Here is a 57,102-nt window from a genome sequence, read left to right on the forward strand (position 1 = left end):
GGTTCGAGCGGGCCGGGCTGCCGCGGGCCACCCACGGCCCCGGCCATGGCAGCCCCGGATCGCTCATCTCACCGCCGCCGGCAACGCCCGGGTCTCAGCGGCCGGACCCAACCCCGCCTGCCTGCCACGCGACCAACCAGGCCACCGCGGTGAAGAACCGCCTCAAACGCCTGCACCCTCGGCGCACCATCCTCGGGCACGCTTTGCTTTGCGCACCAATACGTGCTGCTTTGCGCACCAATACGTGGCCAGGAGGTTCTCAGCGACGCTGAGATCAACAAGCTCGTCGGAGTGGGCGCGGCGTGGGCGCGGCGTGGGCGGCGGCTTGCGGCGATCGGTGGCTGGGCTGGGCACGGCCTGGAACCCGCGTGGTTGCGGTCGGTGCGGCCGGTCTCGCGACGTTGTGGTACCGGCGGTATCCCGTCGTGCCCGGTACGCCGGCGCTTGAGCCAAAGCGCAGACCTGCCGCCCGGCGCGCGAGACCTTGATGAGCAGGCGTTCGATGCGTGCAGGAATTCATCATCGTTCCCCGCCCACCAAGAGCCGACGACAGAAATACACGGATATTCCGGTTACCGGTATCCGCACAGCCCACTCCCACCGCGCCGCCGCCGGTCAAGAGTCGCGTTGCTGGGTCGCGGTATTCATGCTCGGTCTCCGGCGTGCCGCCGCTCGGGGCTGAACGGCGGCACGCCGGATCGCTACGTCGCGGTGCAGGTGGCGGGGGGAGTGCTCGGGGTGCCGTCGGCCAGGAAGCCGAAGGTGGTCCGGGCGCCGCCGGCCAGCGCGCCGTTCCAGGAGGCGTTGCGGGCGGTCACCGTCGTGCCCGAGGTGGCGACGTCGGCGCTCCAGGCCTGGGTGATCTTCTGGCCGGAGGCGAGCTGCCAGGTCGCCGTCCAGCCGGTGATCGCGGAGGCGCCGGCCGTGACCGTGACCTCGCCTTGGAAGCCGCCGGTCCAGCTGCCGGTCACCGCGACCGTCGCGGTGCAGGAGCGGCCGGCGGGCGGGGTCGTGGTGGGCGGGGTCGTGGTGGGCGGGGTCGTCGTAGGTGTGGTGGTGGGCGGGGTCGTCGTGGGGGGAGTGGTCGTCGGCGTCGTGGTGGGGGGAGTGGTCGTGCCGTCCACGGCTACCTCGGCGTCGGAGAAGCGGGTCACCGCCGGGTTCACGTCGGTCTCGCCGGTCCGGCCGTCGCAGCCCCGATCCGGGTTGAAGAGCAGATACGTGCCGGAGCCGCAAGCTATGGCCAGCTCGGCGTCCCCGCCGACGACCACGCTCCCGGACAGGTTGGCGCCGCCCTGGATCAGCGCGTTGTCCTTCACGACCGCGTTGCCGCCGACCGTCGCGCCGGAATTCACCCAGGCCAGGCCCTCGATGCGGGCGTTGCCGCTGACCGTCGAGCTGCCGTAGACGGCCGCTCGGGGGCCGACGTACGCGGTGGAGGCGACATTGGCGCGGTTGTCGACCCAGCCGCCGCCGTTCGAGTGCCAGTGGCCGCCGCCGGTCGCGGCCGGCTTCACGTAACCGGGCTCGTAGCCGGACGGCGTTGCCCCCGAGATGCCGAACTCGTACGGATAGCGGTAGTTCTTCGTGTATCCGTCGAGGAACGCATAGTGGTGCACCGACGACGGCGCCCCCACCACGACCAGGTAGACCTCGTTCTCGCCGGACTGGGTCTGGAACGTGATCTGCCCGTCGGCGGCGGTGGAGACCGGGCCGTAGCGGGGCACGCCGTTCTTGACCGCCACGAAGCCGTAGCTCCAGCCCGACCCGGCCGCGCTGGTCACGTGGCCCTTGAAGTGCAGGCGGATCAGCGCGCCCGAGGTCGACGGCACCAGTTTGATCTTGTTGTAGCCGTAGTCGGAGGGCGCCAGGGCGGGCGGGATCGCGTAGTGCCCGGCCGACTGGTTGACCGCGTCGACCGCCACGCCGTTGTAGGCGTTGATGAAACCCGCCCCGTACACGTTGGTGATGAACGGCAGAACGTGGGAACGATTGCTGTAGTCGTACGTGACCTGGTGTTGTGCGTATTCGGCCAGCTGCGCGTTGAGCTGTGCCTGCGTGAGCCCGGCCAATCGGCGATATGTTTCCAGCGGATGTTCGGTGTTGCGGGCCTCGTTCCACATCCGGTTGAAGATGTCGATGCTGCCGTAGCGGTCGACCAGGTATTGCACGAGCATCCACGCGCCGTAGTGGTGGCGGCTCGACGAATAAGCCAGGTTCTCGGTGCGCAGGAAGCGGGTGAGGTCGCCGGCGCCGCCGTCGGGATAGACCTGCATCGCCATGTATTCGGCGCTGGTCTCCCAGAACGTCCCGGCCGACGCGTCGGTGAAGCCCATTCCGGACTTGCCGAGGAACGTCAGATTCTGGAACACGTGTCCCAGCTCATGGGCGAGACCCCAGGACCCGGGCAATGCGGCGGCCGGCGCGATGTTGATGACGCCGACCTTTCCGTCGGCGCTTCCGCCGGTCGCCCACGCGTTCAGCTCGGTGCGATTCCAGGTCTGGGTGACAATCACATCGATTTTGTACGTGGCGAGCAGCCCCGACTCCGGCGTGAACTTCATGGTGTTCACGTAGAAGGCGTAGACCGACTCCAATTGCTGGAGGATGTTGTCGGGATTGAAGTTGTACGGCGACGGCGCCGACACCGGATTGGTTCCTGATTTCTCGCCCCAGAGCAGGATGAAGTTCGCCGATTCCTTGGTGCGGTTCTGGGCCCATGGCACCTCGCCGGTGCTCGCCCAGGACGGCGGGATGTAGACGGTCTTCGCGGCGGCGAACGCGCGCGGTATGCCGAACGGTAAGAGCGCGAGCGTGAGCAGCATGCCCACGAGCAGGCGGCGCCGGAACATGGTGGGGGACCCTTCGTCGTGAACGGACGCTGACTCCCCACCAAGTCAGCGGTCATCATGGCTCACGAATCGAGGAGCGTCAATTCATCGACACCCGGTTGCGGCCGGCGTTCTTCGCCTCGTAGGGCCGCCGGTCCGCGATCGAGATCAGGTCGGCGTCGCCGAGCGCCACCCCGACGCTCACCGTCACCGCCAGGCCGGCGGCGATGATCCCCCAGTCGAACTCCTCGACCACCCGCCGGATGCGTTCCGCGGCCGACAGATCTCGCAGGAGCACGGCGAACTCCTCGCCGCCGTAGCGCGCGGCGAGATCGTCGCCGCGGCAGCCGGCCTGCAGCAACCCGGCCGGCGCCCGCAGCACCTTGTCGCCGACCTGGTGGGAAAACCGGTCGGCGGGGACACCTGCTCGGCGACTGCGATCTCGGACCCGCTCACCCGCGTTACCCCGTCCAGCCGACGCTGATGGCGGAAGCTTCGGCCGCCGGCATCATGGCATGAGCGATCCAGCGGGGCGATCCAGCGGGGCGATCTGGCGCGGATCGGGACCCCATTGACAAGCATGAAATTAACAGGCAAAGATTTGTTAACGTTCACATCCCCCGCGACTCCCCAGCAGCGTCCAGGCCACGTGCCGCTGCCTCGCACCCACGCGAAAGGCACACGATGGGTCCTCGATCCCTGTGGCGAGTCGTCCTCGCCTCCGTCCTCACCGTCGCCGCGGCGTTCGCCGTCTCCGGGACGGCCAACGCCGCCGGCACCGGGCCGTGCGACATCTACGCAAGCGGCGGCACCCCCTGCGTCGCCGCGCACTCCACCACCCGGGCGCTGTTCGGCTCGTACGGCGGCTCGCTCTACCAGGTGCGCCGCTGGTCCGACGGCGCCACCACCAACGTCGGCGTGCTCAGCGCCGGCGGCTACGCGAACGCCGCGACGCAGGACTCGTTCTGCTCCGGCACCTACTGCACGATCGTCCGGATTTACGACCAGACGTCGCGCCACAACGACCTCACCGTCGCGCCGGGCGGCGGCGCCAACCCCACCGCCGATCAGGGCGCGAACGCCGCGGCGCTGCCGGTCACCGCGGGCGGCCACAAGGTGTACGGCGTCTACGTCTCGGCCGGCAACGGCTATCGCAACAACGCCACCAACGGCGTCGCCACCGGCAGCGCGCCCGAGGGCATGTACATGGTCACCGAGGGCACCCACGTCAACAACCGCTGCTGCTTCGACTACGGCAACGCCGAGACGAACAACAACGACACCGGCAACGGCGACATGGACGCCATCTACTTCGGCACGCTGTGCTGGTTCTCGCCGTGCAGTGGCTCCAACCCGAAGGTCATGGCCGACCTGGAGAACGGCCTGTTCGCCGGCGGCAACGGCTCCAACACGGCCAACACCGGTCGCAACAGCGCGTTCGTGACGGCCATGACCAAGAACAACGGCACCTCGACGTACGCGATCAAGGACGGCAACGCGCAGTCCGGCAGCCTCGCGACGAGGTACAACGGAGGGCTGCCGACCCAGTCCGGCTACCGGCCGATGACCAAGCAGGGCGCGATCATCCTGGGCATCGGCGGCGACAACAGCAACGGCTCGGTCGGCTCGTTCTTCGAGGGCGTGATGACCAGCGGCTACCCGACCGACGCCACCGAGAACTCGGTCCAGTCCAACATCGTCGCGGTCGGCTACGCCAAGAGCGTCACGTTCCCGGCCAACGGCGGCACCTACCGGCTGACCAACCTGGCCGCCGGCAAGGTGCTGGACGCCATCAACTGCGGCACCGGCGACGGCACCCTGCTCGACGTCTGGCAGAACCTCAGCAACAGCTGCCAGCAGTGGAGGTTCAACAGCGTCGGCGCCAACAAGTGGACCATCACGAACGTCAACTCGGGCAAGGTCCTGGACGCGCAGAACTGCGGCCTGGCCCTCGGCACGGTCGCGGAACTGTGGTCGTCGCTCGGCAACACCTGCCAGCAGTGGGCGGTCATCCCGGCCGGCAACGGCCGCTACGAACTGGTCGTCGAGAACAGCGGCATGGTCCTCGATGACGTCAACTGCGGCACGGCCAACGGCACCCGGGTGCAGTTGTGGATGTGGCTCAACAACACCTGCCAGCTCTGGTCGTTCTCGTCGTAACCAGCGCCGCTACGGCTTGCGCCCCACCGCGGTCCACACGTTGATGTCGGATCGCTCGGGGATCGTCGCGCCGGGCTCGGGCCGCCACTCGCTGGCCGGCACGATGCCCGGCGCGACGAGCTCGAGGCCGTCGAAGAGGTCGCCGAACTCGTCCTTCGTGCGGGTCCACACGTCGGTCTTGCCCTCGTCGATCAGCTGCTGGTAGAGCCGCTGCTGTTCGAGGGTGCCGAAGTCGCTGGTGGCGTGGGTGGCGACCAGGTAGCTGCCGGGCGGCAGCGCGTCCAGCAGCTCGCGGACGATCGGGCGGGCCGCGCCGTTGCCGGGCACGAAGTGCAGCACCGCGATCAGCATCAGCGCGATCGGCTGGTCGAAGTCGAGCGTGGCGCGGGTGGCCCGGTCGGCCAGGATCGCGTCCGGGTTCTTCAGGTCGGCCTCGATGTACGCCGTGCGGCCCTCGGGGCTGCTGGTCAGCAGGGCACGCGCGTGCACCATCACCATCGGGTCGTTGTCGACGTACACGACCCGGCTCTCGGGCGCCACGGACTGCGCGACCTCGTGCGTGTTGTCGGCCGTCGGCAGGCCGGTGCCGATGTCGAGGAACTGGCGGAGGCCGGCCTCGGCGGCGAGGAACCGGGTGGCCCGGCGTAGCAGCGCCCGGTTGGCCAGCGCGCCCAGCCGCACCTTGGGGAACATCTTCTCGAGCTGGTCGCCCGACTCACGGTCGGCGGCGTAGTGGTCCTTGCCACCGAGCCAGTAGTTGTAGCGCCGGGCGGGGTGCGCCACGCTCGCGTCGATTTCGGACATTCCGGCGGCCCTGTCAGTCACGCGGCGAATTCTACGACCACGGGGCGAACGCGTTGCGGCCGTCCGGGATCACCCCCGCCAACTCCGGGCAATGCCGGTGGATCAGGCTGGTCATCGTGGTGCCGGCGACGTGGTCGAGACCGAACTGGGTGTAGATCTCGGGCCGGTAGTCGGCCGTCAGGAAACGGTCGCTCTGCAGCCGCCGGGAGGCCATCAGGATGAACACCCGGAATGCCGTGTCGGAGAATCCGAATCCCTCGGGCGGCGTCTCGGAGAACAGCCCGACCATCGTGTCGATCTCGTCCACGTTGCGATAGACCGCGCGCAAACGCCGTACGATATCGGGATCTTGATTGAGGTCTTCCCAACGCTCGATGCGGGGCAGATGCAGGGCCGCGCGGAAATCGTTGTAGCGGGGAACGCCGCGGCGCCGGGTACGCACCAGGTCGACCACCGACAGGTCGACGAGCTCGCCATCACGCTCGAGATTCAGCAGCGCCCGCGGATAGTTCCGCAGCGTGATCGCCCCCGGGTGCGCGACGCCGAACGAGTACAGCACGTTCGTGAGGCCGAGCTCGCGCAGCACATCGTCGGCGCGGTTACCCTGCAGATCCAAGAAGCGGCTTTCGCGTACGAGTCCGCCGCTCGCCGCGTCGCGGAACGCATAGTCGTCCGGAATCAGCGGGTGCATGCGGTAGACGGTGACGAAGTCCTCGGTCAATGAGTACGGCGTGCCGTGGTGATCCGGAACGGTCTTCGGAATGCCGTGCAGGGCATTGACGTCGGTCAGCCAGAGCCCGATCCGGCTCAGCCAGTCCTTGGCCGGGACGCCGTTCCAGTTGACGTTCATCGCCCGGCTGAGCACGTCGGTGGCGAGGATGGCCGGCGTCCACTCCACGGTGTGGATCTTCGCGATGATCGCCGCCACGATCAGCCGCGCGGTCTGGTAGATCCGCTCGTCGGTCCAGTCCGGGTTGCGGGCGCGCAGCTCGTCGCAGAGGACGTTGTGCTCGCGCGCGAACAGCGTGTGCATGCTGCTCAGCCCGAGCCACCAGGCCTCGTTGAACCCGGTGATCTCCGACCCGTCGAGGTCGACGGGCAGATAGCCGTCGTCGAGCCGCAGCTTGGCGCCGTCGCGGAGCCCGTTGTCGTCGCTCGTCCCGTAGACCTCGGACCCGTCCCACCAGTGCGAGGCGACGTTGCCGAAGAGCAGCTCGACCCCGTCGACGCCGATGCCCCGGCTGATGTTGCCGCCGATTCGCATCGCCGGCTCGAGCGGCCCGCCCGGCGTGTTCTGCCAGCCCGGCACGTCCGGCGGCAGCGGCACCCACACGTCGTCGACGCCCAGCGGGTGCCGCGCGTGCACCACCCAGTCGTGCACCTGGAACTGGATCCACGCCGCGGCCAGGATGTTCAGCGACGTGGCGGGCTGGAACGTCGCCCGGTGCAGCAGCTCACGGCTCACCACGATCGGGTTCGGCTCGTCGTCCAGATCGGGCCGGTGGGTGGCGGGCACGTTGCGCCCGAAGGCGGCGCCCACGGCGCCCATGTCCGGTTCCGAGAGGTCGTTCCAGGTGCCATTTCGCGTACGGGATTCGCGCACGCCCTCGGCCTTGACCGGCACTGCCCGCGCCCGGGGCGGCGCCTCGCGTACCTCGGTGTCGATCAGGTTGTCCCGGCGCAGCACGTCCCGCAGCGCGGCCAGGTTGAGCAGCGAGAGCGCGTCCGGCAGCCGGTGCCACGGCCGGAACCGGTTGACCACGCCGAAGATCGCGCGCATGGCGGCCCCGGCCACCCGGTTGCGCGCGGGCACCTCGGTGAGCCACCGCTCCCGGTCGCGGTGCGCGGCGCTGGCGTCGTACGCGGACTTGCGGACCCGGTTGAGGTTGCCCAGCGGGCGGAACTCCTCGGTGGTGTTCCACGGGTTGAAGCGCAGCCCGTGCACCTCGTTCGCGTTCGCGGCGCCTTTCCGGATCGTCAGCACCGCGATCGGCTCCGGCGGATGATCGTGCGAGCGCCAGTCGATGGCCGCGTCCTCGATCGGCGTGGTGCGCGGGTCTCGGAAACGCTGCACGCACAGCTCGAACCGCACATCGTCGAGGGCGAGCCGCCGGGCCATCTCGCCGGTGAGGAAGTCCGGGTCTTCCGGTGCCGGCGGATCGGCGACCGGTGTCCCCGGCCACGGCCGCAGCAGATACTGCACCGCGTGCTCGCCCCAGGCGACCGGCGTGCGACTCCAATAGGTCTCGGTCGCCACGCTCGCGATCCGGGTCCGCCCGGCCAGGACGTTGCGCGCCATCCGGAATGTCTCGAACGGCCCGATCACGAACACCAGCTTGACGAGCCCCACGATGCGCCCGACCCCGCCGCCCGCGGTGGCCACCGCGAACTCGCAGAACTGCCGCGCGCCCCGCGCGTGCGCCACCGGCGCGTTCGTCATCAGCAGGTCATGGTGCTCGTGGTCGCCCACGGTGACCCGCAACGCCGCCCCACGCAGGTCGGGCTCGTGATCGTCGAGGATGCGCCCCTCGGCGTTGCTGAACCGCACGGCCGTCCGGAAGGCCGCCCCCGGCCGGGCGAAGCCGACCCGCAGATCGTCGGGCAGATCGAGAAAGCGCAGCTCGGCATCCGCGACCGCGAAGGTGCCCTTGGCCTGGAAGCCGGCGACGATGGGGCCGCCTTTCCGGTTCTTGAGCTGGGCCCGCATGATCTGCTCGGCCATCCGCGCGAAGAGCCGCCGCTCGGCCTCCGCCGAGCCACCCAGATAGGACTCCCGCCACCGCGGTTGTGTCCCGGTCGTCGTCATCGCAAAGGCCTCCGGCGCTGGAGCTGGCTCGCGGTCGATCGAAGGATATCGACGCCGGACAACCGTCGCGCCCCCGCGCTGTCTCGTCATCCGCGTGTAACAAGCCGGTAACAAACCGACCGAGTGGTCGAGAATCGAGGTAGACGTACATCGATGTGGCTAGTTGCACGGGGGATCGAGATAGGGAGTCCTCATGGCCCAGCTCATCAAACGTCGCACCGTTCTAGCCGCCGGCGCGGGCGCTGCCGCCGGCCTTGCCCTGCCGGGCGCCGCCGCCCAAGCCGGTGGCCGCCACCACCCCATCACCGTGAGTTTCGTGCTCGACGCCGTGACGCTCGACGGCGGCGAGCAGGTCGTCTCGCTCACCCTCGACACCGGCCGGCTCGGGCCGATCGACCCGGCGAGCCTGAACGCCGGCACGTTCAGCGTGCACGCCAAGGCCACCAGCCCGATCCCGATCGCGCCGGGCGACCAGATCTTCAGCGAGTACGACCTCGACCGGCCGGTGACCGCGGCCCGCCTCGACCGGCGCGGGAACATCGTGCTCGAGCTGAGCTACGCCGAGGGGCAACTCGGCGGCGGCACGCTCGGCTACATCGTCAGCAAGGGCCGCAACGTCCAGCTCGACCTGACCTACACCATCACGCAGAACGCCCCGCTGGCCCGGCGCCACGGCGGGCCGGTCACCATCGAGCGCTTCGTGCAGGGGCGGCTGTCCAATCCCGAGGTGGACGCGTTCGGCTATCACGTCTCGGGCTCGGGAATGAAATATCGCCTCTATTCGCCCGGCCACGACAAGCGGCGCCCGCTGGTCGTCTGGCTGCACGGTGGCGGCGAGGGCGCCTCGCTGCCCGACAACTACTACGACAACGAGACCACGCTGCGCGCGAATCGCGGGGCGCTGGGCTTCGCCACCCGGGAGGCGCAACGGATCTTCGGGGGCGCGTCGGTGGTCGCGCCGCAGAGCACGTCCTTCTGGCTGGAGGACGGGCCCCGGTTCGCGCCGCTGATCCGCGAAATCGTGCGCGACGTCGTACGGAAAAATGCTGTTGATCCTCGACGGATCCACGTCGTCGGCTGTTCCAACGGCGGCTATATGAGCATGAAAATGACGAGCGTCTACCGTGACCTTTTCGCGTCGTCCGTGCCTATTTGCGGCGTGGTCGAAGCGCTGCAGGAGGGGGCGCCGCCGCAGCTGCCCGATGCGGAGCTCGCGACGATCGACACGCCCACGTGGCTGGTCGCCTCCCTCGACGACGACACCGTGGATCCCCAGGCCAACACCATTCACGCGCACGACGTGATCCCGGGCGCGCGGATGACCCTCTACGACCACGTCATCTGGGGCGGCCACCAGTTCCCGGGCCACTGGTCCTGGATCTACGTGGCCCGCAACGACCCGAGCATTCACGGCACCCACATCTGGCAGTGGATGGCTGGACGGCGAAATTGACCGCCTTTCCCGACAATTCCGCCTTGTTGTCGGCGCGCTAACTGGCGAATGAAAGACGTGCGAATTCGGAAATCGCTGAGAAACGTCTGGTGTTTAACGTCCCCGGCTGTTCGAGGTTCCACCTCCTTGCCGGGAGACATTTGTGACAGTACGTACAATCGGGGTGATCGCCGCGCTCGCGATCGCGGTCCCCCTGGCGCTGGCCTGCCCGGTGGCAGCAGCGGCGACCACCCCGACCACGACCACCGCGGGCCTGCCGGACCCCACCGCTCGCGGACCATACGGACACCAGGTCATCGAGGAGGCCAAATTCGGCCTCGCCACCATCGAGGAGCCGAACTCCGACGGCGCCGCCCCCACGGCCGGCACGTCGCAGGCGGCCGAGCAGGTCGAGATCCGCGGCCAGCTGTACATGCCGGACTATTCGCTGCGCACCAAGCCGTCGCCGCTGATCGTGCTGGTGCACGGCAACCACGGCTCGTGCGACTCGGGACAGGACTCGACGACCGCGTCCTGCGCGCAGTTCAAGCACAACGAGGACGGGTACGCCTACCTCGCGGAGAACCTGGCCACCTGGGGCTACACGACGTTCTCCATCTCCCAGGACCAGCTGATGATGCGCCAGGACAACAGCAAGGGGAAGGGCATGCACAACCGGCGCATGCTCATCGCCGCCACCCTGGACGCGATCACCGCGGCGAGCAAGGCCAAGGGCCTGCCGATCGACGCGCACACCACCGTCGGCACCACGCTCTCGGGGCACCTCGACATGACCCGGATCGGCCTGATGGGTCACTCGCGCGGCGGCGACGCGGTCGCGAACTTCCTTGACTACAACCGGATCCGTACGGACGGGCCGCGCTACCCGATCAGCGGCGTCATCTCGCTGGCGCCGGTGGACTACGAGCGCAAGGCGCCGTACGGGATGCCGTTCATGACGATCCTGCCGATGTGCGACGGCGACGTCTCCAACCTGCAGGGCGCCCGCCTGTTCGAGCGCAGCCAGTACGTCAACCCGGACGACCCGTTCCCGCGGATCCAGGTGGAGCACCTCGGCGCGATCCACAACTGGTACAACACCGTCTGGTACGCCGACGGCGGCGCGGACGGCCAGGCCAACAACGACGCGGCCTGTGGCAACTCGGCGCCGTTCGCGACCAACAACGTCCATCCGCACAACCTGCGGCTCTCCGGCGCGGCCAGCTACACCGACCCGGACCAGAACTACGCCATCGACAACTCCGACCCGCTGAACCCCTCGGTGAACACAAAGATCTCGGGCGATGCGGAGCGGATGGGCGACCAGGAGAAGCTCGGCCTGGCGACCATGGCGGCGTTCTTCCGGCGCTACATCGGCGGCGAGGGCGCGTTCGACCCGTACATGACGGGCGAGCTGTCGAACACGGCGTCCGGCTTGCAGGTTCCCGAGTCGGCCTGTCCGACCAGCGACTCCGGCAAGGCGATCCCCTGCAACGAGCGGCTCAACACCACGTACTTCGCGGCGCCGCAGGAGCGGGTCGACGTGATCCGGCCCGAGGTGGAGAACCCGCTGACGAAGAACGCGCTCGGTGGCACGCTGAGCGGGAGCGGATTCGCCGACCCGTACGCGCAGGCGGCCGGCGTCACCACCAAGCCGGCGGCGACCGCGCAGGGCTATGACTGGTGCAACCCCGAGCCGATGGACTTCGCGCCGTCGCAGCTCGGCAAGACCGGCCTGCCCACCGCCATGAAGCAGTGCCCGCTGCCCGCGGCCACCGCGCTCGGCGGCCAGAGCGGCACCCGCGAGAACAGCCCGATCAACCATTCGTACGGCCGCCAGCTCACCCTGGCCTGGGACCAGAGCTCGCCCGCGACGCTCACCGCCCAGATCCCGGCCGCGTCGAAGAACGTCAGCGGTCTCGAGTCGCTGTCGCTGGACGCCGCGGTCAACTTCTTCGACACCCGCAACCCCGGCGCCGACAACCGCGGCGACAACACGCGCGACGCCGCGACCGCGTCCTGGCCCAATGAAAAGCCCACCTCGTACGACCCGGCCTCGACGACGCAGAACTTCCAGATCGTGCTGACCGACCTGGAGGGGCACTCCGCGTCGGTGGACGCCGGTGACCCGCGGTGGGGCAACGCCCTGCACATGTCGACCGGCACGAACACGCCGAACACGCACATCGTGCTCGACCAGATCCGGGTGCCGCTCGGCGCTTTCACGGGCGTGGATCTTGATTCCCTGGCGAAGCTCGAGCTCAAGTTCGGCACGGGCGACCTGCCCAAGTCGGGCTCGATCGAGCTGGCCGACGTGCGCTTCCAGGAGTCTCGTTCCGGCGGGCAGATCTTGTCGGACGGCAAGACCAAGGCCAACGGCGCCGGCTACGGCCGGTACTCGCTCGGCGGTCCGCTGCCGGCGAGCTACCTGGCCGCGTACGACAACACGCCCGGCAACGTGAAGCTGAGCGGCGAGAGCACCACCTGGACCGTCGACGACGACGAGCAGCAGTGCCCGAACGCGCAGTTCACCTCGATCCAGTCCGCCGTCGACTACGCGTCGCCGTGGGACACGATCGTTGTCTGCGCCGGCACCTACCAGGAGTCGTCCACCCCGGTGAACGCCACCTCCAACCCGGTCATGACCGGCGCGAAGAACGGCCTCACCATCAACAAGCCCCTCAAGATCAAGGGCGCGGGCGCCGACAAGGTGACCATCGAGCCCGACCAGTCGCTCGCGACGCTGGCCGGCACCGACCCGTACCTGCGCGACGGCGGCGGCAACGTGATCACCGTGTCCCGGCAGTCGCTCGGCTCGACCGACACCAACGAGATGTTCGTCGACATCTCCGGCGTGACGGTCACGTCGGGCAACACCTGGGCCGAGGCCGGCATCGCGTACTTCGGCGCGGCCGGGCGCATCGCCGACAGCGTCGTCGGCCCGATGAAGGTGGCGACCACCGACGAGGAGAAGGCCGCCCACCCGCACGGCTGGGGCGTCATCAAGACCGGTCTGATCCAGGGCACCAGTTCGGGCACGGTCGAGAGCGAGCTCACCGTCGCCGACAGCGTGATCACCGGATACCAGTCCGGCGGCATCCTCTTCGACGGCGCCCGCGGCAAGGACGGCGCGGCGGACAACACCGTCCGCACCGGCATCCGCAACCACGGCTACGTCTCCGGGACGGTCGTCAAGGGCTCGGGCATCGGCATCAAGTACACGAGCGGGGTGGAGGGCTTCGTCGACGACAGCCGCATCACCGGGAACGCCTACGGCGTTCTGCTCACCGACTCCGGGACGGTCACGGCTTCCGGGGACATCATCACCGGCAACGCGTACGCGGCCTACAACGCCGACGCCTCGCAGACCGCCGTGCGTGACGGCTCGCCCCTCGTCATCACGCGCAGCTACTTCGGCGGCAAGCCGGTCGTCTCGGGCGCGAACTCGGTAATCATCACCAAGCCGCTGTCGTCCCCGCCGCGCTCGGTCCCGACCGGCGTGGGCCGGGTCGCCGACCACAGCCCGACGGCCACGCTGGCCGACCCGGGGCGGGGCATGGTCTTCCAGGTCGGCACGGCGGTCACCCCGCTGGTCACCGGCGCCGACGACTTCGCGATCAAGTCCGCCTCGCTGATCGTCAACGGCGCCAAGGTGGGCACCACGTCCACCTCGCCGTACCTGTTCAGCTGGACCCCGAGCGCCAAGGAGGCCGGCAAGAAGGTGGTGTTCCAGGCGCTGGTCGTCGACTCGTCCGGCAACGCGCGGCTCTCCAGTCCCGTCACCTACACGGTCGCCCCGATCACGCCACCACCCACCATCAAGATCGGCAAGATCGAGATCAACACCAGGGCGGGTACGGCTACCGTCAGCGCCACGGTCAACACCTCCGGAACCGTCACCCTCGCCGGCGACAAGATCGAGACTGTCACGGAGAAGGTGAGCCGGGGCTGCAGCGTCACGCTCGACGTGACCGTGGCGCCGGCCTACCGCCAGGCCCTGATCAAGGTCGGCAAGCTCGAGGTCACCGCCACCGTCACGTTCACGAACGCGACCGGCCAGACGGCGAGCCGGCCCATCACGGTAACCCTCGTCAAGAAGTAGCGTCCGTCAGCCGGGTTGGGCCCTCTCGTTCGCGCGGGAGGGCCCTTCCCGGTCCTGCCGGTCTTCCCGGTCTTCCCGGGAGACCTGATGGCCGGCCAGCGGCAGCAGCGCGTCGGCCGCGGCTCGCAGCTCGCTCGCGGTCCCGTGGTCTCCGGCGGCATCGTAGAGGCGGGCCAGCGCGTCCAGGCTGAGCAGTTCGACCTCGTGATCGCCGGCATCGCGGGCGGCCGCCAGGACGTGTTCCAGGCCGTGACGGTCGTCGTCGAGGGACGCGGCCAGGTGCGCCGAGAGCAGGTCGCCGTCCCCGCCGCCGGCGACCTCGTAGAAGCCGCGGGCCGTTGCCAGCTCGGCGCGGCACTCGTCGAAGCGGCCCAGCTGCCGCAGCACCCGGGCTCGGCGGGTGCGGGCGAAGGCGGCCCCACGCAGCTCGCCCACGGTTTCCGCGGTGGCGGCCGAGCGGTCCAAAGTGTCCAGTGCTGCCAGCGGCGCGCCATTCTGTTGCTGCGCCCGGCCCAGGTTGGCTAGGTGCAGGGCCTCGGCGGCGGCGAAACCCAGGCGGTGCGCGGCGTCCGCGGCCCGCGTCAGGTGGACGACCGCGTCCGCGTACCGATGCTCGGCCTGGGCCAGACCGCCCAGCAGCGCCTCGGCGTGGCTCAGCGCCCACGCGTCACCCAGCGGCGTGAGGATGCGCAGCGCCTCGTCGCAGGCCGCTCGCGCCGCGGCGGTGTCGCCCAGCCCGGTCCGCGCCCACCCTTCGAGAAGACGCCCCGCGCCTTCCTCCCAGCGCCCGGCGTCCGCTTCCGCGCGGGTCTCACCGGATGTGGCCCCGCGGCGCGCGCCTGATGCGACCTCGCGGTGCTCACCAGGTGGGACCTCGTGGGGCGCGCCGGATGTGGCCTCGCGTCCGGTGCCCGAGCCGCCGAGGAATTCGGCGAGCGCTTCCAACGCCGCGGCCGGCCGGCCCTGCTGGCTGTGCAGGAAGGCGAGGAACAACAGCGTGCGCGGGAGCGGCGCGATGTCGCGCGCCGCCCGCACGTCGGCGAAAGCGCGGTCGAGGTCGCCGCCCGAAGCCTCGAACCATGCGGCGAACAGCAGCGCGTCGATGCGGTCGGCCGCAGGCGCGCCGGGCCCGGCCGCGGACAGCGCGTCGCGGCTGCGGCGGGCGGCGTCGGCGCCCGCGCCCAAGAAGATCCAGGCCCAGCCGAAGCCGTTGACCATCCGCAGCGCCAGCGTGGGATCGTTGGCCTTCGCCCAGGCGAGCGCGGCGTCGATGTCGGCCCGCTCGGCGCGGACGAAAGCGAGATGCCTCGCCTGCTCCCCGCCGCGCAGGCCCTCGGCCGCACGCGCCGCCGCCTCCCCGAACCACTCCGCGTGCGCGCCCGACGCGACCTCCGCGGCCTCCGACCGCTCCCGCCCATACGCGCGCACGCTGTCGAGCAGCCGATATCGCACCCCGTCGCCGTTCATCTCGGCGATCGCCAGCGACCGATCGACCAGCCGGTCGAGCACGTCCAGCGCCGCGGCGGCCGGCACGTCGAGCGCAGCCATCACCCGCTCGGCCGCCTCCAGGGAGGATCCGGCCGCGAACGCCGACAGGGCCCACAGTCCACGCTGGTCGTCGGGGAACAGCAGGTCGTAGCTCCAGGCGATGGCCGCGCGCAGCGTGCGCCGGCGGGCCGGTTGGCGGCCGCTCGGGTCGTTGAGCAGGGTGAAGCGGTCGTCGAGGCGGCGGGCGATCTCGGGGATCGGCAGGGCCTTCGCGCGGGCGGCGGCCAGCTCGATCGCGAGGGGCAGGCCGTCCAGCCGGCGAACGACGGCCTCGACGTCGTCGCCGGGGGCGATGCGGCGGTGGCGGGCCGCACGCTCGCGGAACAGGGTGGCACCGGGCGGCCCGCGTCGAGCGCGAGCCGGATCAGCACCTCGGTCGTCTTCCCGGCCGGCAGCGTCAGCGGCACCCCGTCGCGGCGCAGCGCGACCGGTCCCAGAACCGCCACCACCAGCACTGACGCAGCTTAAGTCGGCAGCGTCAGCCGCGCGTCAGCCGTTGCGGCGAGAGTGCCGTCATGACCGAAGCGAACACCCCCGTCGCCCTGATCGAGACGGCGTTGCGGCTGCTCACCCGGGCGAAGGCGGCCGCGGTCACCACCCGCGACCGCCAGACCGTCGCGATCGCGTACGCGTACCTGGCCGGCGACCTGGACCGGGTCGACGTGCTCGCCCAGGAGCACCTCGCCGACCACCCCGACAACGACCTCGTCGCCCGCCTGGCAAGAGTCGCCCGCCTGGCAAGAAAGGACTTCCCATGAGTCGCAAGCTGACCGCGGCCCTGCTCATCGCCGCCGCCGTCCTCACCAACGTCGCGTTCACGATGCTCGGCAGCGTCTTCGACTACCCCGACATCCTCAAGAAGCCCACCGACGAGATCCTCACCGCCTTCGTCGCCCACGAGGGCACGGTGGTCGCGTGGTTCGCCGTGCTCGCCCTCTCGGCCGCCCTGTTCGCGCCCATCGCCATCGGCGTCGGCCGGCTGGCCGCCAACCGCGCCATGCGCTTCGCGGCGCCCATCGGCATAGCAGCGGCGGTGGTCCAGGTCGTGGGTCTCGCACGCTGGGTGGTCCTGGTTCCCGGGTACGCCGACACGGGCGACCGCGCGGCATTCGAGACCGCCCATCACGTCCTCGGCACCCTCGTGGGCGAGACGCTCGGCTATGCCTTGACGGCCGCGTGGACCCTGCTGGTGCTGGTGGCGCTGGGCCGGGCGTTCGCGGGGCGGTGGTTCCTGGCGCTGGGCGGCATCTCGGCGGTGCTGATCGCGATCGGAGTGGTCTCGCCGCTGGGCGTGCCGGGGGGTCGACTTCGCCAACTTCCTCGGCTACGTGCTGTGGAGTGTCTGGCTGGTCGCCTTCGCCGTGGTCCTGCTGTGGCGCCGCACCCCGGCCACGCCGCGGGCCCGCGAGGCGGTGGCCCGCGCCGGCCGCCGATGAACCGGCCAGAGGGGTCCTGGCAGGGCCTCCCAACAACGCCGTCAGGGGCCGTTCGCGCAGCGAGAATGGAACGCATGCAGAAGCGTGTCCTCGGTAAGGATCTTGAAGTTTCCGCCATCGGCTTCGGCGCGATGGGCATGAGTCAGAGCTACGGCCCCGGTCCCGGCCGCGAGGCGAACATCGCCCTGTTGCGCGCGGCCGTCGACCTCGGCGTCACCTTCTTCGACACGGCCGAGGTATACGGGCCGTTCCACAACGAGGAGCTCGTCGGCGAGGCCCTGGAGCCGGTGCGGGACCAGGTCGTCATCGCCACCAAGTTCGGCTTCGCCTTCGACGGCGACGGCAGGCAGACCGGGCTGTCGAGCCGGCCGGAGCACATCAAACAGGTCGCCGACGCCTCGCTCCGGCGGCTGCGCACCGACCGCATCGACCTCTTCTACCAGCACCGGGTCAACCCCGAGGTGCCGATCGAAGACGTCGCGGGTGCGGTCAAGGAGCTCATCGAGGCCGGCAAGGTCACGCATTTCGGCATGTCCGAGGCGGCGGCCGCGACGGTGCGGCGCGCTCACGCGGTTCAGCCGGTGACGGCGCTGCAGAACGAGTACTCGCTGTGGTGGAAGCGGCCCGAGGCCGAGATCCTCCCGATGTGCGACGAGCTCGGCATCGGGCTGGTCCCGTACAGCCCGCTCGGCAAGGGCTTCCTCACCGGCACGATCGACCCGGACACCGCGTTCACGCCCGGCGACATCCGCACCACCATTCCCCGGTTCGAGGCCGACGCCCGGCAGGCCAACGCGGCGCTGCTCGAACTGATCGGGGCGATCGCCGCCCGCAAGGGGGCCACGCTCGCCCAGATCGCGCTGGCCTGGCTGCTCGCCCAACGTCCGTGGATCGTGCCGATCCCCGGCACCCGCAAGCTCGAACGCCTCCAGGAGAACCTCGGCGCCGGCGACGTCGAGCTGACGCCCGGAGATCTGCGCGACATCGACGAAGCCGCCGCCAAGGTCCAGATTCAGGGCGGGCGCTACTCCGAGGCGGCCGAACGCATGACCAACCTCTGAGCGCGGTCAGGCCCTGAGGTGGACCTCGGCCTCGATCTCGACCGGGATGCCGAACGGCAGCGCGGCCTGGCCGACCGCGCTGCGGGCGTGCGCGCCTGTCTCGGGGCCGAAGACCTCGAGGATCAGGTCGGAGAAGCCGTTGATGACCTCGGGCATGCGGTCGAAGCCGGGCGCCACGTTGACCATGCCGAAGACGCGGCCCCACGCGGCTATCCGGTCCAGGTCGCCCAGGGCGCGGGAGAGGCTCGACAGCATCGCCAGGCCGGTGAGCCTGGCCGCCCCGTACGCGTCATCGAGGGTGACCTCGGCGCCCACCTTGCCCCCCGGCTCCACCAGAGTGCCGTCGGCGGCGAGCGGACCGTGGCCCGCGACGTAGGCGATCGTGCCGACCACCCGCACCTGCCGGAACGGCAGCCGCACGCCGCCGGGCGCGCTCACCGGCGCGGGCAGGACCAGGCCGAGCTGTGCGATGCGATCCTCGATGACTCCCATGATCGGGAATTGTGTCACCCAGTGACGCTATCTCCTATGGGATAAGTAGGGATAGACCGTCGACCTGGCCGACGGCGAGTCGCTGACCGTCGACGGCGAGACCGTGACCGGGCGGCACTCCTTCGGCGCGATCCCGAGCGGGGTGGCGTCAACGCGGCCTTTGGCGACGCGGTGGTCGAGGTGGCCCGGCGCGGCGGCTTCGACATCATCCGGCCGCGGCATCCGGAGAATCCGCTGCGCGAGCGGTTCGGCGGCACGCCGGCCTACGAGCCCGAGATGCGTGAGGTCTATCGGCGCCTGCGTGGTCTCGACGACGGCCTGCCGCCCATCGAGAAGACCGACCTGCTGACCACTCCCCTGTGGGCCGTTCATCGCTGAGATTTGGAGGGGCGCGCCTAATCTTGATTTATTCCAGATTAGGTCCTAGGTTGGTCTGGTGACATCCGACCCGGCAGCGCAGCTGCGGTCGGTCTCGCTGCGTGTGACCCGTCCCCGGCTGGCGGTGCTCGCCGCGCTGCGCGACCACCGGCACGTCGACACCGACACGGTGATCGAGCTGGTGCGCGCCGATCTCCCCACGGTCTCCCACCAGGCGATCTACGATGTGCTGCGAGCGCTCACGGACGCCGGTCTGGTCCGGCGCATCCAGCCCGCCGGCGCGACCGCCCGCTACGAGGCCCGCGTGGGTGACAACCACCACCACGTCGTCTGCCGCTCCTGCGGCGCGATCGCCGACGTCGAGTGCGCCGTCGGCCATGCCCCCTGTCTCACCGCCTCGGACGACCACGGGTTCGTGATCGACGAGGCGGAAGTCGTTTATTGGGGCGTCTGCCCCGACTGTTCGGAAGGAATCTGATGAGCGACACCCAGGACCCGAAGGCCTCTGGCTGCCCGGTCGCGCACGACTCGGTGACCGCGCACGGCAGCGAGAGCGAGAACCCGGCGATCGACTCGCCCCGCCCGCACACCGGCGGCCGTCCCCGTACGAACAAGGACTGGTGGCCCAACCAGCTCGACCTGTCGGTGCTGCACGCCCACTCGTCCAAGAGCAACCCGCTGGCCGGCGACTTCGACTACGCCAAGGCGTTCGCGAACCTCGACGTCGACGCCCTCAAGCAGGACATCACCCAGGTCCTGACCACCTCGCAGGAGTGGTGGCCGGCCGACTTCGGCCACTACGGCGGTCTGATGATCCGCCTGAGCTGGCACGCCGCGGGCACCTACCGCATCCACGACGGCCGTGGCGGCGCCGGCGACGGCGGGCAGCGGTTCGCGCCGCTCAACAGCTGGCCCGACAACGCCAACCTCGACAAGGCCCGCCGCCTGCTCTGGCCGGTCAAGCAGAAGTACGGCCAGAAGATCTCCTGGGCCGACCTGCTCGTGCTGGCCGGCAACGTGGCGCTCGAGTCGATGGGCTTCAAGACCTTCGGCTTCGGCTTCGGCCGCGTCGACACCTGGGAACCCGAGGAGATCTTCTGGGGTCCCGAGGACGCCTGGCTCGGCGACGAGCGCTACGCCTCCGAGAAGACGATGTCCGAGGGCGTCGGCGCCACCGAGATGGGCCTGATCTACGTCAACCCCGAGGGCCCGAAGGGCAGCGCCGACTTCCGGGCGGCCGCCCACTTCATCCGCGAGACCTTCGCCCGGATGGCGATGAACGACGAGGAGACCGTCGCGCTCATCGCCGGCGGCCACACCTTCGGCAAGGCGCACGGCGCGGCGGTGGCCGAGGTCGGCCCCGAGCCCGAGGGCGCCGAGCTCACGGCGCAGGGCCTGGGCTGGCTGAGCGACCACGGCTCCGGCAAGGGCGCCGACACGATCACCAGCGGCCTCGAGGTCACCTGGACCGACAAGCCGACGCAGTGGAGCAATCGCTTCTTCGAGATCCTCTTCGGGTACGAGTGGGAGCTCACCACCGGCCCGGGCGGCGGCAAGCAGTACGTCGCCAAGAACGCCGAGGCGATCATCCCGGACGCGTACGACCCGGCGAAGAAGCACGTGCCGACGATGCTCACGACCGACCTGTCGCTGCGCTTCGATCCCACGTACGGGCCGATCTCCCGCCGGTTCCTGGAGAACCCCGACGAGTTCGCCCTCGCGTTCGCCAAGGCCTGGTACAAGCTGCTGCACCGCGACATGGGCCCGGTCAGCCGCTTCCTGGGCCCGTGGGTAGCCGAGCCGCAGCTGTGGCAGGACCCGGTCCCGGCAGCCGAGGGCGCGCTGGTCAGCGAGCTCGACGTGGCCACGCTCAAGGCGAAGGTGCTCGAGTCGGGTCTCTCCGTCTCCGAGCTGGTCTCGGCCGCGTGGGCGTCGGCCGCGAGCTTCCGCTCCACTGACAAGCGCGGCGGGGCGAACGGCGCCCGGATCCGTCTCGAGCCGCAGCGCAGCTGGGAGGTCAACCAGCCGGTCGCGTCGGTGGTGGAAACCCTCGAGGGCATCCAGCGCGAGTTCAACGCCGCCGGCGGCGCGCAGATCTCGCTGGCCGACCTGATCGTGCTGGCCGGTTCGGCCGCGGTCGAGAAGGCCGCGGGCGACGCGGGCGTCAAGGTGACCGTGCCGTTCCGCCCGGGCCGCACGGACGCCACCCAGGAGCAGACCGACGTCGAGGCGTTCGCGGTCCTCGAGCCGCGGGCCGACGGCTTCCGCAACTACCTGCGCGCCGGCGAGAAGGCCCAGCCAGAGGTTCTGCTCGTCGACCGCGCGTACATGCTCAACCTGACCGCACCCGAGATGACCGTGCTCGTCGGCGGCCTGCGCGCTCTCGGCAACAACGTCGGCGGCACGAAGCACGGCGTGCTCACCGACAAGCCGGGCGTGCTCACCAACGACTTCTTCGGCAACCTCCTCTCCCCGGGCACCCGGTGGAAGGCGTCGGAGTCCGAGGAGAACGTGTACGAGATCCGCGACGTGGCCACCGACGAGGTGAAGTGGACCGCCACCGTCGTCGACCTCATCTTCGGCTCGAACTCGCAGCTGCGGGCCATCGCCGAGGTGTACGCGAGCGACGACGCCCACGAGAAGTTCGTGAGCGACTTCGTCGCGGCGTGGACGAAGGTCATGGAGCTCGACCGCTACGACCTCGCCTGATTCTGAATCCGCCACGAGCCCGGCCGATCGGCCGGGCTCGTGGCGTTTGCTACCAGGTCGCGAGCACCCGCGCCTGTCCGCCGGACCCGCCCTCGTACGGAATCAAGCCCACGAAGACGGTCGCGCCCTTCCGGGGGATGCGGTCGAGGCTGGCGAGGTTCTCCAGGCCGTAACGGTCGGCGCCGGTGAGCGCCAGGTGGGTGTCGAAGGTCTCCGAGATGCCCGGGTCGATGCTGAGCGTGTCGACGCCGAGGCTGCGGATCCGGCGCTTGCGCAGCAGCCACTCGCAGGCGTCGGCGCCGAAGCCGGGGAAGTGCAGCGTGCCGGCGGCGTCGGTGCCGCGGTAGGCGTTCGCGTCGCCGATTTTGGCGCCCCAGCCGGAGTACATGAGCACGGCGGCGTCGTCGGGGATGCGGCCGTAGCGGCGCTCGTACGCCTTGAGGTCGTCGACGGTCACGACCGTGTCCGGGTTGCGGGCCGCCCGCGCCGCGACGTCGATGACGACGGCCGGGATGACCAGCTCGGACGGCCGCAGCTCGGTCGACACCCGTCCGCCCGCGGTGAAGTGCGCGGGCGCGTCGACGTGGGTGCCGATGTGCTCGATGATCCGCCACTCCTGCATGTAGTAGCCGTCGTCCTCGATGGTGGTGACGGTGCGGCGAACCGCCTCCTCGCCGGGCGAGAAGGCCGGGAAGCTCGGTCCCAGGGGGTAGGTCAGGTCACGCAGGCCGCGCCCGCTCGCCTCGGCGGGCGTGGCCAACGCCACGGACGCGGCGACGGCCGCACCCCCGAAGATCGCGGCTCGGCGGGTCAGGGTGGCGTCGACAGTGCACATACGGCTCGTTCCCTCCACTCGACTGGCTTTCGTCATCATCTTGCCCGCCAGGGCCGCGGAGGTCTGTCGCTTTCAGCCGCTGACCAGCTTTTCGAGCGCGGGGACCACAGTGGCCGGCGCCGGCATGGCGGCAATCTCGGCCGCCACCTCACGCGCCGCGGCGAGCAGGCTCTCGTCGGTCAGCAGACGGGTCAAGTCGGCTGCGGTGATGGCCTTCGCCTCGACCATCAGGCCCGCGCCGCGCCGGGCGAGCAGCTCGGCGTTGTGGCGGCGATCGCCGGCGCCCGGCGTGGTGAGCTGGGGCAGGCCGGCGGCGAGGCCGCCGAGGACGCTGCCGGCGCCGGCGTGATGGATGAACGCCGCGGCGTGGGGAAGGGCAAGATTGATGGGTACGCGGTCGACCGCGCGCACGTTCGCCGGCAGCCCGCGCGTGGCGGCCGGCCGCACCAGCACGAACTCGGCGTCGACGTCGGCGGCCGCGGCGACGACCGCCGGTCCCGGGTCGCCGTCGTTCGGGCCGGCGAGCGTGCTGCGGCTGACCAGGACCCGGGGACGGTCGCCCGGCTCGAGCAGCCAGTCGGGGATCGCGCCGCCGCCCGAGTACGGGACCGGCCGCATCGGGATCGCTCCCGGCGTGGGCGCCTCGCGCATGCTCGGCGGGATGACGGTGATGGTCAGCTCGGGGTTCGGGATGTCGAGCTTGGCCAGGGCGCTGCTGGTGGTGACCGCACGGAAGAGGTCGGTGGCCGGCCACAGGGTGTTCTCCTGCAGCGCCGTGGGGATGCACAACCGCCCGCCGACGATCGCGCCCGCCTCGCCCAGCGACTCGAAGACGATCAGGTCGGGCTGCTCCCGCTCGGCCAGCGCCTGCAGCGGCTCGACCAGGGCCAGGTTGGCCCGGCCGAAGAGCTCGCCGACCATGGCGTGCCCGGCGACGCCGCGCATCTCGTCGCGGGCCACGCGCGGGTGACGCAGCGCCACGCGGACCGCGCTGCGCGGCAGGCTGAACGCGGCGCCGATGTCGGCGGTGCGCAGGCCCAGCACGTCGGGCGGGAAGCCACCGGAGGCCAGGACCACGTCGTGCCCGGCGTCGCGGCAGGCAGCGGCCAGCGGGATCAGTGGCAGCAGGTGTCCCTGGAGCGGGGCGGCGACGAACACGATACGCATGGTCCGCGTTGTATCACCCTCAGTCTGAGGTATCGCTGAGCGTGGAGCGGAACCGCGCGCGGTAGGTGCTGGGGGAGACCCCGAGACGCTGATGGAAGGCCCGCCGCATCGTCTCGCCCGAGCCGAACCCGGCCGTCGCCGCGACGCTTTCCACCGAGTCGAGGCCGCTCTCCAGCAGCACCTGGGTGGCTTCCACCCGGATCGACTCCACGTACTCGCCCGGGCTCAGGCCGGTGTGCGCCCGGAAGAGCCGGGTCAGGCGACGCGGGCTGACTCCGGCCCTCGACGCGAGCCGCTCGGTGGCGTGGTCGGCCGCCGGGTCGGTGGTGACGGCGTCCATCGCGGCGCGCAGCACCGGATGATCCGCCTCCCGGACGCTGAGACGGGCGCTGAACTGGGACTGGCCGGCCGGGCGGGCCAGGAACACCACCAGGTGCCGGGCCACCTCGCGGGCCAGGCCGGCGCCGTGGTCCTCCTCGACCAGGGCCAGCGCCAGGTCGATGCCGGCGGTGACCCCCGCCGACGTGATGACCGCGCCGTCGCGGGCGAAGACCGGGTCGCTGTCGACGGTCACCTTCGGGTACGCGCGGGCCAGGTCGCCGGCGAGCTGCCAATGGGTGGTGGCCCGGCGCCCGTCGAGCAGGCCGGCCTCGGCGAGCAGGAACGCGCCCGCGCACACCGAGGCCACCCGGCGGGCCCGAGACGCGAGCTCGGCCACCGCGGTGAGAACCGGCTGGTCGCGTACCGCGGCCCGCCAGTCCGAGCGCCCCGGCACCACGAGGGTGCCCAGGCGGCGGGGCAGGCTCTCCGGCGTGGCGTCCGCTCCCAGCCGTACGCGTGAGGATGTCACCACGCCGGCGCCGGACGTCGAGACAATGCGCACGACCCAGCATCGTGCCCGCCCTACGCCCGCGACCATGTCCGTGCGGACTAATTTCCCACAGATCCGGCCACGTCCGGCGCCGTCCTCGGGGGACGTCGCCGGCTGCGTCCGAATGGGTGAGCTCACCGCGCGAAATCCGGGTGGGGCGGTGCGCACCGCGGCGCCGGTGACCGCGGCCCGCCTCGACCGGCGCGGGAACATCGTGCTCGAGCTGAGCTACGCCGAGGGGTGACCGGGCCGGCGAGGCGGCATCGCATCGAAATCTCGGTCCGGCGGGCGGAGTCAGGGCGTGAGGCGGAAGATGCGCAGCGTCCGGTGGGAGGCGCGGGTGCGGTAGGCCTCGTAACCCGGCCACTGGTCGACGATCAGGTCCCAGAGGCGCTGGCGTTCCTCGCCGACGGTCTCGCGGGCCGTGACCGGCAGTTCCTGGCCGCCCAGCGTCACCTGGGCGGCGGGGTTGGCCCGCAGGTTCCAGGCCCAGGCCGGATCCCTCTCGCCGCCCCAGTTCGAGGCGATCACGACCAGGCTGTCGCCGTCGCGGACGAACTGCAAGGGGTTGCTGCGGGGCAGCCCGCTGTGTCGCCCGGTCGTGGTGAGCATGAGGGACGGGGCCATGCCCAGCGCCACGACCCGGCCGCGGGTCACCCGCCCCAGCCACCGGTCGATCGTCACCAGCCGCCGGGCGACCGGCGTGAACCCGGGCCACGCGCCGACCGCACGCCATGCTCTTCTCCACATGCGGGGAGAGGTTACCGGCGCGGGCCGTGGATCTCGCGGTGCAGGCGTTCCATGCGCTGGTCGAGGCGGGCGGCGTCGGCGGCGGCCGCCGACAGCTCCTCGCGTAGCTCGGGTGGAATGTCCGGATCGTACTTATAGTAGATCTTGTGTTCGAGGCTGGCCCAGAAGTCCATCGCGACCGTGCGCAGCTGCACCTCGACCGGCACCGGGACCACGCGGTCGGAGAGGAAGACCGGGATCTCGACGATCAGGTGCAGGCTGCGATAGCCGTTCTCCTTCGGGTTGGCGATGTAGTCCTTGGTCACCACCAGGTGGACGTCGGGCTGGCGGGTGAGCATCTCGGCGACCGTGTAGACGTCCGAGACGAAGCTGCACACGATGCGGATGCCGGCGATGTCGCGGATTCTCGACCGGAGATCGTCGAAGGTGAGCGGGCACTCGATGCGCCGCGCCTTGGCGGTGATGCTGGCGGGAGTCTTGAGGCGGGGCAGGACGTGCTCGATGGGGTTGCCGCGGCCCTTGTGCGCCAGTTCCTCGGCCAGGATGGTGACCTTCGTGTTGATCTCGGCCAGCCCGAACTTGTAGACCAGCAGGAACTCGGTCATGCCACCGGCCGGCTCGCGGAACGTGCCGTCGTACACGGTCGTGGCGGTCTCACCCGCGCCTGGGGGCGCCCAGCGGACGATCCCGGAATCGGGCCTCTCGTTCGTCACGGTCATACCGTAGGCGCGTCGCACCAGGCGCCGCCCGGAGAGGGTGGCAATAGGGCTCGGTGAACAGACGCGTGTATCAGGCGCGTGAACGCGTGTGAACTCTTTCTGCGCAGGTAATCGGCTGTTCGGCCGAGAGCGTTCACCAAATGGAGTTATCGCTGAGTGAACAACGCCGGGGCTCTTGTTCACTCTCACGTTATCCGGTAGAACTCCAGCAGGTCCGCTCGGCGGGCCCCAGCCGTTCGGCTCTAGGAGGACCACCCCATGGCTCGCTCTTTGCGCCCCGAAAACACCATTTCTCGCCGCGGACTGCTGCAACTCGGTGGCAGCGTGGCGCTTCTTCTGGCGACGGGCACGACCGGCGCCTGCGCGGCCGGCAGCAAGTCCGAGTCCAAGACCGGCGCCTCGGCCGGGCCGGCCGCCAGCACCCTGCGGATCGCCGTCTCCAGCTACCTCTCGAGCTGGGACCAGGACTTCGTCGGCTTCGACCTGACCGCGCTGATGCTGTTCAAGAACGTGTACCCGTACATGATCGATTACGGGGTCACCAAGGCCGGCGACAGCCAGATCCTCGACACCCAGAACATCTCCCCGACGTTCGCCGAGTCGTTCGAGCCGGACGCCTCGCAGAAGGTCTGGACGCTCAAGCTGCGCACGGGCGTCAAGTTCGCCAGCGGCAACGAGATGAAGGCCGCCGACGTGAAGTGGTCGAAGGACCGGGCGTTCGCGGCCCAGGCCAACGTCGCCGGCATCTACCGGACAATCGGGCTCACCAAGGCCGAGCAGGTCGTGGTCAAGGACGACTACACGGTCGAGTTCCACCAGGACTTCCCGAGCGCGCTCACCAAGCAGATCCAGGCGATCTCGCTGTACGTCTTCGACTCGGTCGAGGCCAAGAAGCACGCCACCGACGCCGACCCGTGGGCCAAGGAGTGGTTCGCCAAGAACGCGCCGACCGGCGGCTACTTCAACGTCTCCAAGGCGACGCAGGGCCAGGAGATCGAGCTCAGCGCGAACACCGGCTACCCCGGGCCCGACCCGGCCAAGACCCCCACGATCCGCATCTCGGTGGTGCCGGCCGCCGCCAACCAGCGGCTGCAGCTGCAGGCCGGCGACATCGACATCGCGCTCGGCATCACCGGCCAGGACCTGCAGGACCTGAAGAAGGCCGACGGCATCAAGGTGCTCTCGGCGGCCAGCAACAACCAGGTGGCCATCCAGATGTCCGTGACCACGGCGCCGTTCAACGACGTGAACGTGCGCAAGGCCCTGGCCTACGCGGTGCCCTACGACCAGATCATCAAGAATGTGTACGGCGGGGACGCGCGGCCCACCAAGAGCATCGTCCCGCTGGACATGCCCGGCTACGCCGAGACGGGTTACCCGTACGCGTATGACCTGGACAAGGCGAAGGCCGCGCTGGCCGCCGCGGGCAAGCCGAGCATCTCGTCCGAGCTCGTCTTCGAGGCCAACAACGACGAGCAGCAGAAGATCGCCGTGCAGGTGCAGTCGGAGGCCGCGAAGGCCGGCATCACCCTCAAGCTCACCCCGCTCGACCCCGCGACGCTCGGCGAGCGACGCACCAAGAAGAGCATCCCGCTGCAGATCACCACCGGGCAGCTCTGGGTGAACGACGTGGAGTACATGCTGGCGACCAGCTTCGTGAAGGGCGCCGCCCTGAACTACTCAAATTACGTCAACGCGGAGCTTGAGGAGATCTACACGAAGTCGCACACGACCGTGGAGGACGCCGCGCGCAAGCAGCTCTGGGCCCGCGTTCAGGAGATCCTCGCCGCCGACGTGCCCTGGGTGATCATCTGCCAGCCCAACTTCAACCTTCCCGTACGCGAGAAGGTGTCGGGCTGGGTGCAACCGATGGACGGCCTGGCCCGCCTCCGCTACCTGAGCGCCACGGCCTGATTCGATGCGTGTCCTGCGTTTCGTCGGTCGCCGGCTGCTCCAGCTGATCCCGGTTCTGCTCGGGGTGGTCGTGCTGACCTTCCTGCTGGTACGTGTTCTGCCGGGCGACCCGATCCGCAGCATCCTCGGGCCCAACGCCACCGAGGCCGACGCCGAGGCGGCCCGCGCCCGGTTCGGCCTCGACCAGCCGCTGTGGAAGCAGTTCCTCGACTATCTGGGCGGCCTGGTCACCGGCGACTTCGGCACCTCGATCCAGAGTGGCAGCCCGGTGCGCGACGAGATGGCGCTGCGCATCGGGCCCACCTTCGAGCTCGTGGTGATCGCGGTGACGATCGCCGTGCTGCTGGCGATCTGGCTGGGCATCTGGTCGGCGCGACGGGCCGACCGGATCGCCGACCACACCGTGCGGGTGTTCGCGCTGTTCGGCAACTCGATCCCGGAGTTCTGGCTGGGCCTGGTGCTGATCCTGGTCGGCTACGCGGCGCTGGGCTGGTTCCCGGCGCCGAGCGGCCGGGTCGACCCGGACACCAACCTCACGCCGATCACCGGCGCCGACCTGGTCGACGCCATCATCACGGGCAACGGCCCGGCCGCCGCGTCGGCGGCCGCGCATCTGGTGCTGCCGGTGCTCACGCTGGTCATCGGGGTGCTGGCGCCGCTGCTGCGCAGCGTCCGGGCGTCGGCCCTCGAGGTGCTCAGGTCCGAGGCGTACGCCGCGGCGGCCGCGCACGGATTGCCGCAACGCACCCTGTTGCGGGGCTATCTGCGCCGCGCCGCCCTGGTGCGGCTGCCGTCGCTGGCCGCGCTGGTCTTCGGCGCCGCGATCGGCTCGACCGTGCTGGTCGAGTACGTCTTCTCCTGGCAGGGCTTCGGCCAGTGGGCGCTGCGCGGCCTGCTCTACCGCGACTACCCGGTCGTGCAGGCATCGGTGCTGGTCTTCGCGCTCTGCTACGTGCTCGTCTTCCTCATCGCCGACGTGGTGCACGCGATGCTCGACCCGAGAGTGAGGATCTGATGGCCGAGGTCCAGCTCGCCCCCATCACGGTCGGTGGCCGCGACGGCCGCTTCGCCCGGACGCTCGTCTGGGTGGGCGGCGCGATCCTGGTGGTGGCCGCGCTCGCCGCCATTTTCGCCCCGCTGCTGTCGAAGTGGGGACCCACCGAGATCGACCCGTCCGGCACGCTCGCGCCGCCCGGCGGCAGCCACCTGCTCGGCACCGACGGCAACGGCATGGACGTGTGGAGCCGGGTGCTGCACGCCGGCCGGATCGATCTGGGCATCGCGGTCTGCGCGGTCGCCCTCGCCGTGGTGGCCGGCACGGTCCTCGGACTGCTCGCCGGCTATCTGGGCGGCTGGATCGACGACGTGCTCATGCGGATCGTCGACATCTTCCAGGCATTCCCCACCTTCATCCTGGCGCTCGCGGTGGCGGCGCTGCTCGGCGACGGGTTCGGCAACCTGGTCATCACGATCGCGCTGGTCAACGCGCCGGCGTACGCGAGATTGGTCCGTGCCGAAGTTCGCACGCTGCGCGAGATGCCCTACGTCGACGCCGCCAAGACCTCGGGCGTCTCGACCGCCGGCATCCTCTGGCGGCACCTGCTGCCCAACAGCCTCACCCCGGTCCGGGTGATCGCCCCGCTCAACTGCGGCTGGGCCATGCTCACCCTGGCCGGCCTGTCCTTCCTCGGCCTGGGTATCACGGTGCCGACCGCCGAGTGGGGCTCGATGATCAGCCTGGGCACGTCGGACGTCGTCGCCGGCCGCTGGTGGACCTCGGTGCCGCCCGGCCTGGCCCTGCTCGTCTGCGTTCTCGGCTTCAGCCTGCTCGGCGAGGGCCTGCAGGAACGCGCGGACGCGAGGAGGCGGTGACCATGCTCGACATCTCGGATCTCTCGGTGGTGATCCGGCGGCCCGGCCGTCAGGTCGCGGCGCTCAGCGACGTGAGCTTCTCGGTCGCTCCCGGCGAGGTGGTCGGCCTGGTGGGCGAGAGCGGCGGCGGCAAGAGCATGGTCGCGCGGGCGATCGTCGGCATGCTGCCGCCGGGCTCGCAGGCCACCGGCCGGGTCGGGTTCGACGGCGCCGACGTGCTGCGCATGGACCCCGCCGCGCTCGCTGCGCATCGCGGGCGGGGCGCGGCGATCTGCTTCCAGAATCCGCGGGGTGCGCTCAGCCCGACGCGTACGGTCGGAAGGCAGTTGATCGACCGCCTCGTGACGCACCAGGACATGGCCGCCGACCAGGCGTCCGCCGCGGCGAAGGACCTCTTCGCGGCGGTCGGCATCCGCAACCCCGGCCAACGGCTGACCGCCTACCCGCACGAGCTCTCCGGCGGCATGGCCCAGCGCGTGATGATCTCGCTGGCCACCGGGTGCGCGCCCGGCCTGCTCATCGCCGACGAGCCGACCACCGGCCTCGACGTGACGCTGACCCGCGAGATCCTGCGCCAGTTCCGGCACGCCGCCGACACCGACGGCCGGGGCGTCCTGCTGATCTCACACGACCTCGCGTCGATCGCCGAGGTCTGCGACCGGGTCGTCGTCCTCTACGCCGGCACCGTCGTCGAGTCCGGCCTGGCGTCAAAGGTGCTGAAGGAGCCGGCTCACCCCTACACACGGGCGTTGCTGCGCTCAGTCCCGGACGTTAGCGGCGGCAAGGTGGTGGCGACGGCCGGCGGCATGCCGCTGCTCAAGGACGCGCCGCACGACTGCCCGTTCGCCCCACGCTGCGCCCACGCCACCGACGAATGCCGCACCACCCGCCCGCCGACGAAGGAGTTGGCCGGCGGCTGGTCGCTCGCTTGCTTCCACCCGCAGGACGGCCCGCTCGCCGAGTCTGGGACGGCCGCGCTCGAGGTGACCGCCACCAACCCCGGTGCCGTTGTTCTGAAGATCGAGGACGCACACGTCGTCTATCGCAGCCGCTTCGGTTCCGGTGGACATCACGCGCTGCGCGGGGTCAGCCTCGAACTGAAGAAGGGCGAGACGCTGGGCGTGGTCGGTGAGAGCGGTTGCGGGAAGAGCACCCTCGCGAAGCTCGTCATGGGCCTGGTCGAGCCGTCCGAGGGGACCGTCGCGGTCGCGGGCAAGGATGTCCGCAAGCTGAGTCGCGGCGAGCGGAGCCGGGCGCAGATGGTGTTCCAGGATCCGGTCGGGTCGCTCAGCCCCCGCCGTACGGTCAAGGACTCGATCGCGGAGCCCTTGCGTGCCGCCAAGGTCTCCGCGACGGAACGGGCGCAGCGGGTCGAAAAGGCGCTCGGCCGGATGGAGCTCGACCGTTCGATTCTCGACCGCCTGCCGCACGAGCTCTCCGGCGGGCAGGCGCAGCGGGTCGGCATCGCGCGGGCGCTGGTCGGCGAGCCCGACCTGATCGTCTTCGACGAGCCGACCAGCGCGCTCGACGTCACCGTGCAGGCCCAGATCCTCGACGTCATCGCCGATGTCGCCGCGGACGCGGGGCACGGCTCCGTCTTCATCTCGCACGATCTCGCCACCGTGCGCGGCTTCGCCGACCGGGTCGTCGTGCTCTATCTCGGCCGCGTGGTCGAGGAAGGGCCGGTCGAGGAGGTCTTCGAGAACCCCAAGCATCCCTACACGCGGGCGTTGCTGGGCAGCGCGCCCCGGCTCGGCGAGACCCGGACCGCGGACGTCGCGCTGGTCAAGGACCTCGACGAGGCCGACGCGGCCGCGGGTTGTGCGCTGGCCGCCCGCTGCCCGTTCGTGACCGACGCCTGCCGCTCTCAGGAGCAGACCCTTCAGCCGTACGGCGAGAGCCGGGCCGCCTGCTGGCGGGTCCCGGAGATTCCCGCCCTGATCGGAAAGAGCGCCACCCATGACTGACCGTCCCGTGCGGCTGGCCGTCGACATCGGCGGCACCTTCGTCGACGCCATGGAACTCGACACCCGGACCGGCGAGGTGCGCTTCCGGAAGGCCTCGACCACGCCGGCCCACCCCGCCGAGGGCGTGCTCAACGCGATCGGCGCGCTCGGCACGGATCTGTCCGAAGTGGAGCTCTTCATCCACGGCACCACGCTCGGCCTCAACGCGGTGCTGGAGCGGCGCGGCGGCAACACCGGCATCATCACCAACGAGGGCTTCCGCGACATCTTTCTGATCGGCCGCGGCAACGTGCCCGCCGACCACATGTACGACTTCCGCTACCAGCGCCCGGAAAGCCTGGTGCAGCGCCGTTTCACCGCGGGCGTGACCGGCCGGCTCGACTACAAGGGCAATGTCGTCGAAGACCTGGATCCTTCGTCGGTACGGGCGGCGGCACGCGAACTTGTCGAGGTCCAAGGCGTCACCTCGATCGCGATCTGCTTCCTGCACTCGTTCCTCGACCCCTCCCACGAGCGCGAGGCGGCCCGCATCATCCGCGAGGCGTACCCGGACGTGAGCCTGTCGCTCTCCACCGACATCGTGCGGGAGTACCGCGAGTACGAGCGGACCAGCACCACCGTGCTCGAGGCGTACATCCGGCCGATCTTCGAGCGGTACGTGGACGAGCTCGAGGCCGGGCTGGCCGCGGGCGGGTTCGCCGGGCGGTTCCTCATCATGCGATCCGGCGGCGGCTCGATGACCGGGGCGGTGGCGAAGACGTCGCCGACGCACACCGTGCTCTCCGGGCCGGCCGGCGGCATCGTGGGCGCCGCCTACCTCGCCGAGGAACTGGGCCGGGACAACCTGCTGACGTTCGACATCGGTGGCACCTCGCTGGACGCCTGCGTCATCGAGAAGGGCAGCGCGGTCGCCGCGTACGAGGCGCAGCTCGAGCATTTCCCGCTGCTGATTCCGACGTACGACATCCGCACCATCGGCGCCGGCGGCGGTTCGATCGCCTGGCTGGACCGGGGGTTGCTCAAGGTCGGGCCGCAGAGCGCGGGCGCCGCGCCCGGTCCGGTCTGTTACGGCCGCGGCGGCACGCGGCCCACGGTGACCGACGCCGCGGTGGTGCTCGGATTCGTCGACCCGCAACGCTTTCTCGGCGGCACGATGGGCCTGGCCGACGAGGCCGCCCGTGACGCGATCCGTTCGCAGCTCGCCGAACCGCTGGGCCTCGGTGTCTCGGACGCCGCGGCCGGCATCTTCGACGTGCTGCTCGCCAGGACGGTCGGCGCGGTCCGGCAGATCACCGTCGAGCGCGGCCACGACCCGCGGGTGTTCTCGCTGCTCGCGTTCGGTGGGGCCGGTCCGCTGCTCGCGCCGCTGCTGGCCCGCGAGATGGGTATCGGCGAGGTCCTCGTCCCGTTCGCGCCGTCCGGCTTCTCGGCCTGGGGCATGCTTTCGGCCGACATCGTCAACGACTTCAGCCGTACGGTGATGACCACGCTCGACGACGCCGACCTGGCCGGTCTGGAGCCGCTGTTCAAGGAGACCGAGGCCGAGGCGGTAGCGTCGCTGACCGCGCAGGGCGTGCCGGCCGGCGGGGGCGTGCTCGAGCGGCAGTTCGAGCTGCGCTACCTGGGCCAGGAGCACAGCCTGATGGTCACGGTCGGGTCCACGTTGGACGCGGCGGTGGTTCGTGGTGCCTTCGACGAGCTGCACCATGCACGCTACGGCCACACGATGGGCAACCCGCTGCAGATCCTCAACCTGCGGGTGCGGGGCATCGGCCGGACGACGCGGCCCGCCCTGCCGGTGGTGGATCGCGGCGCCGGGGCGGCGGCGCCTCGTACGCACCGGGACGCCTTCGACTTCGGGACGCGAGCGATCGTCCCGTTCGCCGTGTACGACCGCGACACGTTGAAGGCCGGCGACACCTTCCCCGGCCCGGCCCTGGTCGACGAGGGAACCTCGACGACCGTCGTGCCCAGCGGCCAGCGGGTCACCGTCGACGACCACGGCTACCTGCTCGTGTCCCTGGAGGAGGCGGCATGACCACATTGGACGGAGCACAGGTCGAAGTGGTGCGCAGCTACCTGCTGTCGGCCGCCGAGGAGATGCGGGCCACCCTGATCCGCACCTCGTTCAACCCGGTCATATACGAGGTGCACGACTTCGGCCTCTCCCTCTACGACGCGCAGATGCGACCGGTCGCCGAGGCCACCGGGCTCACCTCGTTCCTCGGCGCCAACGACTACTCCCTGCGCAAGGGCGTCGAGTACGTGGGGATCTCCAATTTGCACCCCGGCGACGTGGTGCTGCTCAACTACCCGTACTGGAACGCGGCGCACGCCTACGACGCGACCCTGTTCGCGCCGGTCTTCGAGGGCGACGACCTGATCGGGTTCCTGTGCATCCGGGCGCACTGGATGGACCTGGGCGCCAAGGATCCCGGCTATGTGCTCGACTCCACCGACGTGCACCAGGAGGGCCTGCTCTTCCCGGGCACCAAGGTGGTCTCCCGCGGCCAGCCGGTCCGCGACATCCACGAGCTCATCAAGTTCAACTCGCGGATGCCCGACGCGGTGCTCGGCGACCTGCACGCCCAGATCGCCGCGCTTCGCACCGGCGAGCGGCGGCTGCTGGAGATCTACGCGAAGTTCGGCCGCCCGACGGTCCTCGCCGCGATCGAGCACATCATCGCCGACGGCGAAGTCCGTACGCGTCAGGCTCTTGCGGCTCTGCCGCAGGGCACCTGGACCGCCGAGGACTACGTCGACGACGACGGCATCTCCGACGACCCGGTGCTCATGAAGGTCACCGTCACGATCGCCGACGAGCGGTTCATCGTCGACTTCGCCGGTTCCTCGCCGGCCACCCGCGGGCCGATCAACATGCCGTTCGGCGCCACCGAGGCGATCTGCAAGGTCATCCTCAAGTCGCTGACCTCGCCGGACGAGCCGTCCAACTTCGGCACGGTCGCGCCGCTGGAGGTGCGGGCCGAGCCAGGCACGCTGTTCCACGCGATCTACCCGCAGCCCACCTTCACGCTGTGGACCGGGATCGTGGCCTTCGAGCTGATCCTCAAGGCGCTCGCCCAGGGCATGCCCGATCGGCTGCCGGCCTCCAGCGGCGGGGACGTGCCGGGCTTCATGATGGTCGGCATCCACCCCGACACCGGGCAGATGTTCGCGGTCAGCAACAACGACCTGGTCGGCTGGGGCGGCACCGCCGAGCACGACGGCACGGACGCGGCCACCCACGTCTCCGGCGCGACCGGCCGGGGCACGCCGGTCGAGGTGATGGAGGCCCGCACCGGCATGTTCATGGAACGGGTCGAGATCCGCGCCGACTCGGGCGGGGCCGGAGCCCATCGCGGCGGCTGCGGGCTGCGGCGCGACATCAAGTTCGTGACTCCGGGCGAGTTCCTCACCGTCATCAAGAAGACCAAGACCCGGCCGTGGGCGTTGAACGGCGGGCAGCGCCCGGACGCCAACCGGATTGTCGTCTTCCCCGGCACCGACCGGGAGCACACGGTCAGCACCAAGCGCACGAACGTGGTTCCGGGCGACCGGATCACGATCCTCACCGCGGGCGGCGGGGGCCATGGCGCGCCGGCCGACCGCGACCCGGCCGCGGTCCACCGGGACGTGGCCGAGGGATACGTCTCGGCCGCGGCGGCCCGCGATGTCTACGGGGTAGAGCTCGATGACTGACGGGGCCACGGTCGAGGTCATCCGCAACCACCTCGTGTCGGCGGCCGAGGAGATGCGGGCCGCGCTGGTGCGCACCGCGTTCAACCCGGTCATCTACGAGGTGCACGACTTCGGGATCTCGATCTACGACCGGTCGCTGCGGCTGGTCGCCGAGTCGACCGGGCTGTCCCGGTTCCTCGGCGCCAACGACTACTCGATCCGCAAGGGCGTCGACTACGTGGGTGCTCTCGCCCCGGGCGATGTCGTGCTGCTCAACTACCCCTACTGGAATGCGGCGCACTCTTATGACGCGACGATGTTCGCCCCGGTGTACGTCGCCGAGGAGCTGGTTGCCTACCTCTGCATCCGGGCCCATTGGATGGACCTTGGGGCCAAGGACCCCGGTTACGTCTTGGATTCCACCGACATGCACCAAGAAGGCCTGATATTTCCCGGCACAAAGGTCTACTCGGCGGGCGAGCCGGTCCACGACGTGCATGAGTTGATCCGCTTCAACTCGCGCATGCCCGACCTCGTGCTCGGCGACCTGCACGCCCAGATCGCCGCCTTGCGCACCGGCGAGCGCCGCGTGGCCGAGATCTTCTCCGGCTATGGCGCGCCGATCGTGGACGAGGCGATCGACTACTTCGTCGCGGCCGCCGCTTCCTCAGCGGCCGAGGCCGTCGCGCGGCTGCCACAGGGCACGTGGAACGCCGAGGACTGGCTGGACGACGACGGGGTCAGCGACGAGCCGATCCTCATGCGGGCCACGGTCACCATCGCCGACGGCACGTTCACGGTCGACTTCGCGGGCTCGTCTCCCGCCGTACCCGGGCCGGTGAATCTGCCCTTGGGTGCGACGATCGCCACCTGCCGGGTCGCGTTCAAGGCCATCACCACGCCCGGCGAACAGACCAACGCCGGCCATTTCGCGCCGCTGCGGGTGCTCGCCGAGCCCGGCACGCTGTTCCACGCCGTCTACCCGGCTGCGACGTTCACCCAGTGGACCGGCACGGTCGCGCTCGAGCTGATCTACAAGGCTCTCGCCCAGGGCATGCCCGAGCGGCTGCCCGCCTCCAGCGGCGGCGACGTGCCCGGCTTCATGATGGTCGGCACCCACCCCGACACCGGGCGGATGTTCGCGGTCAGCAACAACGACCCGGTCGGCTGGGGCGGCACGAGCGACCACGACGGCATCGGCCCGGCCAACCACCTGTGCCAGACCCAGGCCCGCAACACCCCGGTCGAGGTGCTCGAGGCCAAGACCGGGATGTTCTTCGAACGGGTGCAGATCCGCACCGACTCGGGCGGCGCCGGCCGGTTCCGCGGCGGCTGCGGGCTGCGCCGCGACATCCGGTTCGTGACCGACGGCGAATTCCTGTCGGTCATCAAGAAGACGAAGAGCGCGCCGTGGGCGCTGGACGGCGGCCGGCAGCCCGAGCCCAACCGGGTGGTCGTCTTCCCCGGCACCGACCGCGAGCGGCGGGTCAGCACCAAGCGCACGCCGGTCCGCGCCGGCGACCGGGTGACGCTGCTGACCGCCGGCGGCGGCGGGCACGGCGACCCGGCCGGCCGGGACCCGGCCGCGGTCCGCCACGACGTTCAGGAGGGGTACGTCTCCACCGAGGCGGCCCGGGATGTGTACGGGGTGATCGCATGAACCAGCTGCTCGGCAACTGCACCGTAGTGGACGCCCGGGTGCTCGACGGGGTGCCGCCCCAGAAGGACGCCGGAATCTGGGTCACCGGCGAGCGGATCGCGGCCGTCGGCCCGTACGCGAAAGTGGCGCAACAGGCCCGCCGAGCGGGACCGATCGCGGAGCGTGACCTGGGCGGCGCCTTCGTCACCCCCGGCCTGGCCAACATGCACACCCACTTCTCGCTGTCGCTGCCCGGCAAGGGCGGCGACCGGGTCAAGGAGCTCGGCCCGCACGACCTCGCGCTCTACATGGCCGACGGCGCCCGGCGCACGCTCGACTGCGGCGTCACCACCGTGCGCAACGTGGCCGAGAAGGACCACGCCGACTTCGCGCTGCGCCGGGCGATCACCGCGGGCCGGGTGCCGGGGCCGCGCATGTTCACCGCCGGGCGGGCGCTGGTCTGCACCGGCGGCCACGGTCACGAGAGCGGCGACACCCTCGAATGCGACGGCCCGATCGGGTTCCGGCAGGGCGTGCGCAGCCAGATCAAGGCCGGCGCCGACCTGATCAAGGTGATGATCTCGGGCGGGATCGCCGGCGAGCACGAGGGCATCTCGACCCCGCAGCTGTTCGCCGACGAGATGGCCGCGGTGATCGAGACCGCGCACGCGTGGGGCCGCAAGGTCACCGCGCACGCCGGACCGGCCGAGGTGATCGGGGCGGCGGTGGCGCTGGGCCTGGACTGCGTCGAGCACGGCTACCAGCTCACCCCGTCCGTCGCCCGGGCGATGGCGGCGAACGGGACGGCGCTGGTGCCGACCCTGCTGGTGACCCGCTGCAAGGAGTTCTTCGACGAGCTCGGCGTGCCGGAGTGGATGCAGTGCCGGTCGCTCGACGCCGGGCCGCGGCACCTGGAGAGCTTCGCGATGGCGGTCGAGGCCGGGGTGGAGATCCTGCTCGGTAGCGACATGCCGCCGTTCTGGTCGTTCGAGGGGACCAACGCGACCGTACGCGAGCTGGAGAACCTCGCCGAGAGCCTGGGCCCGGCACGGGCGCTGCACGCGGCGACCCGCGGCCCGATCCGCTGGCTCGGCGCCGAGCGGGACCTCGGCACGGTCGAGGAGGGCAAGTACGCCGACCTGATCGCGATGCCCGGCGACCCGCTGGAGGACGCCTCGGCGTTCCGCGGCGTGCGCTGGGTGATGAAGGGCGGCGCCATCGTGCGGGACGGGGATGACAAGTGAGCTTCGCTGAGGTCGGGGCGGCCGCCATCGCCGCCGGCATCGACGACATGTACAAGGCGTTCCTCGCCGGCGACCGGGACCGCTTCGACGAGCACCTGCACGAGGACGTCACCACCTGGGAGACCCACCTGCCCGGGCCGCTGCGGAACCGGCGGGAGCTGGACGAGTATCGCGAGACCCGCGACTCGGCCGGGCAGCGGCCGCGACTGGCCGTGCTGGCCGCCACCGAGAAGCGGATCGACGTGTGGGGCGAGTTCGGTGTGGCCCGGTATCTGCTGGTCGCCCGCGAGACCGATGCCGGGCCCGAGCAGCGCAGCCGGGTGACCGACGTGCTGCGCTGCATCGACGGGCGCTGGCGGATCGTGCACCACCACTCGGAACTGGTGCGGCCGTGATCCGGCGGCTGATCGCGACCTCCCTCGGGGAGCCGCCCTCCGTGCTGCGGGTGGCCTCGGTCCCCGATGATCCACCGCCCGGGCCGGGGCAGGTGCGGATCGCCGTGCGGGCGACCGGGCTCAACTTCCTCGACGTGTCGCTGTGCCGCGGCGAGTACCCGGTGCGGCCGGACTTCCCGATGACGCCGGGCGTGGAGACGGCCGGCCGGGTGGTCGAGACCGGGCCGGGCGCTTCGCGCCTGATGGGCAAGGAGGTGCTGGCCTGCCCGGCGCTGCCGCACGGCGCGCTCGGCTCGTCGGTCACGATCGACGCCGATCTGGTGATCGAGCGCCCGTCCACGGTGGACCCGGTGACCGCGGCGGCGCTGCCGGTCACCTATCAGACGGCGTGGTTCGCGCTGGAGCGGGCGCGTGTGGCCGCGGGCGAGACCGTGCTCGTGCACGCGGGCGCCGGTGGGGTCGGCATCGCGGTCACCCAGCTCGCGGTGGCCCGCGGCGCCCGGGTGATAGCCACCGCGGGGAGCCCGGCCAAGCTCTCCGCCTGCCGGGCTCAGGGTGCCGCCGTCGCGGTCGGCTACGACGACTTCGAGAAGGCCGCCGACCACGTCGACGTGGTGGTCGACCCGGTCGGCGGGGACCTGCTCGGCCGCTCGCTGGACTGCCTGGCCTTCGAGGGGCGGCTGGTCAGCGTCGGCATGGCCGCCGGGCCGCCGCCGCCGGTCGACCCGGCCCGGCTGATCGCCCGCAACGCCGACCTGATCGGCGTCTCGTGGGGATCGCGCTACCCGTGGGCTCGGCCGGCCGCGGTGCGGCACGCCTACGACGAACTGTTCCGCATGTGCGCCTCGGGCGAGGTGCGGCCCCCGGTCAGCCGGGTGGTCTCGTTGGACGAAGCGCCCGCCGCGCTCGCCGACCTGGCCGCCCGCCGCACCACCGGCAAGGTCATCGTTCTTCTGGAGGAGGGGACATCATGAGCGATCAGGACGGCGACATGGAGATCTACGATCTGCGGGTCTGCGTCGACCGGATCGAGGGACGGTCGGTCTGCGGCATGGCGGTCGGCGACTACTTCGACCTGACCGAGAGCGCGCATCTGACCATCCCCGAGGGCAAGCACTTCTGTGTGTACGCGCTCGCCTCGGTGCTGCCGTTCCTCGCGGCCAAGCAGCGTGAGCTCGCGGCGGGGGACTGGCTCGCCCAGGACTCCGACTTCATCTGCCCCGACCCGGGCGAGCGCCTGGTCATGCGGGTGTCCCGCACCGGCAAGCGGCGGATGAACTCGTCGGACCTCACCTGATGCGTACGGAGATCGGGCTCGGTCTGCAAAGCGACAAACCCGCAGGCACGTACGCTCGGCTCGCGCGCGCCGCGGAGGACGCGGGTTTCGACGTGCTGACCGTGTTCGGCGACCTGATGTACCAGCCGCCGATCTTTCCGCTGCTGGAGATGGCGGGCGCGACCAGCCGGGTGCGGCTCGGGCCGGCCTGCCTCAACCCGTACTCGATGGCGCCCTATGAGATCGCGGGCCAGGTCGCGGCGCTTGATCTCGCCTCGCACGGGCGCGCGTATCTCGGCCTCGCCCGTGGCACCTGGCTGGGCGCGGTCGGCCTGCCGCAACCGCGGCCGATCACCGCCCTGACGGAGGCGGCCGAGGTGGTCCGCCGCCTGCTCCGCGGCGACCGTTCCGGGTACGCCGGGCGGATGTTCACGCTCCATCCCGGCACCGTGCTGCGCTACGACCGGCACCGCACCGACCCGCCGCTGCTGATCGGCGCGTGGGGACCGCGCGGAGCGGCCCTCGCCGGCCGGATCGCCGACGAGATCAAGGTGGGCGGCAGCGCCAACCCCGACATGGTCCCGGTGATCCGTTCGCGGGTGGGCAACGACGACGTGGGGATCGTGCTGGGCGCGGTGACGGTGGTCGACACCGACGGCGAGGCGGCGCGCGCGAAGGCCAGGACCGAGGTTGCCATGTACCTGGCCGTCGTCGCCGACCTCGATCCGACGGTGACGCTGCCGGACGGCCTGGTCGCCGCCGTGTCCCGGCTGGTCGGCGCCGGCCGGCACGAGTCGGCCGGGCGGCTCATCCCCGACGATGTGCTGGACCGGTTCGCCTTCTCCGGCACCCCCGCGCAGGTGGCCGCGCAGGCCCAGGCGCTGATCGACGCCGGTGTGCGGCGGGTCGAGTTCGGCACGCCGCACGGCCTCACCGACGACCGGGGAGTCGACCTGCTCGGCTCTTCTGTCCTGCCCCTGCTGTCGCGATAGGAGCTTCTCCGTGGACGTTCTGCTCGTGCTCGCGCCCGGCCTGGTCGCCGACCGGGACCTGCTCGTCTCGCTCGCCGAGACCACCGCGAAGGAGCTGGAGGTCGGCCTCCGGACGGTGGTCACGGCCGGCTCGGCGGAGACGGCCGCGGCGCTGGCGGGAAACGACGGGCCGGCCGTGGCCCTGCCGGCCGATCGGGCGCTGATGCCGGCCGCACCCGGGTCGGTGGTCTGGTACGACCTGACCGTTGCCGCCGCGGTGAGCGGGCCGAACCACCTGCACGGACGGGGTGTCTGGGGCCTGGTCTGGGCCATCCGGCACGCGGTGCACCGGCTGCGGCACCCGGCCGAGCGGATCGCCTACGGCGACCACGCCGAGCAGTGGGCCGAGGAGCGGGTCGCCGGTGGCCCCTTCTCAACCCCCTTCTTAACCCCCTTCTCAACCCCACCCCGGCACTGGGTGGGGTCCAGTGAAGCAGCGGGGTCCGACAATTCCGGGCGGCCGTCCACAGTCGGGGTGCTCATCCATGGCGGGTTCTGGCGGTCGATCTGGGCGGCCGACCTGATGGACGCGCTCGCCATCGACCTGGCCGCCCGGGGCTGGATCGGCTGGAACCTCGAGTACCGGCGGCCCGATCGGCACGGCTGGGCCGCCACCACGGCGGACGTGGCGGCCGGGGTCGCGGCGGCCCGCGAGCGGCATCCGGGCGCCCGGATCGTCCTGTTCGGCCACTCGGCCGGCGGGCAGCTCGCGCTGCGCCTGGCCGCCGACGATCCCGGCATCGCCCTCGCGGTGTCGCTGGCCGGGGTGCTCGATCTGGGCGAAGGGCAGCGGCGGTTCCTCGGCGAAGGGGCGATCACGACCGCGCTGGGCGGAACGCCGGACGAGATGCCGGAGGTCTACGCCGCGAGCGACCCGATGCGCCGTCTCCCGCTGGCTTCGCCCGCGCTGCTGGTACAGGGCAGCGGCGACGGGCTCGACCTGGTCGACATCAACCGCCGTTTCGCCGCGGCCTCGGGGATCCCGCTGCTGGAGCAGGCCGGCGACCACTTCGACGTGATCACCCCGGGCTCGCCGATCTGGGAGGCGACGATGGGGGAGGTCGACCGCACGATTTCACGCTCGTGAACAATGGTCAGAACAGGCGTGGGGTCACGACCGACACCACCGTGGTCACGGCGTCGGTGTCGTTGTACATGCGGTGCGGGACCGCCGAGCGCAGGTGCACGCTGTCGCCCGGCCGCAGCCGGTGCTCCACGCCGTCGACCTCGTAGAGCAGCTCGCCGGTGATCACGTACGCGAATTCCTCGCCGGCGTGGCCGTACGCGTTCTCGCGCTGCCCGCCCGGCGCGATGTGCACCAGCATCGGCTCGAGCACCAGGCCCGCGCCCCGCTCGGAGAGCATGCGGTAGGTCTGCTGGCCGGACACGTACTGTGTCGCCGCGTTCTCGGCGCGGGTCAGCGTGAAATGGCTGGGCAGCGGCACCACGACCGGCTCGTGCGGCGCGGCCGGCGTCTCGTCGAAGAAGTCGGACACCGACTGGCCGAGCGCGGTCGCCACGCTGCCCAGCGCGGTCAGGCCGATCGAGGAGATGCCCCGCTCGACCTGGGACAGGAAGCCGATCGACAGCCCCGAGCGGGACGCCAGGCTGCGCAGGGTGAGGCCGCGCTGCTTGCGGAACTCGCGGATGCGCGGGCCGACCTGCGTCGAAGGCGTGTCCTCGAGCGGCTCAGTGGCGGGCACGGGGACCTCCTGTGCGTCTCCGAAGAATGATGTTTGATGCTACCTAATTTTCACCACTCGGTCATGAACCGATCGGGGTGATCGGCTGCCAGCTCAGCGGCGTCGACAGGACCATCGTGCTGGACGGCGTGCCGTGTGCGCCGAGCCGGTCGATCACCTCCTCGAACGCGTCGATCGAGGCCGCCGCGACCTTGAGCACGCAGCAGGTGTCCCCGGTGACCCGGCTGATCTCCAGCACCTCGGGCCACGTCGGCACCTTGTCGTCACGCAGCACGCAGCCCGGCCCATAACAGGACATCCGGATCAGCGCGAGCACCGCGCGCCCGGTCTTGGCCAAGTCGACGTGGGCGTGGTAGCCGGTGATCACGCCGGTCTCCTCGAGCCGGCGCACCCGCTCGGCGACGGCGGGCGGCGACAGGTGCACCCGCCGGGACAGTTCGCTGTAGGACAGCCGCGCGTCGTCCTGCAGTTCGCGCAGCAGGGCCCAGTCCATCGCGTCCATCCGGTCACCTTCCGATCGAAAACCGATCTCGCGAATCTAGCCACCGATCGCTTGTTTCTCCAGGTCATGACCGTTAATTCGGCATTCCTCCCGAGGCCCTCGCAGCGAAAGTATGAAGCGGTACCGCAAAGCCGAGGAGGGCCAGTGGATTCCGTGGATACCGTGCGGCCGGCGACCGCCGAGCAGCGCGACGAACGGTCGGCCCGCAACGGCGGGCGTCCGACGCTGGAGTTCGGTCAGCGCGTGCCCTACGACTCCTACGTGCACGCCAGCACGCTGCACACGCTTCAGCGCACGCTCAGCGGCGACCCGGGCGAGATGTCGTTCCTGGTCGTCAGCCAGATCATGGAGCTGTACTTCAATCTCATCCGGCACGAGCTGACCCAGGCGCGTGACCACGTCCGCGCCGGCCAGCCGTGGCCCGCGCTGGCGCCGCTGCGACGCGCCGCCCTGCACCTGGAAGGCCTCAACGCGGCCTGGCAGACGCTGCGCTGGATGACCCCGGGCGACTTCAACCGGTTCCGGGACCTGCTCGGCGAGGGCTCGGGCTTCCAGTCGGCGATGTACCGTCAGGTGGAGTTCCTGATCGGGCTGCGCAACCCGGCCCTGATCCGCCCGTTCCGCGGCTCGCCGGCGTTCGAGGAGCTCACCGCGGCGCTGCACGAGCCGAGCCTGTGGGACGAGGTGATCGCGCTGGTCGGCCGAAGCGGCCACGACATCGACCCGGCACTGCTCAGCCGGGACGTGAGCCAGGAGCACGAGCCCGACCCGACCGTGGCCGAGGCGTGGGTGCACATCTACCGCAACGACGGGCCCGACAACCACCTGCGGATGCTCGGCGAGGCGCTCACCGAGGTGGCCGACCGGTTCGGCGACTGGCGGTACCTGCACCTCAAGGCGGTCCAGCGGACCATGGGCGCGAAGGCCGGCACCGGCGGATCGAACGGGCTGGCCTGGCTGCAGCGCAGCATGGGCCGCACGGTCTTCCCCGAGCTGTGGACCGCAAGGACGGACATGTGATGGATCTCGAGAGAGACGACCCGGGTCACCGCCACCTTTTCCACATCCCGCCGGCCGAGGGCGGCGACCACCCCGAGGTCGCGTACTTCGCCGGGAACTCGCTCGGCCTGCAGCCCAAGGCCACGCGGGTCGAGCTGATGGAGGACCTGGCCGAGTGGGCCCGGCTCGGCGTCGAGGGCCATCTGGACGCGGCGCGGCCCTGGCTGCCGTACCACGAGCTGTTGACCGCCCCGGCGGCCCGGCTGGTCGGCGCGCTGCCGTCCGAGGTCGTCGTGATGGACTCCCTCACCGTCGACCTGCACCTGCTGATGGTGTCGTTCTACCGCCCGGCCGGGGTACGAACGAAGATCGTCATCGAGGATGCGGCCTTCCCGTCCGACAGCTACGCCGTTCGCAGTCAGGCCCGCTTCCACGGCCTCGACCCGGACGAGACGATCGTGCGCCTGAAGCCCCGCGAGGGCGAGGACACGCTGCGCACCGAAGATGTCCTCGGTTCCTTGACCGACGAGGTGGCACTGCTCCTGCTCGGCGGCGTCAATTACCTCACCGGCGAGCTGTTGGACATGGCCGCGATCACCAAGGCCGGCCGAGAAGCCGGCGCGGTAGTCGGCTGGGATCTCGCGCACGCCGCCGGCAACGTTCCGCTGAAGCTGCACGAGTGGGGCGCCGACTTCGCGGCCTGGTGCTCGTACAAGTACCTGAACTCGGGGCCCGGCGCGCTGGCCGGCGTCTTCGTGCACGAGCGGCACCACGCCGACCCCGGACTGCCCCGGTTCGAGGGCTGGTGGAGCACCGAGCCGGCCACCCGCTTCGAGATGACACCCACCTCCCGCCCGCCGCGCAGCGCCGACGCCTGGCAGGTCTCGAACCCGCCGATCTTCGCGATGGGCCCCGTGCGCACCTCGCTGCAGATCTTCGACGAGGTCGGGATTCCCGCGTTGCGCGCGCGCAGCCTGCGGCTCACCACGTACCTGCGCGGCCTGCTCGACGAGGTGGTCGCGACCCGCCCGCTCTCGGTGATCACGCCGCGCGAGCCGGAGCGGCACGGCTGCCAGCTCTCGGTGCGGCTGCACGAGGGCAACGCGGGCGCGCTCACCAAGCGGCTGCGCTTCGAGCACGGTGTGATCGCCGACGCCCGCCAGCCGGACGTCGTGCGGTTCGCGCCGGTGCCGCTCTATTCCACCTATCTGGACTGTCGGCGGGCCGCGGAGGCGCTGGCCGCGTGTGTGGAGGAAACTCGATGAGGGAACACGTCGCGGTGATCGGCGCTGGGCTGACCGGCGGCCTGCTCGCCTGCTACCTGGGCCGGCGCGGCTACCGCGTCGACGTCTACGAGCGGCGCAGCGACCCGCGGGTCACCGGCGCCGAACGCGGCCGCTCGATCAACCTGGCCCTCTCCGAGCGCGGCATCGACGCGCTGCGCCGGATCGGACTGGCCGACGAGGTGCTCGCGGACGCGCTGCCGATGCACGGGCGGATGGTGCACCCCCTCGGCGGGGCGCCGAACTTCCAGCCGTACAGCATCTCCGGGGACCGGGCGATCAACTCGATCGGCCGGGGCGCGCTCAACGACGCGCTTCTCGACGCGGCGTCGGCGACGCCGGGCGTGACCATCCACTTCGACCATCCGCTCACCGAGCTCGATCCGGAGACCGGGACCCTCGGTTTCGCCGACGGGAGTCAGGCCAAGGCGGACATCGTTCTGGGCGCCGACGGTTCCGGCTCCGCGATGCGAGGGCTTCTTCTCGCGTACGCGGGGGACGCGTTCGACGAGACCGTGAGTTTCCTCGACTACGGCTACAAGGAGCTGACCATCCCGGCCCGGGACGGCGGGTTCGCGCTCGATCCCGGCGCCCTGCACATCTGGCCGCGCGGCACCTCGATGATGATCGCGCTGCCCAACCCGGACGGCTCCTTCACCGGCACGCTGTTCTGGCCGAACGGCGGCGCCGGCAGCTTCGCCTCGCTCGGCAGCCCGGCCGCGGTCGAGCGGCACTTCCGCAAGAACTACCCCGACCTGCTGGAGCTGATCCCCGACCTGCCCGGCGACTACCGGCACAACCCGGTCGGCCTGCTCGGCACGGTCACCTGCGCGCCGTGGCAGATGCTGGGCCGGGTCGCGCTGATCGGCGACGCCGCGCACGCCATCGTCCCGTTCTACGGCCAGGGCGCCAACGCCGCGTTCGAGGACGTGGTCGAGCTCGACCGCTGCCTCGAGGCGACCGGCGACGACTGGCCGGCCGCGCTGCCGCTCTACGAGGAGGGCCGCCGGGAGAACAGCGAGGCGATCGCCGAGATGGCCCTGGCGAACTTCGTGGAGATGCGCGACAAGGTCGCCGATCCGCTGTTCAAGTTGGGCAAGCGCGTCGAGCACACGCTCGAGCGGCTGCTGCCCGGCCTCTACGTCTCCCGGTACGAGATGGTCTCGTTCTCCACCACGCCGTACTCGACGGTCCGCCGCCGGGTCCGCCGGCAGCATCAGGTCCTCGCCGGCGCGGCGGTCGCGGCCGGCGTCCTGGCCGCGGCCCTGATCGGAAAGGCGGTGCGCCGATGAAGGTTCTGCGCAACTTCGTCGCCGGCACGTTCCGCGAGCCGTCCGACACCTTCGCCAAGATGTCGCCGGTCACCGGCGAGCAGGTCTTCTCGGTCACCGAGTCGGACCGCGGCGTCGTGGACGAGGCGGTTGCCGCGGCGCGCAAGGCCGTGCGCGGGCCGTGGGGCCGCACCACCGAGCAGGAGCGCGCGGCGATGCTGCGCCGGATCGCCGACGAGCTCGACAAGCGGTTCGACGACCTGGTCGGGGCCGAGGTGGCCGACACCGGCAAGACCATCGCGCAGGCGCGCACCCTCGACATCCCGCGCGGCGCCGCGAACTTCCGGGCCTTCGCCGACATCGTGGCCGCCACCGGCACCGAGTCGTTCACCACGGCCACCGCGAGCGGCGGGCGGGCGCTGAACTACGCGATCCGCAAGCCGATGGGCGTCGTCGCGATCATCGTGCCGTGGAACCTGCCGCTGCTGCTGCTCACCTGGAAGGTCGCCCCGGCGCTGGCGTGCGGCAACGCGGTCGTGGTCAAGCCCAGCGAGGAGACGCCGGCCTCGGCGACCGTGCTGGCCGAGGCGATGGCCGCCGCGGGCGTGCCCGAGGGGGTCTTCAACCTCGTGCACGGGCACGGCCCGGACGCGGCCGGCGAGTGGCTGACCACCCACCCCGACGTGGACGCCATCACGTTCACCGGCGAGTCGGCCACCGGCGCCGCGATCATGCGCAACGCCGCGGACGGGGTGAAGGCGGTGTCGTTCGAGCTCGGCGGCAAGAACGCCGGCCTGGTCTTCGCCGACAGCGACCTCGACGCCGCCGTGGCCGGCAGCGTGCGGTCCAGCTTCACCAACGGCGGCCAGGTCTGCCTGTGCACCGAGCGGCTGTACGTGCAGCGGCCCGTCTTCGACGAATTCGTCGACAGAATAAGCAAAGCCGCCAGGGAGCTGACCTACGGCTGGCCGACCGACGAGGGCACCGGCACGATGCCGCTGATCTCCAAGGCGCACCGCGACAAGGTGCTCGGTTACTACGACCTCGCCCGGCAGGAGGGAGCCACCGTGCTGGCCGGCGGCGGAGTGCCGCACCTCGGCGACGCGCGCGACGGCGGTTCCTACATCGAGCCCACGGTGATCACCGGGCTCGGCCAGGACGCCCGGACCGTCCGCGAGGAGATCTTCGGCCCGATCTGCCACATCGCGCCCTTCGACGACGAGGAGGAGGCGTTCGCCCTGGCCAACGACAGCGCGTACGGCCTCGCCGGCACCGTCTGGACCCGGGACGTGGGCCGGGCCCTGCGCGCCGGGAGCCGCCTCGACGTCGGGCTGGTCTGGATCAACACCTGGTTCCTGCGAGACCTTCGCACGCCGTTCGGTGGCATGCGAGCCTCGGGGGTGGGCCGCGAGGGCGGCCGCCACTCGCTCGACTTCTACTCGGAGTACACGAATGTCTGCGTGGACATGCAATGACGACCGTCGTTGAGGAGCTTCTGGAGGCGTACGCGTCAAGGAAGCCCATCGCCCCCGTGCGGGAGAGATGGATCCCGGCCGGCGACGTCGACGCCGCCTATGCGGCGCAACGAGCCCAGGTCGAGACGTGGGAGAAGGCCGGACGCCGGCGGGCCGGCGCCAAGATCGGGCTGACCGCGCCCTCGGTGCAGCGGCAGCTCGGCGTGGACCAGCCCGACTTCGGCGTGCTGCTGGCCGACATGGCGGTGCCGGACGGCGCCGAGATCGACCACGGCTCGCTGCTGCAGCCGCGGGTCGAGGCCGAGGTGGCGTTCGTGCTCGGCGGCGACCTGCCCGAGGGGCGGGTGACCGTCGCCGACGTGGCGCGAGCGACCGACTTCCTGCTGCCGGCGATCGAGGTGGTCGATTCGCGGATCGCCGGGTGGGACATCACCATCGTGGACACGGTCGCCGACAACGCCTCCAGCGGCCTCTACGTGCTCGGCACGACGCCGCGCCGGATCGCCGACGTGGACCTGCGGCTGTGCGGCGCGGTGCTCGAGCACGCGGGCGAGCCGGTCTCGGTGGGCGCGGGCGCGGCCTGCCTCGGCAACCCGCTGCACGCGGTGGCCTGGCTGGCCACCACGCTCAACGCCGCCGGAAGCCCGCTGCGCGCCGGCGATGTGGTGCTCTCCGGCGCGCTCGGCCCGATGGTGCCCGCCCAGCCGGGAGCGTCCTACGAGGCGCGGATATCCGGGCTGGGCTCGGTGCGGGCCAACTTCTCGAAGGGGGAGCAACGATGACGGTCGGCGTGGCCGTGATCGGGTCGGGCAACATCGGCACCGACCTGATGTTCAAGGTGTTGCGCACCTCCTCGGAGCTGCGGATGGTGGCGATGGCGGGCATCGACCCCGATTCGGACGGGCTGGCCCGCGCGAAGCGGCTCGGCATCGCCACCACCGCCAAGGGCGTCGAGGGCCTGGTCGCGCTGCCCGAGTTCGCGGACGTCGGGATCGTCTTCGACGCCACGTCGGCGGGGGCGCATCGGCACAACGACGAGGTGCTCCGGGCGTACCCGGTGAAGGTTGTCGATCTGACGCCCGCGGCCGTCGGGCCGTACGTGGTGCCGCTGGTCAACCTGGCGGCGCATCCGGGCGAGCGGAACGTCAACATGGTGACCTGCGGTGGTCAGGCGACCGTGCCGATCGTCGCGGCGGTCGCGGCGGTGACACCCGTCGCGTACGCCGAGATCGTCGCCTCCATCGCCTCGAAGTCGGCGGGGCCGGGCACACGCGCGAACATCGACGAGTTCACCGAGACCACCGCCCGGGCGCTCGAAGTGATCGGCGGCGCCGGCCGGGGCAAGGCGATCATTGTGCTGAACCCGGCCGAGCCGCCGCTGCTCATGCGCGACACGGTCTACTGCCTCTGTCCGTTGGATGCCCCACGCGCGGCGATCGCTGCCTCCATAGATGCCATGGTCGCCGAGGTACAGCAGTACGTGCCGGGCTACCGCCTCAAGCAGGAGGTGCAGTTCCGGACTCTCGACGACGGGCTGCTGGTCACGGTGTTTCTGGAGGTCTCCGGCGCGGGGCACTACCTGCCGGAGTTCGCGGGGAACCTCGACATCATGACGTCGGCCGCCGTGCGGACCGCGGAACGGATGGTGGCGCGGTGACCGAGATCTACGTGCAGGACGTGACCCTGCGGGACGGGATGCACGCCATCGGCCACCGGTACACGGTCGAGCAGGTGCGCGAGATCGCCGCGGCGCTGGACGCCGCCGGGGTTGCCGCGATCGAGGTGGCGCACGGCGACGGGCTCGCCGGGTCGAGCATCAACTACGGCCGGGGAGCGGCCACCGACGCCGAGTGGATCAGTGCGGCCGCCGATGTCCTGAAGAACGCGAAGCTGACCACGCTGCTGCTGCCGGGCATCGGGACGATCGCCGACCTGCGGGCCGCCCGCGACCTCGGGGTGACCAGCGTGCGGGTGGCGACGCACTGCACCGAGGCGGACATCTCGGCCCAGCACATCGGCTGGGCGCGCGGGAACGGGATGGACGTCTCCGGGTTCCTGATGATGTCGCACATGAGCCCGCCCGCCGAGCTCGCGAAGCAGGCGAAGCTGATGGAGTCGTACGGGGCGCACTGCGTCTACATCACCGACTCCGGCGGGCGGCTCACGATGAACGACGTGGCCGAGCGGGCCGACGCCTACCGGCAGGTCCTCGACCCGGACACCGAGATCGGCATCCACGCTCACCACAACTTGTCGCTGGGCGTGGCCAACAGCATCGTGGCCGTGGAGCACGGGGTGTACCGGGTGGACGCGTCGCTGGCCGGGATGGGCGCCGGGGCCGGCAACGCGCCGCTGGAGGTGTTCGTGGCGGTGGCCGAGCTGAACGGGTGGAAGCACGGCTGCGACGTGTTCGCGCTGATGGACGCTGCCGACGACATCGTGCGGCCGTTGCAGGACCGGCCGGTGCGGGTGGATCGGGAGACGCTGTCGCTGGGGTATGCGGGGGTGTACTCGTCGTTCCTGCGGCACGCGGAGTCGGCGGCGCGGACGTACGGGGTGGACGCGCGCACGATCCTGGTGGAGCTGGGGCGTCGCCGGATGGTGGGCGGCCAGGAGGACATGATCGTGGACGTTGCTCTCGACCTCGTGCAGGAGAAGACCGATGACTGACTACGCCGGCGCCCTCGACGACGCGCTGACCGGGGTCAAAGAGCTGCCGTCGTTCGGGCCGGGGGCGTTCGACGTGCCGGCCGCGTACGCGATCCAGCGTGATCTGGTGTCTCGGCGGGAGGCCCGCGGCGAGAAGATCGTGGGGATCAAGCTCGGGCTGACCAGCCGGGCCAAGATGCAGCAGATGGGCGTCGACGAGGTCATCTGGGGATGGCTCACCGACGCCATGCGGATCGCGGACGGCGGGGTGCTCGACCTGGCGCCGCGGATCCACCCGAAGGTCGAGCCCGAGGTGGCGTTCCTCGTGCGCGGCGGCGAGATCGCGGCGATCGCGCCGGCCCTGGAGGTGATCGACTCGCGGTGGCTCGACTTCAAGTTCACGCTGCCCGAGGTGATCGCCGACAACACCTCGGCGGCCGGGTTCGTGGTCGGGAACTGGCAGCCGGTGCCGGACGGCGTCGACAACCTCGGGGTGCTGCTCGAGATCGACGGCCGGGTGGTGGAAATCGGGTCCACGGCGGCGATTCTCGGGGATCCGCGGCGGGCATTCGCCGAGGCGGCGCGGCTGTATCCCGGCCGGATCCTTCCGGATGAGTCGATCGTGCTGGCGGGGGCGGCCACGGCGGCGGTGTCCGTCCAGCCCGGCTCCGCCGTACGCGTCAGTGTGGAAAAGCTCGGGGCCGCGCGGCTGAAGGCTTCGTCGTGACCGCGCGGGTCGTGGCCGGCAAGGCCACGCCGCGCGGAAGGTTTCCGCATGTGAAGGTGGCGGGCGGGTTCGTCTTCGTGAGCGGGACCAGCAGCCGTCGGCCCGACAACACCATCGCCGGCGCTTCGGTCGACGCTCTGGGGACCACCTCGCTGGATATTCGCGAGCAGACCAAGGCCGTCATCGAGAATATTTCGGACATTTTGCAGTCGGTGGGCTGCGGGTTGACCGACCTGGTCCAGGTGACTACCTATCTCACCAACATGAATGACTTCGGTGGCTACAACGCGGTCTACGGCGATTTCTTCGACGAAAGCGGACCAACCCGGACAACCGTCGCGGTGCATCAGCTGCCCCATCCCCACCTGCTCATCGAGATGCAAGCCGTAGCGATCCTGCGCAAGGAGGCACAGCCATGACGACCGACCCGATCAACTTCCCCGGCTGGATCGACGACAACAAGCACCTGCTCAAGCCCCCGGTCGGCAACAAGCAGATGTTCCCGACCGGCGACGACTTCATCGTCATGGTGGTCGGCGGCCCGAACTCCCGTACCGACTTCCACGTCGACCCGTACGAGGAGTTCTTCTACCAGGTCAAGGGCAACATGCACGTCAAGACGATGACGAGCGAGGGCCCGAAGGACGTGCACATCCGCGAGGGCGAGATGTGGGTGCTGCCCGGCAACACGCCGCACTCGCCGCAGCGGCCCGAGGCCGGCTCGATCGGCCTGGTCGTCGAGCGGGTCCGCGAGGAGGGCACGCTCGAGAAGTTCCAGTGGTACTGCATGAACTGCGATGCGCTTGTGCACGAGGTCGAGTTGCAGGTGCGCGACATCGTCGCCGACCTGCCGCCGGTGTTCACCGCCTTCTACGAGGACGAGAAGGCGCGCACCTGCGCCAACTGCGGCGCGCTGCACCCGGGCAAGGGCTGATGGCGGACGTCATCGACGTGCACACGCACGTCGTGCCGAAGGGCTGGCCGGACCTCGCCGTCGCGTGCGGCGGGGACGGCTGGCCCTGGCTCAAGGTCGAGACCGAGCGCGAGGCGGTCATCATGATCCGCGATAGCGAGTTCCGCCGGATCGACTCGTCGTGCTGGGATCCGGCCGTCCGCTTCGCGGACATGGCCACCGACGGGGTTTCCCGGCAGGTCGTCTCGCCTACGCCGGTCTTTTTCGGCTATGACCGTACGCCGTCGCAGGCCGTCAAGCTGTCGCGGATCTTCAACGACCTGACCCTGTCGCTGGTTGATTCTGATCCGCGTTTTGTCCCGTTTTGCCAGGTCCCGTTGCAGGATCCAGCGGCCGCCTGCGCGGAGCTGGATCGCTGTCTGGCCGCCGGGCACGTGGGCGTGGAGATCGGCAATCACGTCGGCGATCGCGACCTGGACGACGCCGGGATTGCCGAATTTCTTCAGCATTGCGCCGCGATGGGCGCGCCCGTTTTCGTGCACCCGTGGGATATGCCGGAGGGGCCGAGGCTCGACCGATGGATGGCGCGCTGGCTGACCGGGATGCCGGCCGAGACGCATCTCTCGGCGCTCGCGCTGGTGCTCGGCGGGGTGCTCGACCGGGTGCCGCCGTCGCTGCGGCTCTGCTTCGCCCACGGGGGCGGCAGCTTCCCGTACTGGCTGGGCCGGGCCGACAACGCGTGGGAGCGGCGCGGCGACATCGTGCGCGGGAAGTCCACGATGCCGCCGAGCGCTTACGCCGACCGGTTCTACGTCGACTCGGTCGTGTTCAGCGAGCCGGCGCTGCGGTTGCTGGTCGACACCATGGGCGAGGACCGGGTCGTGGTGGGCAGCGACTACCCGTACCCGCTGGGGGAACGCCCGGCGGGCGCGGTGGTACGCAACGCCTCGTTCCTGAGTGAGCCGCAGCGGGCCAAGCTGCTGGCCACGAACGCTGCGGAGTTCCTTGGCCTAACCTGAGCCGCATGAAGATCGTCGTGCTGGATGACTACCAGCGGGCCGCACGCCGATACGGCGCGTTCGATTCGTTGCCGGACGCCTCGGTGTCCGTGCTGCACGAGCACATCGACGACCCCGCTGAGCTGGCGGAGGCGCTGCGCGGCGCATCGGTCGTGGTGGCGATGCGCGAGCGCACCCCCTTCGGCGACTTCACGCTCTTCCCCGACCTGCGCCTGCTGGTCACCACCGGCATGGCCAACGCCGCCATCGACCTGGCCGCCGCCGCCTCGGCCGGCGTCACGGTCTGCGGCACCACCGGCTCGGGGGTCAGCACCGCCGAGCTGACCTGGGCCCTGATCCTGGCGTGCCGCCGCCATGTGGTCACCGAGGACCGCGCCCTGCGCGAGGGCCGCTGGCAGACCACGGTCGGCTTCGACCTGGCCGGCAGCACCCTCGGCGTCCTCGGCCTGGGCCGGCTGGGCACCCAGGTGGCGCGCATCGGCCAGGCCTTCGACATGCGCGTGATCGCCTGGAGCCAGAACCTCTCCGCGTCCCAGGCCGCGTCGGCCGGGGCCACGCTGGTGACCAAGGGGGAGCTGCTCGCCTCCGCCGACGTCCTCACCATTCACCTGAAACTGAGCGACCGCACGCGCGGCCTGATCGGTGCTCCCGAACTGGCGGCCATGAAGCCTTCCGCCGTGCTGATCAACACGTCCCGGGGTCCGATCGTCGACGAGGCCGCGCTCGTCGCCGCGCTGACCACCGGCGCCATCGCCGGCGCCGGCCTCGACGTGTACGGCACCGAGCCGCTCCCGCTGGGCAACCCGTTGCGCGGCGCCCCGAACACAGTACTGACGCCGCATCTGGGCTACGTCACCGACGCCACCTACCGAACCTGGTACGAGCAGATCGTCGAGAACATCGCCGCCTGGCGGGCCGGCGCCCCGGTCCGCGTCCTGAACCCGTGACACGGGTCGGGCGTCGCCGGGCCGGCCGTGTCCAGGATCGGCGCGTGCACGAGGACCTGGCGGGAGGGCTGGCCGTGAAGCGGCTGGTCGAGGTCGTCATCCCGCTGCCGGCCATCGTGTCGCAGCCGCCGCCCGCGCTTCCTGACCTCTCCGCCTATGACACCGCCCTCGACTGGATGAGCACCGAGTGGGTCAACCTCACCGCGACGTTCTCGCTCGCCGTGGAGCTGCGCATCGACGCGCCGGCGGTCGGGCTCGCCCAGCTGGCCTCTATCTCCCACGCGCGACGCGGCGGCACGCGCGGCTGCGCCGCGGACTCAGCCTGCCGGCCGCGATCCGGCTCGGCGACCGCCGCATGCTGCCTCGCACCGGTACCTGCTGGGCGCCACGCTGATGCGTATCGGCCTGCTGGCGGAGGCGACGCCGCAGCTCGGGGCGGCCCGTGCGCTGTGGGAGAGCGAGGGCGACCCCCTCAGCGAGGCCATCGCCCTTCTCCAGCTGGCGGAGATCCGCCTGTACGTCGCCGATCCCGCGGCCGCCGCCGAGCTCCTGCGGCGGGCGACCGCGCTGCTGCCACCCGGCGAGGACGCCATCCGCGTGCGGGTCCGCACCGGCCTCGGCCAGGCTCTGGTGCAGCTCCCGTACGCGGAAGCCTGTCTTGCCATGGGTGACCGCGACGCCGCGGCGCGACACTTCCGGGCGGCGCTCGAGATCGCGACCGCGCACGGCATCGACTACCTGGCGTCCGCGGCCGGCGATGGCCTGGCCCGGGTGTCCCGTCCCGTCCCGGGACACTCCCGAAACGACCGCCCGACGGAATAAAAGAGCAGGTCAGGCCGGATAGATCGCGTCCCGGGCAAGCGTGGCATGCGTTGTGCCGGAGGAGCCGCCGGTTCGAAGCTCGTCGGCATGACGCCTTCCCTGCTCGCCGAGCTCGAGGTGCTGCCCGCCCGGTGGGAAGTACAGGAAACGCTCGCCGCACCCGTCGCCGCGCTCCTGCTCGCCGTCGCCGAGGGCCGGGTCGGCGACGACAACCTCCTGGTGCTGGCCCGGGCCTCGGCGGCACGGCAGGGGCGATGACCGTCGTGGCCGAGTCCGGCCCCGGCGCCTACCGGGCCGAGCACGCCGGGCCGGTGGCGCCCGTGGAGATCGAGGTGGACCCGGCCCGGTCCCGGTTGGCGGTGCAGAGCTGGTACGCCGGGGTGCACGCCGCCACCGCCTGCCCCGGCGGCACCCTGCTGACCCATCGGGTCCACCGGGTGCGGCCCGACCACCCCGGCTTCGCGGCCGGGATCGCCGAGATCGGCCTGCGCGACCGCATGTCGCGCGACCTGCGGCAGGTGCAGCACGGCGGCTGGGGCTTCGGGACGGCGGTGCGTACCTACCGCGCCGACTACGCGCCCATCGGCCAGTTCGGCTGGGACGGCGGAAGCGGCGCCTCGGCCTACGGCGACCCGGAGAACCAGATCACCGGCTTCCTGCTCAGCCAGGTCGGGATGACCACCCCCGACTCGGCCCGGGTCATCCACGACTTCTGGACCACGGCCTATCAGGCGGCCGATATCAGGAGGTAGTCGTCGATGTCGTCGTTCCAGTTCAGGGAGACGGCGCCGTTCGTCGCGGCCGCCTTGCAGAACTGCAGAAAGCTGCGGTAGCCGAGCTTCTTCTCGCTGAAGTCGGGCACGACCTTGCGTACCTTGTTCTTCAGGCCGGAAAGGGCGACCGAGCCGCCCAGGTCGCGTACCACCGTGCGCAGCAGCGCGAAGGCCTGCTCTCGGTCGCCGCTTTCCGGCAGGGCCACCTCGGGGTCGCCCTTGGCCGAGCCGGGAATCAGCTCGACGACATTGATGCCCGCCAGGTGGCGCAGCAATTCGCCGAAGGCGCGGAAACCGTACTCGGCCTCGTTGAAGGTGGGGTCTTTCCGCAGCAGGGTGCGTTTGAGGGTCGAGGCCGTGACCGGGCCGCCCGAGCTGCTCTGCAGACCGGCCACCGATTGCGCCACCAGAGCGGAAAGGGCATTCACATCGCGTACGGGTGGAGCTTCGATCTCGGGTTCGGGGGCGGCGGGCAGGACGCCCTCGAGGCGGTCGTAGTACAGGAACTCGTCGCACGCGGGCGGGAGCAGCGCGGACGTCGACTTCTCGACCCCGACGCCGATCACGCGCTTGTTCAGCTCGCGCAGTTTCTGGACCAGGGGAGTGAAGTCGCTGTCGCCGGTGCACAGGACGAACGTCGAGATGTAGGCGCGCTCGAAAGCCGTTTCCAGCGCGTCGATCGCCATCTTGATGTCGGCGGCATTCTTGCGGGACGCGCCCAGCCGCTGCGGCATCTCGATGAGCTCGACATGCGAACGGGTCAGCATGCGGCGGTCTTCATCGAAGAAGGACCAGTCCGCGTACGCCCGCCGCACCACCACGCGGCCCCGCTCGGCCAGCGCGTCGGCGACCGGGCGCAGGTCGAACGGGGCGCCGATGTGTTCCCGCGCGCTGATCGCCAG

At 70.8% G+C, this 57,102-nt stretch carries 51 protein-coding genes and 1 pseudogene (1 of these 52 only partly in view); 38 read left to right on the forward strand and 14 right to left on the reverse strand.

Annotated elements, in window-relative coordinates; genetic code table 11:
- Positions 1-701: 701 nt before the first annotated feature.
- Together ACIA5D_RS27400 and ACIA5D_RS27405 are read right to left on the reverse strand one after the other, a co-directional pair.
- Entirely contained in the window at positions 702-2,852 is a 2,151-nt protein-coding gene (locus ACIA5D_RS27400; RefSeq protein WP_396033095.1) for a DUF6055 domain-containing protein, read from the reverse strand.
- Positions 2,853-2,931: 79 nt separating this feature from the next.
- Positions 2,932-3,231, reverse strand: a pseudogene (locus ACIA5D_RS27405) (GGDEF domain-containing protein); the annotation flags it as partial.
- Positions 3,232-3,515: 284 nt separating this feature from the next.
- Here ACIA5D_RS27405 and ACIA5D_RS27410 point away from each other — a divergent pair.
- Entirely contained in the window at positions 3,516-4,991 is a 1,476-nt protein-coding gene (locus tag ACIA5D_RS27410) for an arabinofuranosidase catalytic domain-containing protein (protein WP_396033097.1), read from the forward strand.
- Positions 4,992-5,000: 9 nt separating this feature from the next.
- Here ACIA5D_RS27410 and ACIA5D_RS27415 read toward each other — a convergent pair whose 3' ends face one another.
- The gene (locus tag ACIA5D_RS27415) at positions 5,001-5,795 is read right to left on the reverse strand and encodes an SAM-dependent methyltransferase (protein WP_396033464.1); all 795 of its coding nucleotides are present in this window, start codon (positions 5,793-5,795) and stop codon (positions 5,001-5,003) included.
- Between the two features lie 31 nt (positions 5,796-5,826).
- The gene (locus tag ACIA5D_RS27420) at positions 5,827-8,601 is read right to left on the reverse strand and encodes a peroxidase family protein (RefSeq protein ID WP_396033098.1); all 2,775 of its coding nucleotides are present in this window, start codon (positions 8,599-8,601) and stop codon (positions 5,827-5,829) included.
- A 193-nt stretch (positions 8,602-8,794) separates the two neighbouring features.
- Here ACIA5D_RS27420 and ACIA5D_RS27425 point away from each other — a divergent pair, with 193 nt between their 5' ends.
- Positions 8,795-10,054, forward strand: a complete 1,260-nt coding sequence (locus tag ACIA5D_RS27425) for a prolyl oligopeptidase family serine peptidase (protein ID WP_396033099.1) — start codon at positions 8,795-8,797, stop codon at positions 10,052-10,054.
- Between the two features lie 142 nt (positions 10,055-10,196).
- Positions 10,197-14,135 (forward strand): Ig-like domain-containing protein, encoded by a 3,939-nt coding sequence (locus ACIA5D_RS27430; protein ID WP_396033100.1) that lies wholly within the window; start codon positions 10,197-10,199, stop codon positions 14,133-14,135.
- A 6-nt stretch (positions 14,136-14,141) separates the two neighbouring features.
- Here ACIA5D_RS27430 and ACIA5D_RS27435 read toward each other — a convergent pair whose 3' ends face one another.
- The gene (locus ACIA5D_RS27435) at positions 14,142-15,683 is read right to left on the reverse strand and encodes a hypothetical protein (RefSeq protein ID WP_396033101.1); all 1,542 of its coding nucleotides are present in this window, start codon (positions 15,681-15,683) and stop codon (positions 14,142-14,144) included.
- A gap of 132 nt (positions 15,684-15,815) precedes the next feature.
- On the opposite strand from ACIA5D_RS27435, the gene ACIA5D_RS27440 reads away from it, so the two are divergent.
- From ACIA5D_RS27440 to ACIA5D_RS27450, 3 genes are read left to right on the forward strand one after another with little or no spacing between them, the layout of a single operon-like run.
- On the forward strand, positions 15,816-16,151 hold the full coding sequence (locus ACIA5D_RS27440; RefSeq protein WP_396033102.1) for a hypothetical protein: 336 nt from the start codon (positions 15,816-15,818) through the stop codon (positions 16,149-16,151).
- A gap of 47 nt (positions 16,152-16,198) precedes the next feature.
- The gene (locus ACIA5D_RS27445; protein WP_396033103.1) at positions 16,199-16,441 is read left to right on the forward strand and encodes a hypothetical protein; all 243 of its coding nucleotides are present in this window, start codon (positions 16,199-16,201) and stop codon (positions 16,439-16,441) included.
- Positions 16,438-18,180, forward strand: a complete 1,743-nt coding sequence (locus tag ACIA5D_RS27450) for an aldo/keto reductase (protein WP_396033104.1) — start codon at positions 16,438-16,440, stop codon at positions 18,178-18,180. Before ACIA5D_RS27445 ends, ACIA5D_RS27450 begins: the two co-directional genes overlap by 4 nt.
- A gap of 6 nt (positions 18,181-18,186) precedes the next feature.
- Here the strand turns inward: ACIA5D_RS27450 and ACIA5D_RS27455 are convergent, their stop codons facing one another.
- Positions 18,187-18,690: a RidA family protein gene (locus tag ACIA5D_RS27455; protein ID WP_396033105.1), complete on the reverse strand. Its 504-nt coding sequence runs from the start codon at positions 18,688-18,690 to the stop codon at positions 18,187-18,189.
- Between the two features lie 153 nt (positions 18,691-18,843).
- Here ACIA5D_RS27455 and ACIA5D_RS27460 point away from each other — a divergent pair, with 153 nt between their 5' ends.
- From ACIA5D_RS27460 to katG, 3 genes are read left to right on the forward strand one after another with little or no spacing between them, the layout of a single operon-like run.
- Positions 18,844-19,050 (forward strand): hypothetical protein, encoded by a 207-nt coding sequence (locus ACIA5D_RS27460; RefSeq protein WP_396033107.1) that lies wholly within the window; start codon positions 18,844-18,846, stop codon positions 19,048-19,050.
- 58 nt (positions 19,051-19,108) lie between these two features.
- Complete coding sequence (locus ACIA5D_RS27465) at positions 19,109-19,528, forward strand: Fur family transcriptional regulator (protein ID WP_396033108.1); 420 nt, start codon at positions 19,109-19,111, stop codon at positions 19,526-19,528.
- The gene (gene katG, locus ACIA5D_RS27470) at positions 19,528-21,759 is read left to right on the forward strand and encodes a catalase/peroxidase HPI (protein WP_396033109.1); all 2,232 of its coding nucleotides are present in this window, start codon (positions 19,528-19,530) and stop codon (positions 21,757-21,759) included. Before ACIA5D_RS27465 ends, katG begins: the two co-directional genes overlap by 1 nt.
- Before the next feature lie 49 nt (positions 21,760-21,808).
- Here the strand turns inward: katG and ACIA5D_RS27475 are convergent, their stop codons facing one another.
- From ACIA5D_RS27475 to ACIA5D_RS27485, 3 genes are all read right to left on the reverse strand, one after another.
- The gene (locus ACIA5D_RS27475; protein WP_396033110.1) at positions 21,809-22,594 is read right to left on the reverse strand and encodes a cyclase family protein; all 786 of its coding nucleotides are present in this window, start codon (positions 22,592-22,594) and stop codon (positions 21,809-21,811) included.
- A gap of 72 nt (positions 22,595-22,666) precedes the next feature.
- Positions 22,667-23,761, reverse strand: coding sequence for a nucleotide disphospho-sugar-binding domain-containing protein (locus tag ACIA5D_RS27480; RefSeq protein ID WP_396033111.1), 1,095 nt, complete (start codon positions 23,759-23,761; stop codon positions 22,667-22,669).
- 19 nt (positions 23,762-23,780) lie between these two features.
- Positions 23,781-24,644: a GlxA family transcriptional regulator gene (locus tag ACIA5D_RS27485; protein ID WP_396033112.1), complete on the reverse strand. Its 864-nt coding sequence runs from the start codon at positions 24,642-24,644 to the stop codon at positions 23,781-23,783.
- Positions 24,645-24,678: 34 nt separating this feature from the next.
- Here ACIA5D_RS27485 and ACIA5D_RS27490 point away from each other — a divergent pair, with 34 nt between their 5' ends.
- On the forward strand, positions 24,679-24,876 hold the full coding sequence (locus ACIA5D_RS27490; protein WP_396033114.1) for a hypothetical protein: 198 nt from the start codon (positions 24,679-24,681) through the stop codon (positions 24,874-24,876).
- A gap of 50 nt (positions 24,877-24,926) precedes the next feature.
- On the opposite strand, the gene ACIA5D_RS27495 is transcribed toward ACIA5D_RS27490, so the two are convergent.
- Complete coding sequence (locus ACIA5D_RS27495) at positions 24,927-25,382, reverse strand: nitroreductase/quinone reductase family protein (protein ID WP_396033115.1); 456 nt, start codon at positions 25,380-25,382, stop codon at positions 24,927-24,929.
- Between the two features lie 11 nt (positions 25,383-25,393).
- Entirely contained in the window at positions 25,394-26,101 is a 708-nt protein-coding gene (locus tag ACIA5D_RS27500; RefSeq protein WP_396033116.1) for a GTP pyrophosphokinase family protein, read from the reverse strand.
- Positions 26,102-26,425: 324 nt separating this feature from the next.
- Here ACIA5D_RS27500 and ACIA5D_RS27505 point away from each other — a divergent pair, with 324 nt between their 5' ends.
- From ACIA5D_RS27505 to ACIA5D_RS27565, 13 genes are read left to right on the forward strand one after another with little or no spacing between them, the layout of a single operon-like run.
- On the forward strand, positions 26,426-28,015 hold the full coding sequence (locus ACIA5D_RS27505; protein ID WP_396033117.1) for an ABC transporter substrate-binding protein: 1,590 nt from the start codon (positions 26,426-26,428) through the stop codon (positions 28,013-28,015).
- A gap of 4 nt (positions 28,016-28,019) precedes the next feature.
- The gene (locus tag ACIA5D_RS27510) at positions 28,020-29,030 is read left to right on the forward strand and encodes an ABC transporter permease (RefSeq protein ID WP_396033118.1); all 1,011 of its coding nucleotides are present in this window, start codon (positions 28,020-28,022) and stop codon (positions 29,028-29,030) included.
- Positions 29,030-29,887 carry an ABC transporter permease gene (locus ACIA5D_RS27515; RefSeq protein ID WP_396033119.1) on the forward strand — a complete coding sequence of 286 codons (858 nt, stop codon included), beginning with the start codon at positions 29,030-29,032 and terminating at the stop codon, positions 29,885-29,887. Before ACIA5D_RS27510 ends, ACIA5D_RS27515 begins: the two co-directional genes overlap by 1 nt.
- Positions 29,888-29,889: 2 nt before the next feature.
- Positions 29,890-31,854 (forward strand): dipeptide ABC transporter ATP-binding protein, encoded by a 1,965-nt coding sequence (locus ACIA5D_RS27520; RefSeq protein WP_396033465.1) that lies wholly within the window; start codon positions 29,890-29,892, stop codon positions 31,852-31,854.
- A complete protein-coding gene (locus tag ACIA5D_RS27525; protein ID WP_396033120.1) occupies positions 31,847-33,892 on the forward strand; it encodes a hydantoinase/oxoprolinase family protein in 2,046 nt (681 codons plus the stop codon). The genes ACIA5D_RS27520 and ACIA5D_RS27525 overlap by 8 nt, the downstream gene beginning before the upstream one ends.
- Positions 33,889-35,553: a hydantoinase B/oxoprolinase family protein gene (locus ACIA5D_RS27530; protein ID WP_396033122.1), complete on the forward strand. Its 1,665-nt coding sequence runs from the start codon at positions 33,889-33,891 to the stop codon at positions 35,551-35,553. The genes ACIA5D_RS27525 and ACIA5D_RS27530 overlap by 4 nt, the downstream gene beginning before the upstream one ends.
- A complete protein-coding gene (locus ACIA5D_RS27535; RefSeq protein WP_396033123.1) occupies positions 35,546-37,192 on the forward strand; it encodes a hydantoinase B/oxoprolinase family protein in 1,647 nt (548 codons plus the stop codon). The genes ACIA5D_RS27530 and ACIA5D_RS27535 overlap by 8 nt, the downstream gene beginning before the upstream one ends.
- Positions 37,189-38,415 (forward strand): amidohydrolase family protein, encoded by a 1,227-nt coding sequence (locus ACIA5D_RS27540; RefSeq protein ID WP_396033124.1) that lies wholly within the window; start codon positions 37,189-37,191, stop codon positions 38,413-38,415. The genes ACIA5D_RS27535 and ACIA5D_RS27540 overlap by 4 nt, the downstream gene beginning before the upstream one ends.
- Positions 38,412-38,810, forward strand: coding sequence for a nuclear transport factor 2 family protein (locus tag ACIA5D_RS27545; RefSeq protein ID WP_396033125.1), 399 nt, complete (start codon positions 38,412-38,414; stop codon positions 38,808-38,810). Before ACIA5D_RS27540 ends, ACIA5D_RS27545 begins: the two co-directional genes overlap by 4 nt.
- Entirely contained in the window at positions 38,807-39,784 is a 978-nt protein-coding gene (locus tag ACIA5D_RS27550; RefSeq protein WP_396033126.1) for a zinc-binding dehydrogenase, read from the forward strand. Before ACIA5D_RS27545 ends, ACIA5D_RS27550 begins: the two co-directional genes overlap by 4 nt.
- The gene (locus tag ACIA5D_RS27555) at positions 39,781-40,107 is read left to right on the forward strand and encodes a TIGR04076 family protein (protein WP_396033127.1); all 327 of its coding nucleotides are present in this window, start codon (positions 39,781-39,783) and stop codon (positions 40,105-40,107) included. Before ACIA5D_RS27550 ends, ACIA5D_RS27555 begins: the two co-directional genes overlap by 4 nt.
- Positions 40,107-41,078 (forward strand): LLM class flavin-dependent oxidoreductase, encoded by a 972-nt coding sequence (locus ACIA5D_RS27560; RefSeq protein ID WP_396033128.1) that lies wholly within the window; start codon positions 40,107-40,109, stop codon positions 41,076-41,078. Before ACIA5D_RS27555 ends, ACIA5D_RS27560 begins: the two co-directional genes overlap by 1 nt.
- A gap of 10 nt (positions 41,079-41,088) precedes the next feature.
- A complete protein-coding gene (locus tag ACIA5D_RS27565) occupies positions 41,089-42,204 on the forward strand; it encodes an alpha/beta hydrolase family protein (RefSeq protein ID WP_396033130.1) in 1,116 nt (371 codons plus the stop codon).
- 7 nt (positions 42,205-42,211) lie between these two features.
- Here the strand turns inward: ACIA5D_RS27565 and ACIA5D_RS27570 are convergent, their stop codons facing one another.
- A complete protein-coding gene (locus ACIA5D_RS27570; RefSeq protein ID WP_396033132.1) occupies positions 42,212-42,820 on the reverse strand; it encodes a helix-turn-helix domain-containing protein in 609 nt (202 codons plus the stop codon).
- 61 nt (positions 42,821-42,881) lie between these two features.
- Positions 42,882-43,322, reverse strand: a complete 441-nt coding sequence (locus ACIA5D_RS27575; RefSeq protein ID WP_396033133.1) for an Lrp/AsnC family transcriptional regulator — start codon at positions 43,320-43,322, stop codon at positions 42,882-42,884.
- Between the two features lie 144 nt (positions 43,323-43,466).
- On the opposite strand from ACIA5D_RS27575, the gene ACIA5D_RS27580 reads away from it, so the two are divergent.
- The 15 genes from ACIA5D_RS27580 (at position 43,467) to ACIA5D_RS27650 (ending at position 56,179) form a co-directional block, all read left to right on the forward strand.
- Positions 43,467-44,342: a tryptophan 2,3-dioxygenase gene (locus ACIA5D_RS27580; protein WP_396033134.1), complete on the forward strand. Its 876-nt coding sequence runs from the start codon at positions 43,467-43,469 to the stop codon at positions 44,340-44,342.
- Positions 44,342-45,586: a kynureninase gene (gene kynU / locus ACIA5D_RS27585; protein WP_396033135.1), complete on the forward strand. Its 1,245-nt coding sequence runs from the start codon at positions 44,342-44,344 to the stop codon at positions 45,584-45,586. The genes ACIA5D_RS27580 and kynU overlap by 1 nt, the downstream gene beginning before the upstream one ends.
- On the forward strand, positions 45,583-46,896 hold the full coding sequence (locus ACIA5D_RS27590) for an FAD-dependent oxidoreductase (RefSeq protein ID WP_396033136.1): 1,314 nt from the start codon (positions 45,583-45,585) through the stop codon (positions 46,894-46,896). The genes kynU and ACIA5D_RS27590 overlap by 4 nt, the downstream gene beginning before the upstream one ends.
- Positions 46,893-48,350, forward strand: coding sequence for a 2-hydroxymuconic semialdehyde dehydrogenase (locus tag ACIA5D_RS27595; protein ID WP_396033137.1), 1,458 nt, complete (start codon positions 46,893-46,895; stop codon positions 48,348-48,350). The genes ACIA5D_RS27590 and ACIA5D_RS27595 overlap by 4 nt, the downstream gene beginning before the upstream one ends.
- A complete protein-coding gene (locus ACIA5D_RS27600; protein WP_396033138.1) occupies positions 48,347-49,132 on the forward strand; it encodes a 2-keto-4-pentenoate hydratase in 786 nt (261 codons plus the stop codon). The genes ACIA5D_RS27595 and ACIA5D_RS27600 overlap by 4 nt, the downstream gene beginning before the upstream one ends.
- Positions 49,129-50,007 (forward strand): acetaldehyde dehydrogenase (acetylating), encoded by an 879-nt coding sequence (locus tag ACIA5D_RS27605; RefSeq protein WP_396033139.1) that lies wholly within the window; start codon positions 49,129-49,131, stop codon positions 50,005-50,007. The genes ACIA5D_RS27600 and ACIA5D_RS27605 overlap by 4 nt, the downstream gene beginning before the upstream one ends.
- Positions 50,004-51,020, forward strand: a complete 1,017-nt coding sequence (gene dmpG, locus ACIA5D_RS27610) for a 4-hydroxy-2-oxovalerate aldolase (RefSeq protein ID WP_396033140.1) — start codon at positions 50,004-50,006, stop codon at positions 51,018-51,020. The genes ACIA5D_RS27605 and dmpG overlap by 4 nt, the downstream gene beginning before the upstream one ends.
- A complete protein-coding gene (locus tag ACIA5D_RS27615; protein WP_396033141.1) occupies positions 51,013-51,726 on the forward strand; it encodes a 2-keto-4-pentenoate hydratase in 714 nt (237 codons plus the stop codon). Before dmpG ends, ACIA5D_RS27615 begins: the two co-directional genes overlap by 8 nt.
- Entirely contained in the window at positions 51,723-52,145 is a 423-nt protein-coding gene (locus ACIA5D_RS27620; protein ID WP_396033142.1) for a RidA family protein, read from the forward strand. The genes ACIA5D_RS27615 and ACIA5D_RS27620 overlap by 4 nt, the downstream gene beginning before the upstream one ends.
- Positions 52,142-52,660, forward strand: coding sequence for a 3-hydroxyanthranilate 3,4-dioxygenase (locus ACIA5D_RS27625; protein ID WP_396033143.1), 519 nt, complete (start codon positions 52,142-52,144; stop codon positions 52,658-52,660). Before ACIA5D_RS27620 ends, ACIA5D_RS27625 begins: the two co-directional genes overlap by 4 nt.
- Positions 52,657-53,658 carry an amidohydrolase family protein gene (locus tag ACIA5D_RS27630; protein ID WP_396033466.1) on the forward strand — a complete coding sequence of 334 codons (1,002 nt, stop codon included), beginning with the start codon at positions 52,657-52,659 and terminating at the stop codon, positions 53,656-53,658. The genes ACIA5D_RS27625 and ACIA5D_RS27630 overlap by 4 nt, the downstream gene beginning before the upstream one ends.
- 5 nt (positions 53,659-53,663) lie before the next feature.
- Complete coding sequence (locus tag ACIA5D_RS27635; RefSeq protein ID WP_396033145.1) at positions 53,664-54,605, forward strand: D-2-hydroxyacid dehydrogenase family protein; 942 nt, start codon at positions 53,664-53,666, stop codon at positions 54,603-54,605.
- A 393-nt stretch (positions 54,606-54,998) separates the two neighbouring features.
- Positions 54,999-55,427, forward strand: coding sequence for a hypothetical protein (locus ACIA5D_RS27640; protein WP_396033146.1), 429 nt, complete (start codon positions 54,999-55,001; stop codon positions 55,425-55,427).
- Between the two features lie 87 nt (positions 55,428-55,514).
- Positions 55,515-55,685, forward strand: a complete 171-nt coding sequence (locus tag ACIA5D_RS27645; RefSeq protein WP_396033147.1) for a hypothetical protein — start codon at positions 55,515-55,517, stop codon at positions 55,683-55,685.
- Positions 55,682-56,179, forward strand: a complete 498-nt coding sequence (locus ACIA5D_RS27650; RefSeq protein ID WP_396033148.1) for a hypothetical protein — start codon at positions 55,682-55,684, stop codon at positions 56,177-56,179. The genes ACIA5D_RS27645 and ACIA5D_RS27650 overlap by 4 nt, the downstream gene beginning before the upstream one ends.
- Here the strand turns inward: ACIA5D_RS27650 and ACIA5D_RS27655 are convergent.
- Positions 56,155-57,102, reverse strand: partial view of an NYN domain-containing protein gene (locus ACIA5D_RS27655; protein ID WP_396033149.1) — the 3' portion only. It continues 45 nt past the right edge of the window; 948 of the gene's 993 nt are visible here — the last part of the coding sequence; its start codon lies off the right edge, out of view; the stop codon is at positions 56,155-56,157. The two genes, ACIA5D_RS27650 and ACIA5D_RS27655, sit on opposite strands and share 25 nt — an antisense overlap.

The organism is Actinoplanes sp. NPDC051513, assembly GCF_044454685.1.
Taxonomy (GTDB): Bacteria; Actinomycetota; Actinomycetes; order Mycobacteriales; family Micromonosporaceae; genus Actinoplanes.

Coding starts and splice junctions, on each gene's coding strand:
- ACIA5D_RS27400 (WP_396033095.1), bottom strand. CDS start 2,852: ATGTTCCGGCGCCGCCTGCTCGTGGGCATGCTGCTCACGCTCGCGCTC.
- ACIA5D_RS27410 (WP_396033097.1), top strand. CDS start 3,516: ATGGGTCCTCGATCCCTGTGGCGAGTCGTCCTCGCCTCCGTCCTCACC.
- ACIA5D_RS27415 (WP_396033464.1), bottom strand. CDS start 5,795: ATGTCCGAAATCGACGCGAGCGTGGCGCACCCCGCCCGGCGCTACAAC.
- ACIA5D_RS27420 (WP_396033098.1), bottom strand. CDS start 8,601: ATGACGACGACCGGGACACAACCGCGGTGGCGGGAGTCCTATCTGGGT.
- ACIA5D_RS27425 (WP_396033099.1), top strand. CDS start 8,795: ATGGCCCAGCTCATCAAACGTCGCACCGTTCTAGCCGCCGGCGCGGGC.
- ACIA5D_RS27435 (WP_396033101.1), bottom strand. CDS start 15,683: ATGGCTGCGCTCGACGTGCCGGCCGCCGCGGCGCTGGACGTGCTCGAC.
- ACIA5D_RS27445 (WP_396033103.1), top strand. CDS start 16,199: ATGACCGAAGCGAACACCCCCGTCGCCCTGATCGAGACGGCGTTGCGG.
- ACIA5D_RS27450 (WP_396033104.1), top strand. CDS start 16,438: ATGAGTCGCAAGCTGACCGCGGCCCTGCTCATCGCCGCCGCCGTCCTC.
- katG (WP_396033109.1), top strand. CDS start 19,528: ATGAGCGACACCCAGGACCCGAAGGCCTCTGGCTGCCCGGTCGCGCAC.
- ACIA5D_RS27475 (WP_396033110.1), bottom strand. CDS start 22,594: ATGTGCACTGTCGACGCCACCCTGACCCGCCGAGCCGCGATCTTCGGG.
- ACIA5D_RS27480 (WP_396033111.1), bottom strand. CDS start 23,761: ATGCGTATCGTGTTCGTCGCCGCCCCGCTCCAGGGACACCTGCTGCCA.
- ACIA5D_RS27490 (WP_396033114.1), top strand. CDS start 24,679: ATGTCCGTGCGGACTAATTTCCCACAGATCCGGCCACGTCCGGCGCCG.
- ACIA5D_RS27495 (WP_396033115.1), bottom strand. CDS start 25,382: ATGTGGAGAAGAGCATGGCGTGCGGTCGGCGCGTGGCCCGGGTTCACG.
- ACIA5D_RS27500 (WP_396033116.1), bottom strand. CDS start 26,101: ATGACCGTGACGAACGAGAGGCCCGATTCCGGGATCGTCCGCTGGGCG.
- ACIA5D_RS27510 (WP_396033118.1), top strand. CDS start 28,020: ATGCGTGTCCTGCGTTTCGTCGGTCGCCGGCTGCTCCAGCTGATCCCG.
- ACIA5D_RS27515 (WP_396033119.1), top strand. CDS start 29,030: ATGGCCGAGGTCCAGCTCGCCCCCATCACGGTCGGTGGCCGCGACGGC.
- ACIA5D_RS27520 (WP_396033465.1), top strand. CDS start 29,890: ATGCTCGACATCTCGGATCTCTCGGTGGTGATCCGGCGGCCCGGCCGT.
- ACIA5D_RS27525 (WP_396033120.1), top strand. CDS start 31,847: ATGACTGACCGTCCCGTGCGGCTGGCCGTCGACATCGGCGGCACCTTC.
- ACIA5D_RS27530 (WP_396033122.1), top strand. CDS start 33,889: ATGACCACATTGGACGGAGCACAGGTCGAAGTGGTGCGCAGCTACCTG.
- ACIA5D_RS27535 (WP_396033123.1), top strand. CDS start 35,546: ATGACTGACGGGGCCACGGTCGAGGTCATCCGCAACCACCTCGTGTCG.
- ACIA5D_RS27540 (WP_396033124.1), top strand. CDS start 37,189: ATGAACCAGCTGCTCGGCAACTGCACCGTAGTGGACGCCCGGGTGCTC.
- ACIA5D_RS27555 (WP_396033127.1), top strand. CDS start 39,781: ATGAGCGATCAGGACGGCGACATGGAGATCTACGATCTGCGGGTCTGC.
- ACIA5D_RS27560 (WP_396033128.1), top strand. CDS start 40,107: ATGCGTACGGAGATCGGGCTCGGTCTGCAAAGCGACAAACCCGCAGGC.
- ACIA5D_RS27575 (WP_396033133.1), bottom strand. CDS start 43,322: ATGGACGCGATGGACTGGGCCCTGCTGCGCGAACTGCAGGACGACGCG.
- kynU (WP_396033135.1), top strand. CDS start 44,342: ATGGATCTCGAGAGAGACGACCCGGGTCACCGCCACCTTTTCCACATC.
- ACIA5D_RS27590 (WP_396033136.1), top strand. CDS start 45,583: ATGAGGGAACACGTCGCGGTGATCGGCGCTGGGCTGACCGGCGGCCTG.
- ACIA5D_RS27595 (WP_396033137.1), top strand. CDS start 46,893: ATGAAGGTTCTGCGCAACTTCGTCGCCGGCACGTTCCGCGAGCCGTCC.
- ACIA5D_RS27600 (WP_396033138.1), top strand. CDS start 48,347: ATGACGACCGTCGTTGAGGAGCTTCTGGAGGCGTACGCGTCAAGGAAG.
- ACIA5D_RS27605 (WP_396033139.1), top strand. CDS start 49,129: ATGACGGTCGGCGTGGCCGTGATCGGGTCGGGCAACATCGGCACCGAC.
- ACIA5D_RS27615 (WP_396033141.1), top strand. CDS start 51,013: ATGACTGACTACGCCGGCGCCCTCGACGACGCGCTGACCGGGGTCAAA.
- ACIA5D_RS27625 (WP_396033143.1), top strand. CDS start 52,142: ATGACGACCGACCCGATCAACTTCCCCGGCTGGATCGACGACAACAAG.
- ACIA5D_RS27635 (WP_396033145.1), top strand. CDS start 53,664: ATGAAGATCGTCGTGCTGGATGACTACCAGCGGGCCGCACGCCGATAC.
- ACIA5D_RS27640 (WP_396033146.1), top strand. CDS start 54,999: ATGCGTATCGGCCTGCTGGCGGAGGCGACGCCGCAGCTCGGGGCGGCC.
- ACIA5D_RS27645 (WP_396033147.1), top strand. CDS start 55,515: ATGACGCCTTCCCTGCTCGCCGAGCTCGAGGTGCTGCCCGCCCGGTGG.
- ACIA5D_RS27650 (WP_396033148.1), top strand. CDS start 55,682: ATGACCGTCGTGGCCGAGTCCGGCCCCGGCGCCTACCGGGCCGAGCAC.